50 protein-coding genes (2 of these 50 running past the window's edge) are annotated in these 57,671 nt (G+C 71.1%); 19 read left to right on the forward strand and 31 right to left on the reverse strand.

Annotation, left to right across the window (positions count from 1 at the left end):
* A protein-coding gene (locus ACFWYW_RS17840; RefSeq protein WP_379618384.1) for an SDR family NAD(P)-dependent oxidoreductase crosses the window boundary here: on the reverse strand, positions 1–949 show its 5' end (the start). Its footprint begins 4,664 nt before the window's first position; 949 of the gene's 5,613 nt are visible here — the first part of the coding sequence; it begins with the start codon at positions 947–949; its stop codon lies beyond the left edge, outside the window.
* Positions 950–1,137: 188 nt separating this feature from the next.
* Between ACFWYW_RS17840 and ACFWYW_RS17845 the strand changes: the two genes are divergently transcribed.
* Complete coding sequence (locus ACFWYW_RS17845) at positions 1,138–2,235, forward strand: alpha/beta hydrolase (protein ID WP_379618382.1); 1,098 nt, start codon at positions 1,138–1,140, stop codon at positions 2,233–2,235.
* Positions 2,236–2,255: 20 nt separating this feature from the next.
* On the opposite strand, the gene ACFWYW_RS17850 is transcribed toward ACFWYW_RS17845, so the two are convergent.
* From ACFWYW_RS17850 to ACFWYW_RS17875, 6 genes are read right to left on the reverse strand one after another with little or no spacing between them, the layout of a single operon-like run.
* Positions 2,256–3,245 (reverse strand): hypothetical protein, encoded by a 990-nt coding sequence (locus ACFWYW_RS17850; RefSeq protein WP_379641012.1) that lies wholly within the window; start codon positions 3,243–3,245, stop codon positions 2,256–2,258.
* 11 nt (positions 3,246–3,256) lie between these two features.
* A complete protein-coding gene (locus ACFWYW_RS17855; RefSeq protein ID WP_379618378.1) occupies positions 3,257–4,543 on the reverse strand; it encodes a hypothetical protein in 1,287 nt (428 codons plus the stop codon).
* Between the two features lie 51 nt (positions 4,544–4,594).
* Positions 4,595–5,824 carry a glycosyltransferase gene (locus ACFWYW_RS17860; RefSeq protein ID WP_379618376.1) on the reverse strand — a complete coding sequence of 410 codons (1,230 nt, stop codon included), beginning with the start codon at positions 5,822–5,824 and terminating at the stop codon, positions 4,595–4,597.
* Between the two features lie 22 nt (positions 5,825–5,846).
* Positions 5,847–7,325: an MFS transporter gene (locus ACFWYW_RS17865; protein ID WP_379618374.1), complete on the reverse strand. Its 1,479-nt coding sequence runs from the start codon at positions 7,323–7,325 to the stop codon at positions 5,847–5,849.
* Entirely contained in the window at positions 7,322–10,147 is a 2,826-nt protein-coding gene (locus ACFWYW_RS17870) for an MMPL family transporter (RefSeq protein WP_379618372.1), read from the reverse strand. The genes ACFWYW_RS17865 and ACFWYW_RS17870 overlap by 4 nt, the downstream gene beginning before the upstream one ends.
* Complete coding sequence (locus ACFWYW_RS17875; RefSeq protein ID WP_379618370.1) at positions 10,140–11,762, reverse strand: fatty acyl-AMP ligase; 1,623 nt, start codon at positions 11,760–11,762, stop codon at positions 10,140–10,142. The genes ACFWYW_RS17870 and ACFWYW_RS17875 overlap by 8 nt, the downstream gene beginning before the upstream one ends.
* Positions 11,763–11,878: 116 nt before the next feature.
* Between ACFWYW_RS17875 and ACFWYW_RS17880 the strand changes: the two genes are divergently transcribed.
* A complete protein-coding gene (locus tag ACFWYW_RS17880) occupies positions 11,879–13,117 on the forward strand; it encodes an MFS transporter (protein WP_379618368.1) in 1,239 nt (412 codons plus the stop codon).
* A 512-nt stretch (positions 13,118–13,629) separates the two neighbouring features.
* On the opposite strand, the gene ACFWYW_RS17885 is transcribed toward ACFWYW_RS17880, so the two are convergent.
* Both ACFWYW_RS17885 and ACFWYW_RS17890 read right to left on the reverse strand, forming a co-directional pair.
* The gene (locus ACFWYW_RS17885; protein WP_379618366.1) at positions 13,630–14,736 is read right to left on the reverse strand and encodes an NAD(P)/FAD-dependent oxidoreductase; all 1,107 of its coding nucleotides are present in this window, start codon (positions 14,734–14,736) and stop codon (positions 13,630–13,632) included.
* A 41-nt stretch (positions 14,737–14,777) separates the two neighbouring features.
* Complete coding sequence (locus ACFWYW_RS17890; protein ID WP_379618364.1) at positions 14,778–15,407, reverse strand: hypothetical protein; 630 nt, start codon at positions 15,405–15,407, stop codon at positions 14,778–14,780.
* Between the two features lie 90 nt (positions 15,408–15,497).
* Between ACFWYW_RS17890 and ACFWYW_RS17895 the strand changes: the two genes are divergently transcribed.
* The 7 genes from ACFWYW_RS17895 to ACFWYW_RS17925 all read left to right on the forward strand — a co-directional run bounded on the left by ACFWYW_RS17895 (position 15,498) and on the right by ACFWYW_RS17925 (position 22,047).
* Positions 15,498–16,127 carry an IclR family transcriptional regulator gene (locus tag ACFWYW_RS17895; RefSeq protein ID WP_379618362.1) on the forward strand — a complete coding sequence of 210 codons (630 nt, stop codon included), beginning with the start codon at positions 15,498–15,500 and terminating at the stop codon, positions 16,125–16,127.
* A 77-nt stretch (positions 16,128–16,204) separates the two neighbouring features.
* On the forward strand, positions 16,205–17,365 hold the full coding sequence (locus tag ACFWYW_RS17900) for a homogentisate 1,2-dioxygenase (RefSeq protein ID WP_379618360.1): 1,161 nt from the start codon (positions 16,205–16,207) through the stop codon (positions 17,363–17,365).
* Entirely contained in the window at positions 17,326–18,117 is a 792-nt protein-coding gene (locus ACFWYW_RS17905) for a hypothetical protein (protein WP_379618358.1), read from the forward strand. Before ACFWYW_RS17900 ends, ACFWYW_RS17905 begins: the two co-directional genes overlap by 40 nt.
* The gene (gene fahA / locus ACFWYW_RS17910; RefSeq protein ID WP_379618356.1) at positions 18,104–19,216 is read left to right on the forward strand and encodes a fumarylacetoacetase; all 1,113 of its coding nucleotides are present in this window, start codon (positions 18,104–18,106) and stop codon (positions 19,214–19,216) included. The genes ACFWYW_RS17905 and fahA overlap by 14 nt, the downstream gene beginning before the upstream one ends.
* 73 nt (positions 19,217–19,289) lie before the next feature.
* The gene (locus ACFWYW_RS17915; RefSeq protein WP_379618354.1) at positions 19,290–20,483 is read left to right on the forward strand and encodes an Ig-like domain-containing protein; all 1,194 of its coding nucleotides are present in this window, start codon (positions 19,290–19,292) and stop codon (positions 20,481–20,483) included.
* 54 nt (positions 20,484–20,537) lie between these two features.
* Positions 20,538–20,969, forward strand: coding sequence for an NfeD family protein (locus ACFWYW_RS17920; protein ID WP_379618352.1), 432 nt, complete (start codon positions 20,538–20,540; stop codon positions 20,967–20,969).
* A 4-nt stretch (positions 20,970–20,973) separates the two neighbouring features.
* On the forward strand, positions 20,974–22,047 hold the full coding sequence (locus ACFWYW_RS17925) for an SPFH domain-containing protein (RefSeq protein ID WP_379618350.1): 1,074 nt from the start codon (positions 20,974–20,976) through the stop codon (positions 22,045–22,047).
* A 348-nt stretch (positions 22,048–22,395) separates the two neighbouring features.
* Here ACFWYW_RS17925 and ACFWYW_RS17930 read toward each other — a convergent pair whose 3' ends face one another.
* The 10 genes from ACFWYW_RS17930 to ACFWYW_RS17975 all read right to left on the reverse strand — a co-directional run bounded on the left by ACFWYW_RS17930 (position 22,396) and on the right by ACFWYW_RS17975 (position 32,684).
* A complete protein-coding gene (locus tag ACFWYW_RS17930; RefSeq protein ID WP_379618348.1) occupies positions 22,396–23,163 on the reverse strand; it encodes a siderophore-interacting protein in 768 nt (255 codons plus the stop codon).
* A gap of 35 nt (positions 23,164–23,198) precedes the next feature.
* Positions 23,199–23,810, reverse strand: a complete 612-nt coding sequence (locus ACFWYW_RS17935) for a TetR/AcrR family transcriptional regulator C-terminal domain-containing protein (protein ID WP_379618346.1) — start codon at positions 23,808–23,810, stop codon at positions 23,199–23,201.
* A 165-nt stretch (positions 23,811–23,975) separates the two neighbouring features.
* On the reverse strand, positions 23,976–24,569 hold the full coding sequence (locus tag ACFWYW_RS17940; RefSeq protein ID WP_379618344.1) for a hypothetical protein: 594 nt from the start codon (positions 24,567–24,569) through the stop codon (positions 23,976–23,978).
* The gene (locus ACFWYW_RS17945; protein ID WP_379618342.1) at positions 24,566–25,153 is read right to left on the reverse strand and encodes an RNA polymerase sigma factor; all 588 of its coding nucleotides are present in this window, start codon (positions 25,151–25,153) and stop codon (positions 24,566–24,568) included. Before ACFWYW_RS17945 ends, ACFWYW_RS17940 begins: the two co-directional genes overlap by 4 nt.
* Positions 25,154–25,197: 44 nt before the next feature.
* Positions 25,198–25,974 (reverse strand): endonuclease/exonuclease/phosphatase family protein, encoded by a 777-nt coding sequence (locus ACFWYW_RS17950; protein WP_379618340.1) that lies wholly within the window; start codon positions 25,972–25,974, stop codon positions 25,198–25,200.
* Positions 25,965–27,863, reverse strand: a complete 1,899-nt coding sequence (locus ACFWYW_RS17955) for a hypothetical protein (protein WP_379618338.1) — start codon at positions 27,861–27,863, stop codon at positions 25,965–25,967. The genes ACFWYW_RS17950 and ACFWYW_RS17955 overlap by 10 nt, the downstream gene beginning before the upstream one ends.
* The gene (locus ACFWYW_RS17960; protein ID WP_379618336.1) at positions 27,860–29,029 is read right to left on the reverse strand and encodes a Gfo/Idh/MocA family protein; all 1,170 of its coding nucleotides are present in this window, start codon (positions 29,027–29,029) and stop codon (positions 27,860–27,862) included. The genes ACFWYW_RS17955 and ACFWYW_RS17960 overlap by 4 nt, the downstream gene beginning before the upstream one ends.
* Positions 29,030–30,241, reverse strand: a complete 1,212-nt coding sequence (locus ACFWYW_RS17965) for a glycoside hydrolase family 20 protein (RefSeq protein ID WP_379618334.1) — start codon at positions 30,239–30,241, stop codon at positions 29,030–29,032.
* A complete protein-coding gene (locus tag ACFWYW_RS17970) occupies positions 30,238–31,401 on the reverse strand; it encodes a Gfo/Idh/MocA family protein (protein ID WP_379618332.1) in 1,164 nt (387 codons plus the stop codon). The genes ACFWYW_RS17965 and ACFWYW_RS17970 overlap by 4 nt, the downstream gene beginning before the upstream one ends.
* Before the next feature lie 140 nt (positions 31,402–31,541).
* On the reverse strand, positions 31,542–32,684 hold the full coding sequence (locus ACFWYW_RS17975; protein ID WP_379618330.1) for an ROK family transcriptional regulator: 1,143 nt from the start codon (positions 32,682–32,684) through the stop codon (positions 31,542–31,544).
* A gap of 584 nt (positions 32,685–33,268) precedes the next feature.
* On the opposite strand from ACFWYW_RS17975, the gene tdh reads away from it, so the two are divergent.
* From tdh to ACFWYW_RS18010, 7 genes are all read left to right on the forward strand, one after another.
* On the forward strand, positions 33,269–34,294 hold the full coding sequence (tdh, locus tag ACFWYW_RS17980) for an L-threonine 3-dehydrogenase (RefSeq protein ID WP_379618328.1): 1,026 nt from the start codon (positions 33,269–33,271) through the stop codon (positions 34,292–34,294).
* A gap of 34 nt (positions 34,295–34,328) precedes the next feature.
* The gene (locus ACFWYW_RS17985) at positions 34,329–35,501 is read left to right on the forward strand and encodes a glycine C-acetyltransferase (RefSeq protein WP_379618326.1); all 1,173 of its coding nucleotides are present in this window, start codon (positions 34,329–34,331) and stop codon (positions 35,499–35,501) included.
* A gap of 17 nt (positions 35,502–35,518) precedes the next feature.
* A complete protein-coding gene (locus ACFWYW_RS17990; protein ID WP_379618324.1) occupies positions 35,519–36,424 on the forward strand; it encodes a LysR family transcriptional regulator in 906 nt (301 codons plus the stop codon).
* 63 nt (positions 36,425–36,487) lie between these two features.
* Entirely contained in the window at positions 36,488–37,039 is a 552-nt protein-coding gene (locus ACFWYW_RS17995) for an RNA polymerase sigma factor (protein ID WP_379618322.1), read from the forward strand.
* Positions 37,036–37,878 (forward strand): hypothetical protein, encoded by an 843-nt coding sequence (locus ACFWYW_RS18000; RefSeq protein WP_379618320.1) that lies wholly within the window; start codon positions 37,036–37,038, stop codon positions 37,876–37,878. The genes ACFWYW_RS17995 and ACFWYW_RS18000 overlap by 4 nt, the downstream gene beginning before the upstream one ends.
* A 79-nt stretch (positions 37,879–37,957) precedes the next feature.
* Positions 37,958–38,548 (forward strand): TetR/AcrR family transcriptional regulator, encoded by a 591-nt coding sequence (locus ACFWYW_RS18005; protein WP_379618318.1) that lies wholly within the window; start codon positions 37,958–37,960, stop codon positions 38,546–38,548.
* Positions 38,549–38,616: 68 nt separating this feature from the next.
* Complete coding sequence (locus ACFWYW_RS18010) at positions 38,617–39,825, forward strand: cytochrome P450 (RefSeq protein ID WP_379618316.1); 1,209 nt, start codon at positions 38,617–38,619, stop codon at positions 39,823–39,825.
* Between the two features lie 308 nt (positions 39,826–40,133).
* On the opposite strand, the gene ACFWYW_RS18015 is transcribed toward ACFWYW_RS18010, so the two are convergent.
* From ACFWYW_RS18015 to ACFWYW_RS18045, 7 genes are all read right to left on the reverse strand, one after another.
* The gene (locus ACFWYW_RS18015; protein ID WP_379618314.1) at positions 40,134–41,741 is read right to left on the reverse strand and encodes a GTPase; all 1,608 of its coding nucleotides are present in this window, start codon (positions 41,739–41,741) and stop codon (positions 40,134–40,136) included.
* Positions 41,738–43,456 carry an ABC transporter gene (locus tag ACFWYW_RS18020; RefSeq protein WP_379618312.1) on the reverse strand — a complete coding sequence of 573 codons (1,719 nt, stop codon included), beginning with the start codon at positions 43,454–43,456 and terminating at the stop codon, positions 41,738–41,740. The genes ACFWYW_RS18015 and ACFWYW_RS18020 overlap by 4 nt, the downstream gene beginning before the upstream one ends.
* Before the next feature lie 9 nt (positions 43,457–43,465).
* On the reverse strand, positions 43,466–44,122 hold the full coding sequence (locus tag ACFWYW_RS18025; protein WP_184972393.1) for a response regulator transcription factor: 657 nt from the start codon (positions 44,120–44,122) through the stop codon (positions 43,466–43,468).
* A 66-nt stretch (positions 44,123–44,188) separates the two neighbouring features.
* Positions 44,189–45,589, reverse strand: a complete 1,401-nt coding sequence (locus tag ACFWYW_RS18030; protein WP_379618310.1) for a sensor histidine kinase — start codon at positions 45,587–45,589, stop codon at positions 44,189–44,191.
* A complete protein-coding gene (locus tag ACFWYW_RS18035; RefSeq protein WP_379618308.1) occupies positions 45,589–46,275 on the reverse strand; it encodes a response regulator transcription factor in 687 nt (228 codons plus the stop codon). Before ACFWYW_RS18035 ends, ACFWYW_RS18030 begins: the two co-directional genes overlap by 1 nt.
* A gap of 17 nt (positions 46,276–46,292) precedes the next feature.
* On the reverse strand, positions 46,293–47,483 hold the full coding sequence (lhgO, locus tag ACFWYW_RS18040; RefSeq protein ID WP_379618306.1) for an L-2-hydroxyglutarate oxidase: 1,191 nt from the start codon (positions 47,481–47,483) through the stop codon (positions 46,293–46,295).
* The gene (locus ACFWYW_RS18045; protein ID WP_379618304.1) at positions 47,480–48,481 is read right to left on the reverse strand and encodes an NAD-dependent epimerase/dehydratase family protein; all 1,002 of its coding nucleotides are present in this window, start codon (positions 48,479–48,481) and stop codon (positions 47,480–47,482) included. The genes lhgO and ACFWYW_RS18045 overlap by 4 nt, the downstream gene beginning before the upstream one ends.
* Positions 48,482–48,564: 83 nt before the next feature.
* On the opposite strand from ACFWYW_RS18045, the gene ACFWYW_RS18050 reads away from it, so the two are divergent.
* Entirely contained in the window at positions 48,565–48,939 is a 375-nt protein-coding gene (locus tag ACFWYW_RS18050; RefSeq protein ID WP_379618302.1) for a hypothetical protein, read from the forward strand.
* A 7-nt stretch (positions 48,940–48,946) separates the two neighbouring features.
* On the opposite strand, the gene pip is transcribed toward ACFWYW_RS18050, so the two are convergent.
* Positions 48,947–49,900: a prolyl aminopeptidase gene (gene pip / locus ACFWYW_RS18055; protein WP_379618300.1), complete on the reverse strand. Its 954-nt coding sequence runs from the start codon at positions 49,898–49,900 to the stop codon at positions 48,947–48,949.
* A gap of 30 nt (positions 49,901–49,930) precedes the next feature.
* Entirely contained in the window at positions 49,931–50,359 is a 429-nt protein-coding gene (locus tag ACFWYW_RS18060) for a MarR family winged helix-turn-helix transcriptional regulator (protein WP_379618298.1), read from the reverse strand.
* Between the two features lie 92 nt (positions 50,360–50,451).
* Here ACFWYW_RS18060 and ACFWYW_RS18065 point away from each other — a divergent pair, with 92 nt between their 5' ends.
* Positions 50,452–51,516, forward strand: coding sequence for an NAD(P)/FAD-dependent oxidoreductase (locus ACFWYW_RS18065; RefSeq protein WP_379618296.1), 1,065 nt, complete (start codon positions 50,452–50,454; stop codon positions 51,514–51,516).
* A complete protein-coding gene (locus tag ACFWYW_RS18070; protein WP_379618294.1) occupies positions 51,513–52,394 on the forward strand; it encodes an LLM class flavin-dependent oxidoreductase in 882 nt (293 codons plus the stop codon). Before ACFWYW_RS18065 ends, ACFWYW_RS18070 begins: the two co-directional genes overlap by 4 nt.
* 5 nt (positions 52,395–52,399) lie before the next feature.
* Here ACFWYW_RS18070 and ACFWYW_RS18075 read toward each other — a convergent pair whose 3' ends face one another.
* From ACFWYW_RS18075 to ACFWYW_RS18085, 3 genes are all read right to left on the reverse strand, one after another.
* On the reverse strand, positions 52,400–55,756 hold the full coding sequence (locus tag ACFWYW_RS18075) for a collagen-like protein (protein WP_379618292.1): 3,357 nt from the start codon (positions 55,754–55,756) through the stop codon (positions 52,400–52,402).
* A 78-nt stretch (positions 55,757–55,834) separates the two neighbouring features.
* Complete coding sequence (locus ACFWYW_RS18080) at positions 55,835–56,836, reverse strand: hypothetical protein (RefSeq protein ID WP_379641014.1); 1,002 nt, start codon at positions 56,834–56,836, stop codon at positions 55,835–55,837.
* A 7-nt stretch (positions 56,837–56,843) separates the two neighbouring features.
* Positions 56,844–57,671, reverse strand: partial view of a polysaccharide biosynthesis C-terminal domain-containing protein gene (locus tag ACFWYW_RS18085; RefSeq protein WP_379618288.1) — the 3' portion only. Its footprint extends 396 nt past the window's final position; the window shows 828 of its 1,224 coding nt (coding positions 397–1,224); its start codon lies off the right edge, out of view; its stop codon occupies positions 56,844–56,846.

Here is a 57,671-nt window from a genome sequence, read left to right on the forward strand (position 1 = left end):
TGCCGTCGGCCGAGGCGTCGAACGCGCGGCATCGGCCGGTGGGCGAGGTGCCGCCGCCCTGGTCGAAGGCCATGGTGATGATCGGTGACAGCAGCAGGTTGACGCCGGCCGCCACCGCCAGGTCGCTCTCTCCGGCGCGCAGGCTGCGGACCGCCAGGTGGGTCGCCACCAGTGAGGACGAGCAGGCGGTGTCGACGGCCAGGGAGGGTCCGCGCAGGTCGAGTAGGTAGGACAGGCGGTTCGCGGCGATGCTCAACGCCGCCCCGGTCGCCGTCCAGGCATCGACCTTGGCGGGGTCGGCGGTGGTCAGATAGGCATACTCATTCCCGGAAATACCAACAAATGTCCCGGTACGGCTCCCGCGCAACCCCCGAGGCGCGATACCGGCGTGCTCCAGCGCCTCCCAAGCGGTCTCCAGCAGCAACCGGTGCTGCGGATCCATGACAGCCGCCTCACCGGGCGCGATGCCGAAGAACTCGGCGTCGAACCCGGCCACGTCCGCCAGGAACCCGCCGTGCCGGGTCGTCCTGGCCAGCGCGTCCCCGGCCGAGGCGGAGCCGTCGTCGAACGGCGCCCAGCGGGAGCCGGGCACGGTCCCGACCGCGTCCCGGCCGTCCAGGAGCAGCCGCCAGAACTCCTCCGGCCCGTGCGCGCCCGGCACCCGGCACCCGGCTCCGACCACCGCGATCGGCTCGTCCTCCGCGCGCGCGTGCTGCCGGCGTGAGATCGCGGGAGGCTCGGACAGGGCGCGGACCAACTGGTTCACGGTCGGGCTGGCCCAGACGAGGGTGGGGCTCAGATCCCGGCCGAGCAGTTCCGACAGCTCTCCCGCCACCGCCACGGCGTCCCTGGACGACAGTCCGTACTCCTCCAGCGGCCGGTCCGGATCGACCTCCTCGCCGGCCAGCCGGGCCGCGAGCCGTTCAAGGAGAAAGCCACGGACGTCCACGTGCGCTCCCATACTGCCGGGGTGATCGGCCAACCTACCCACGAGGCCGGGGCCGGGGGCAGGCCCGTGCCGAACATTCCTCCGGAGCGATTTGTCACGCGGGTGACAACTGGCGGGCCGATTCGTTGCCGCGGGTTCATAGCCCGCCTCCGCGTGGAGCCCTAGCCTCACCGGCGGAGGAACCCACCATGCGATCGCGCGCCCTGACGGCCCTGGCCGTCACGTTCATCCTCGCCGCCGGAGCCACGCCCGCGGTGGCCGATCCCGACTGGTCGATCGTGCCGGAGGGCGGGCCGACGAAGGCGCCGGCCGTACCGGAAAACAGCCGGCGAAGCGCGCCCTGGCAGAAGGCGCTGCCCGGCAGCGCCCGGGTGGTGCGCGAGCGGTGGCTCGGGCCGCGCACGCTGGACATCCTCATCTCCTCGCCGTCGATCGGGCGGATGATGCCGGTACGCCTGCTGCTGCCCAAAGGCTGGTCGAAGTCGGCGAAGCGGACCTGGCCGGTGCTGTACCTGCTGCACGGCGGCGCCGACGACTACACCTCCTGGACCCGGATGACCGACGTCGCGGCGTTCACCGAGAACGTGGACGCGATCGTCGTCATGCCGGAGGCGGGACGGGCGGGAAACTACTCGGACTGGTACAACGGCGGCCGCGGCGGCACCCCGAAATGGGCCACCTTCCACACCTACGAGGTACGCCGCCTGGTGGAGATCGGCTACCGGGGCGGCACGCGGCGCGCCATCGCGGGCCTGTCCATGGGCGCCTACGGCGCGATGAAGTACGCGGCCCGCTACCCCGGAATGTTCCGCTTCGCCGGCTCCTACAGCGGCATCGTGGCCACCGGGCTCCCCGGCATCCCCGAGGTCATCATGAACGCGCAGGCCAGCGAGAAGCAGAACCCGAAGGCCCTGTGGGGCGACCCGGTCAAGGACAAGAAGGTCTGGACGATGAACGACCCGATGGCGCTGGCGCCGGGCCTGAAGGGCACGAGCCTGTACATCTCCAGCGGCACCACGAGCTTCCTCGGCCCGCTGGACCCGCCCGGCTCGCCCTGGCATCCGGCCCACCTGGGCGAACCGATCTCGGCGTACACGGCGAAGGCGCTGTCGCGGCGGCTGAACGGGCTCGGCATCCGGCACACGCTCAACCTGTACGCCAACGGGACGCACACGTGGCCGTACTGGACGAGGGAGTTCAAGGCGTCGTTCCCGATGATCCAGGCCGCGCTGGGAATCGGGAGGGGCGGGGCCAAGGACGGCTGGCAGCTCTCCAGCGGCCGTTGACCCCGCCCGACCTTCGGAGATCACCCGGGCGGGACCATGCCGTTCTTGGCCACCGGCACGGCCAGCTGGGAGCGGCCGGTGAGCGTCGCCGTCTCACCGGGAAGCTGCCCGAGCACGGGGTTGAGGTGGCGCAGGTTCAGCGTCACCGGCGCGGTGGTGGCGGCGTTGACGTCGTACTTCTCCAGGTCAAGCCAGCGCACGATGTTCAGCGTCGCGGCGGGGATGTTGTCACCGCGCTTCTGCACGGGCACGCAGAGCTGGCGGGCGGCGAGGACCTGCACGTTCGCCGGCGGGATGTTGCTCAGCACCGGGTTGAGCTGCCTGAGGTTCAGCGTCTTGTTCATGACCGGGTTGGGGGTGAAGCCGTAGCACTCGAGGTCGATGTGGCGGATCACCGAAAGGACCTCGGCGGACGGGAGCACGCCGTTCTTGGCCACGGGCACGCAGAGCTGTTGCGGCTGGTTCAGCACGACCTGCTTGCGCGGCTGGTCCTGAAGGACCGGGTTGAGGTGGTGGAGAACGATGGTCCTGTTGATCGACGGGCCGGTGATCCGGTAGCAGGACAGGTCGACGAATCTGACGAAGTCGAGGACGCCGGGCGGCGGAATCACATTGTTCTTCGCGACCGGGACACATAATTGTTCGCGGGCGCCGAGCGTGACCGTCTGAATGGGCAGGTCACCTAGTTGCGGATTGAGGTGCCTGAGCGTAATGGAGGTTGCGGGCGGCTGATACGGGTTTGTTTTGAAGCAGTCCAGATCCAGGTTGGAGACGAAGGCCCGCGGGGTGGGCAGCACCAGCGCCGTGGCGGGCGGCGCCACGAGAATCGCCGTCGCGCAGATCGCGAAGACGACGGATAACCAGCGTCGGACCATTGGGGTACCTCCTCGGTCGCGGGCCGTGCATTTGACGCCCTGACTTTCTGTCAGGAAATCGAGGAAGGCAAGGCCATTGTCCGCTCTTTGCCACGCAAAAGAAAAAGAAAAAGCCCGCGCCAGGCGCGGGCTCATTCTGATGCGGTTCAGGCGGCGCGTACGTACACCGTGGAGAAGACCTCGGAGAGCTTCTTCAGGTCGGTGGCCTGGTCGACCTCGGGCGTCGCCGGGTCGTAGATCGTGGCCAGCCTCGCCTTGACCGCGTCGAGCTTCTTGAGCTGCTCCCACGCGGCGTTGTCGGCGAGCTTGTCACCCAGGACCCGGTTGACCGAGCCCTTGGCGTCCTGCCAGCGGGTCCAGAGGATGACGGTCTCGGCGGCGTCGGCCTGCAGCGGGGTGGCGACGCGGTCGGTGATGGTCTTCGTGGCCTGTTCGGCGGTCAGCTGGGAGGCGCCGGGACCGGTGAAGACGGCGTCCTCGGCGGCGATCTGCGCCCAGGAGTCCCAGGCGCGGGCCCGGACCTGGATCCACTGGTTGCGCTGGGCCTCGGCGGCGTCGATCCGCCAGGTGGCGTACTCGGTGGACAGGTGGCCGTTGTCCAGGGCGAGCTGGTCGACCAGGCCCGCCTTCAGCCAGGCGCCGACCTTGTCGGGGTCGAGCAGCGGGTACTTCTTGCCGATCTCCGTCTTGCAGGCCTCGTTCGCGCCGCAGCCCAGGGCCGGGACGACGGTGTGGATGGCCAGCTTCTTGCCGGGCACGGCCTGGCGCAGCGCGTGGGCGGCCTCGGTGATGAACTTGTCGAGTTCCTCGGCGGTCTGCAGCGTCTTGTTGTAGCCGACCTGCGAACTGAACCGCACGCCCACCACGCCCGGCTGGGCGGCCAGCGCGGCGACCTTCTTGGCGGCCTCGGCCAGCTTTCCGGCCTTCCAGTCGTCGGCGAGCTCGGCGTCGATCCACACCCGCATGCCGTCGGTGCGCGCGGTCTTGGCGCTCTGCCCGGCCGCGGTCTTCTCGGCGGCGGCGGCCTCGGTCGCGGAGACCTCGTCGGGGTCGATGTGGCACTTGCCGCCGTCGGGGCAGGCGTCGGGCGTACCGCCGTCCTCTGAGCCCTCCACGTCGGGCGAGCCGACGTCGTGCATCTCGCCGTCGCCTTCGAGGTTGGGGTCGCAGGCGTTCTCGGCCTCGCTGCAGTCGACGCCGACCTCGCTGTTGGGCCCGGCGTTCTTCATGTTCTCGCCGTCGTTGTCCAGCCAGAACCTCGCGATGTCGGCGGCCTCCTCGGGCGTGGCCAGCCACGTGCACATGACGTAGGCGGGCGTGTCGCTCGACATGAGGTCGTTGCAGCTGCGGGGGTCGTCCGCCGACCAGGCGGGAATCCCGATGCCCAGCATCGACAGTGCGAGTCCGGTGACGATGAGCGGACGAAGTCGCATGGCACCTACTCTGGGAGGATCAAGGGGGCATGAAGCACACTACTGGGACGATCAGCTCTCTTCAATGAGATCCACAGCGTTCTTCACTCCGTTTTCAGCGCGCAGTAACCGCCCGATGTGCTGCGATTTTTCCTCATATTGCGGTACGGCCCGCAGCCGCGCAGCCAGTTCCCCCGCCACCAACCGCGAGATCGGCAACGGCGGCGGCCCCGCCCCCAGCGCCGCCACCCGCAGCCCCCAGAACGGCTGATCGGAGAAGAACGGGCACACCACGCCCGGCACCCCCGCCCGCAGCGCCGCACCCGTGGTCCCCGCCCCGCCGTGGTGCACCACGGCCCGGACCCGCGCGAACAACGCCTCGTGCGCCACCTCCCCCACCGGCAGCACCGACTCCGACCGCTCCACCGGCAGCCCCTGGACCACGGCCCGCACCCCGGCCAGCCGGAGCGCCACCCGTACCTGCTCGGCCGTCCACGCCGGATCACCCGGCACCATGCTCCCGAACCCCACGTAGACCGGCCGCGACCCCGCCTCCAGGAACGCCGTCAGCTCGTCCCCCAGCTTCTTCGTGTCCGAGGTCCAGTAGCCGGTCTGCCGCACATGATCCGGCCAGTCCGCCGGGCGCGGCACCACCTGCCCACTGAACCCACACAAAACCGGCACCCGATCCCGCCGATCAGCCGCGAACGGACTCCCCCGCAACCTGCCCAGCCCGAGCATCCGCGCCCGCAGCCGGTTCACCATCCGGCCGAGCACCAGCCAGCCGAGCCGCTCGACCAGGGCGTAGCTGGCCCGGTTCCCGAGGCGGCCCAGGGTCCGCGCGGGGACGAGCGGGTTCGGGAAGGCGGTCGTGGGGTGGCCGGGCTGGAAATGCAGGATGCGGTACGGCATGCCGTACCGGTCGTGCAGATGCCTGCCGAAGGCGCCGAGAGCGGGAGCGAGCACCAGATCGGCCTTCCGGCAGGCCGCGTCCACCTCGCTCACGAGCGTCTCGGCGAGCGGCTCGACCACGGCCCTGAACCCCCGCACGAACCCCAGCGGCCCACTCTCCAGCCAGGCCCGCCCCTCGGCACTCCCGGCCACCGCCACCGGATCCACACTGAGCCCCGCAAACCCCACCCCTGCCCCGACCCCGACCCCGACTCCGTCCCCGACCAGCGGCGCATATCGCCGCGCCGCCACGACCACCACGTCATGCCCGCGCCCGGCCAGCCCGTGGGCCAGCGCCACACAGGGCTGCACATCCCCCCGCGACCCGAGACCCAGCACAGCCACCCTCACGCCCCGCCCCTTTCCCGAACCCTCACGGCAGGCTCAGCAAGCTGACCAGCGCCCCGCCCAGCACGAGCGCGGCGGCGGCGAGCAGCCCGACGGTGTACCCGGCGGCGAACGTCCCCACGGCGTGCACCACCCCGCCGACCCCCGCGATCCCGAACAGCCCGGAGATCTCCCGGCTCACGCTGAACACCCCGCCCGCCACCCCGGCCCGCTCCTCCGGCACCGCACCGAGCACCGCCGAACCCAGCGGCATCGTCAACGCCGACCCCACCCCGATCGCGCAGACAGCGGGCAGCAGATCGCCCCACCCGTCCCCCGGCCGCAGAAAGGCCGCCACCACCATCCCACCCGCCACCAGGACGAGACCCGCCGCGACGGTACGCCCCGCTCCCGCCCACCGCTCCACCCACGGCACCAGCGGCGCGACCGCCACGACCAGCAGGGCCAGCGGCACGAACGCCAGCCCAGAGGCCGACGGCGTGAACCCGAGCACGTCCTGCAGAAAGATCGCGGTGTAGAAGAACACGCCGTTCACCCCGAGCCCCCAGAGCACCTGCGCCACCACGCCGCCACTGAAGCTACGGACCCGGAACAGCCCCAGATCCACCATCGGCCACGCCGCCCGCCGCTCCACCACCACGAACGCCGCCCCCGCCACCAAGGTCACCACCACCCCCGCGACAATGTCCGGCCGCGCCCAGCCGTACTCAGCCCCGTGGATCAACACAAAGGTCCCCGCCCCCAGAAACACCCCCGAACACACCACCCCCGGAACATCCACCCCCACCCAAACCCGCCCCCAGCCCCGAAACCCGGATCCGAGCCCACCATCGGTCCTGGAGCGGTACCCCGAGCGAGAACCGGAGCGGGACCCACAACCGACCCCAGCGTCGGTCCTTGAGCGGTAACCGAAGCCGAAGCTGGGTTGAGGGTCTGGGGGCAGTGCCACGAGCGCCAGCCCGATCACCGCCGCCCCCAGCGGCACATTGATCAGGAACACCCATCCCCAGTGCGCGTGCTCGCTCAGATACCCGCCAACCACCGGCCCGAGCGCCAGCGCCGCAGCACCGGAGGCCATCCACACCGCGATCCCCGCCGACCGCCGCCGTTCCCCGGCACCCGCCAGCACGGCCAACGTGGCAGGCAACACCATCGCCGCCCCCACCCCCTGCACCACCCGAGCCGCCACCAGCACCTCAACGGTCCCGGCCAATCCAGCGACCAGCGAAGCGACGCTGAACACCGCCATCCCCGCCACCAGCACCCGCCGCCGCCCCCAGAGATCCGCCAACCGCCCCCCGGCGAGCATCAACCCGGCAAACGTGATCACATACCCCGTGCCCACCCACTCCATGGCCGCCAGCCGCGCCCCCAGCTCCCGCCCCATCGTGGGCACCGCGACCGTCACCACCGTGTTGTCCAGCGTCGTCACGAACCCCGCCAGCCCCACCACCCCGAACAACCCAGCCCAAGCCCCCTCCACCCGGGTGGCGGCGACCGTCACGACTCAACCTCCACCCAAACCCACCCACCCGGCACAGCCCTGACCACCCTGGTACGGCCGGCCGTAACCTTGACCCACCCAACCTCCACATCCTTGACCGGCGCCGAAACCTCCCTCCGCGAGTAGGGCAACTTCCGCAAGGGCCCCCCTTCCTCCCCCCGAGCCCTCCCCACCAACGGCTCGCGCCCGGTCCCCCCGAACCCCAACCCGCGCCCGGCCACCGGCTCCACCTCACGCCCGGCTACCCCAGGCCCCCGCGCGCTCCCGGCCAGCGGCTCCACCTCGGGCCCTGTTACCCCGGACCCCCGGGCGCACCCGTCCGGCAGCTCCGGCTCGTGCTCCGCCGCCACGGGTTCAGGGTCGGTATCGGCCCCGAACACCACCCGCCCACTCACCCCGCCCTCGGAACCCCGGCCACCCAGTGCCGGGCTACCAGCGACGCGCTCGTGTCCTTGCACCCGCCCATCCACCGCAGGCTCGTCCGCGTTCTCCCAGTACCACCCGGGCCCGTCGGGGTTCGGCCGGATGACCCGAGCCGGTGCCGCGTCACCCGCGTCGCCCGCCGTACCAGAGCGCCGGACTCCACCGCCGTCCCGACCCGCCGACCCGGCGCCAAGAGCGCGGGCCGATACTCCACCGGCTGACTCGTCCCCATGGGGGTTGGGGAGGTGGAGGGATTGGAGCCGGCGGGGCGTCCACCAGTTGGCCCCGCCCATGAGGCGCATGGTGGCGGGCACCAGCAACGCCCGTACCAAGGTGGCGTCCACCACGATGGCCACGAACATCCCCACGCCCAGCAGCTTCACGATCGTGATGCCCGCCGTGGAGAACGCCCCGATCACCACAAGAAGCAGCAGGGCCGCACTGGTGATGATCCCGCCGGTCTTCTCCAGCCCGAGGGCCACAGCGGCAGCGTTGTCCCCGGTGCGCAGCCACTCGGTACGCACGCGGGACAACAAGAACACCTCGTAGTCCATCGACAGCCCGAACACCACCGCCAGGATCAGCACGGTCACGGTCGCCTCGATGGTCCCGGTCGGGGTGAAGCCGAGCGTGGAGGCCAGGTGACCGTCCTGGAAGGCCCAGACGATGACGCCGAAGGAGGCGCCGATGGACAGGACGTTCATGAGCAGGGCCTTCAGCGGCAGCACCACGGAGCCGAACGCCAGGAACAACAGCACGAACGTCACCCCGCCCACGACCAGCGCCATCCACGGCAGGACGGCGGTGAGGCTGGCCATCAGGTCCATCTGGGCCGCGGTGGGTCCGCCCACGATGACGGCGCGCGTGTTGGGCTCGGGCGCCATGGACCTGATCAGGGTGACGATCCGCTGGGCGCGGGCGGACATGGGGTCGGCGTCGTAGCGGACGGTCAGGCGGACGGCGCCGTTGGCCTGGGAGACTCCGGCCAGGTCGACGCCGGTGACGCCGTCGAGGGCGTCGATGCGGTCGGCGAACGGCTTCGCGTCCAGCGGGCTGACCGGGGTGACGGCGGAGACGGGCGTGTAGCCCTGGCCCACGGGTCCGGGGGCGGCGGGCTTCGCCGAGAAGTGGCGTTCGATGAGGACGTGCACGTCGATGGCGGCCATGGAGTTGCGCGCGAAGTCGCGGTCGACGGCCTCGGCGACCTGGCGGGACTCGGCGGCGGCGGGCAGGACGCGGTGGTCGACGTTGCCGAACTTCACGTGGGCGAACGGCAGCGCCAGCGCCACCAGCACCCCCATCACCCCAACGAGGTAAATAACGGGCTTTTTCATGACACTGGCGGCTATGCCACGCCAGAAGGTGCCGTTTCCCGTGAAGACCGGGACCACCCGCACCGCGTCCACCCGCCGCCCCAGCACTCCCAGCACCGCGGGCAGCACCACGAGCGCCGACAGCATGGCCACGAGCACCACCGCCGCCGCCCCGAGCCCGATCGAGCGCAGGAACATCTGCGGGAACAGCAGCAGCCCCAGCAGAGCCGTGGCCACGGTGAGCCCGGAGAACGCCACGGTCCGCCCGGCCGTGGCCATCGTGCGTACGACGGCCTGCTCGTTGGTGGCGCCCCGCCGTACCTCCTCCCTGAAGGCGCTCAGCACGAACAGCGAGTAGTCGATCGCCAGCCCCAGCCCGAGCATGGTGACGACGTTGAGGGAGAAGACGGAGACCTCGGTCACCTCGGTCAGCAGCCGCAGCAGGACCAGCGCGCCGAGCACGGACAGCAGCCCGACCAGCAGCGGCAGCCCCGCGGCGACCAGGCTGCCGAAGACGATCACCAGCAGCACGAGCAGCACCGGCATCGAGATGGCCTCGGCCCTGGCCAGGTCGCGGCCGGTCTGGTCGTTGAGCTCCTTGACCAGGGGCACCGAGCCGCCCACCTTGACCTGGAGGTTCTCGACGGCGAGGCGGTCCTTGACCTCGGCGTAGGCACGCTGCTTGGTCTGCGGGCCGCCGCGCAGGGTGATCAGCGCGTAGGTGGAGTGCTCGTCCTCGGAGACCATCCGGGGGGAGGCGGTGGTCCAGTAGGTGGCGAGCCTGCGCACGTGGGCGGCGGGCAGGCGGCGCAGCGAGTCGTGCACCGCCTTCTTGAACCTCGGGTCGGCGACCTTGACCTTCGGATGCCGGTAGAGGACGACCACGTCGGGCGAGTTGCCGCTGTACCAGGCGTCGTTCCAGCGGGCGGCCGTGGTCGAGTCGGCCTTGGGGTCGTCGAACCCGCCGTCCACCATCCGCCCGAACAACTCCATGCCGAACGGCGCGGCCAGCACCGCCAGGGCGAGGCTCAGCACCAGCAGCGTCCACCTGCCGCGATAGACGATCCGCCCGGCCGACTCAAACAAAAGCGTCCTCCAGGTAGGCCTGAAGGCAGGCCCGCCGCGCGATCTTCCCGCTGGATGTCCTCGGTACGGCTCCCGCCGCCGCCAGCACCACGTCGTGCACGGCCAGATCGTGCTTCCTGGCCACGGCGGCCCGCACGAGCCTGGCCACCTCGGACAGGTCAGCCTCCAGCCCGCGCCGGGAACGTTCGGCCACCACGACCACCCGCTCCCCCAGCTCACCCGGCACCGCGAAGGCCGCCACGTGATCGCGCCGCACCGCCTCACACGCCTCCTGAACGGTGGCCTCGATGTCCTGCGGGTAGTGGTTGCGCCCGTCGACGATGATCAGGTCCTTGATCCGCCCGGTCACGTAGAGCTCGCCCTCGTGGATGACCCCGAGGTCGCCGGTGCGCAGCCAGCCGGACCCGAACACCTCGGCGCTGCGCTCGGGGTCGCGCCAGTAGGCGCGGGCGACGTTCGGCCCCTGGACGCGGATCTCGCCGACGTGCCCGTCCGGCGCGTCGACGCGGACCCGCTGCCCGGTCGGCCGCCCGCAGGAGACGAGCGTGCTCTTGGCGCCCGACGTGTACGCCACCGCCCGCCCCTCCCCGAGCGCCTCCCGGTCGAACTCGGTGACCTTGGCGACCTCGTCACAGCCGACGGCCGAGACGAACACGGTGGCCTCGGCCAGGCCGTACGCGGGAGTGTGGGCCTGCGGCCGCAGCCCGCAGCGCGCGAACGCGGCGTGGAAGGCGGCGCCGGTGCCGGGCCTGACGGGTTCGGCGCCGTTGAGCATGACCCGCACGCCGGACAGGTCCAGCCCGTCCTTGTCGGCCTCGCTCACCCGCGCGGCGGTGTACTCGTAGGCGAAGTTGGGCCCGCCGGTATAGACGTCGTCGAACTCGCTGAGCAACCGCAGCCAGCGCACCGGGTGCATGACGAACGCGACCGGGTCCATGAACGCCACCTGGTTGCCCCCGACGATGGGCAGCGCGATGGTGGCGATCAGCCCCATGTCGTGGAAGAGCGGCAGCCAGAGCGCGGCGACGGAGGAGCGCGGCTTGGCGTCGAAGGCCTCCCAGAGCTGCAGGGCGTTGGCCTCCACGTTGCCGTGGGTGATCTCGACGCCGGTGGGCTGCCGGGTGGAGCCGGAGGTGTACTGCAGGTAGGCGAGGTCGTCAGGCCCGAGCGCCACCTCGTCCCATTCGTCGGCGAGCAGGTCGGAGACGGTGTCCACGGCGAGTACGGCCCCGCCGTCCACGAAGGCCCGCACACCGGGCAGCGCCGGCGTGGTCGTGAGCACGAGGGCGGGCTCGGCGTCGGTGTAGGCGCGGGCCAGCCGCTCGGCGTGGCCGGGCAGGTCGGGCGCGAACAGCGGCACCGCGACGACCCCGGCGTACAGGGTTGCGATCATGGCCACGACGTAGTCGAGTCCCTGAGGCGCGAGGATGGCCACCCGGTCACCGGGCCCGGCCAGTTCCCGCACGCGTACGGCCAGCGCGCGGGCCCTGCGGTCCACCTGCCGCCAGGTGAGCGTGTGCCACGCCCCGTCGCCCAGATGGTCCACGAAGGTGTAGGCGGGCGCGTCGGGAATCTCCCTGGCCCATCGGGCGACTCGCCGTATCAGCACGCTCACGATCCAGCAAATTATGGCAGATAGCACCGCGTTTCTTGCCAATCGCCTGCACATTCCAAAGCCGGTCTTGTTACCCACCGACAGAAATGTCGCAGGCAGGCGGGACAATGGCGCGAGTGCAGAGCTTTCGCCAGGATCTCGGGCTCCTCCGGGACCACCGCTTCGCCCTCCTGCTGTCGGCCAGGACCATCTCGGTCCTCGGCAGCGCCTTCGCGCCGGTGGCGCTGGCGTTCGGCGTGCTCGGGCTGCCAGGGGCGAACGCCTCCACCCTGTCGGTGGTGCTGACCGCCCAGTCGCTGCCGATGGTGCTGTTCATGCTGGTCGGCGGGGTGATCGCGGACCGCTTTCCCCGGCAGCTCGTCATGATGACCGGCGAGTGGGTCAACTGCGCCGCCTACTCCGCGCTGGCCGCGATGCTGTTCACCGGCTGGACTCCACTGCCCGCGCTGGCCACCGCCGCCGCCCTCGCCGGCATCGCGATGGCCGTGCTCTTCCCCGCCCTCACCGGCATCATCCCCGAGGTCGTGCCCGCCGACCGGCTGCAGACCGGCAACGCGCTGCTCGGCCTGGGCGCCAACACCTCCCGCGTGGCCGGGGCGGTGCTCAGCGGCATCACCGTGACACTGGTCGGCGGCGCCTGGGCGCTGGCGGTGAGCGGGCTGATGTTCGGCGTCTCGGGGCTGCTGATCCAGTTCCTCCGCCTGCCGGCGCACGTGCGGACCGGCGACGCGCGGCATTCGGTGCTGCGCGACCTGAAGGACGGGTGGAAGGAGTTCAGCTCCCGGCAGTGGCTGTGGGTGGTGGTGGCCCAGTTCTCCGTCATGATCATGGCCCTGCAGGCGGCCCACGGCGTGCTGGGGCCGCTGCTGGCCAAGGAACATCTCGGCGGCGCGGGCGCCTGGTCGGCCGTGCTCGCGGGGGAGGCCGTGGGCACGCTGGTCGGTGTGGTGGTGGCGTTGCGGCTGCGGCCCAAGCGGCCCATCCTGATCGCCACGCTGCTGTGTTTCCCGTCGGCGCTGCCGTACTTCCTGCTGGGGGTGGACGCGCCGCTGTGGGTGGTGGTGGCGGGAGCCTTCTTGCTCGGGATCTGCTTCGACGTGTTCGGCGTGCTGTGGCAGACCACGTTGCAGCGCGAGGTGCCGCCCGAGGCGCTGTCGCGGGTGAGCGCCTACGACGCGCTGGGGTCGTTGATGTTCGGGCCGCTCGGCTTGTTGCTGGCGGGCCGCCTGGCGGTCATGGTCGACGCGAGGTCGGCCATGCTGGTCTGCACGGCCGTGGTCGTGGTGTCGACGGCCGCGGCCCTTCTCTCACCGGGTGTACGCAACCTGCGGGCGCCGGAGTTCCCCGCGAAGTAGTCGTTGGCGCTCGGCTGGAACATCAGTGCCACCGCCCCCAGCACCGCGGTCAGGTGGAGCACCCGGCTCGCGCCCATGGCGAGGTCGGCCGCACCGGCCGAGGACAGGGCCTCCGCGAGGCCGCCGCCGGCCATGAAGTACCGGATCGGCTCGATGACCAGCGAGATCGTGCCGAACACGCCCAGGGTCGCGGTCAGCGTGAGCCTGGCCCAGTTCTTGCCCCTTCGCAGCGCGAGGGCGAGGTAGACGGCGGCAGCGTAGATCGCCAGGCGCAGGCCGAGACCTCCGGCGAGCTCGCCCACGCTCGCCTCGCCGCTGATCAGCAGGCCGCTGACGGCGATCGCGGTCTCGGCGGCGCCGAGCGCGACCGCGGTGAGCCACAGGCCCGCGGAGGTGCGGACGGAGTGCGGAGCAGACATCTTCGTTCCTTCCCGAGTTCCTTCCCGAAGTGTCCGCCGCGATCACCGTCCTGATCTGCCCCGCACTCCCCCGAAGTGCGGGTAGGGCTGGCCTTACCTGGAGTCTCCGCTGGTCCGCAGGCCTCTGGTCGGCACCCGCCGGCCCAGCCCGAAGCGGGCGTCCGGGGCGTGCTCGCCGTCCAGGACCCCGGCCACGTACGCGGCCAGCGAGGGCGCGTGCTTGAACCCGTGCCCGGAGTCCCCGCCCAGCAGCCAGACGCCCGGCGCGGTCTCGGCGATGATCCACTCCGCGTCGGGCGTGAGCGCGTACTGGCAGACCTGGCTGAACAGCACCGGCGCGCCGGCCAGCGAAGGGAACCTGCGCGCCAGATACGTCCTGGCCCGCTCCACGCCGGCGGCGTCCACGGTGCGCGGGCCGTGCTCCGGCTCGTACGGCTCGCCCTCCACGTCGGAGGTGGCCTTCATCCCCACCCCGTCCACGTCGCCGTGCCCGTAGAACGAGGCGCTGTGATCCACGAAGGCGGGCATGCCCGGCACGGTCCACGCGGCCGGCACCGCGAAGTGCAGCGTGTCCTGCTTGGTGACGGTCAGCGGTGCGTCGAACAGTTCCGGCATCCACGCCCCCGTCGCCCAGACCACCCGGTCCGCGGTGAGTGTCCGCCCGTCGACCACCACCCCGCCGTCCGCGGGCAGCGCCCGCGCCCTGACGAGCTCCGCCCCAGCCCGTACGGCCAGCGCCGCCGTCACCTGCGTGGCCCGCCGCGCCCTGATCACCCCGGCCTTGGGCTCCCAGAGCAGGAAGCTGAGCCCGTCGGGCCGGAACTCGGGGAAGAACCTGCTCCCGTCCGACGGCTCCAGCACCTCGCAGGGGATGTCCAGGTTCTTCAGCACCCGGGCGCTGGCCTGCTCCCACCCGTCGGGATCCTGGGCCAGCCACATCATCCCGGCCTCGTGGTAGAGCTGCTCACCGGCCCGTTCCTCCAGGCGGCGCCATCCGTCGAGCGCCTGCCAGAAGGACCGGGCGTACCACTCATCGTCTCCGTGCGCGGCGCGCAGCAGCCGGGTCTCGCCCGCGCTGGCCTGCCGTACGTGCCCGGGTTTGTGCTGTTCGATCAGCGTCACCTGCCAGCCTGTTTCGGCCAGCCGCAATGCCAGCGACGCACCCCAAATACCCGCTCCGACCACGATGACCGATTTCATGCCACCACCGTGGCCGCTCGACGCCACCCGCCGCAAGGGCCTCAGACCACGATCATCTTCACCACGACGCCCGCGCAGTTGCCCGCCACGCAGATGCGCACGGGGATCTCGAAGTGCCCGCTCATGGCCGGGACCCCGCCGACATGGCCGTCCGGGCCGATGCTCACGCCCTCCGGCAGCTTGTCGTAGTCGGTCACGGTGAACGTGGGCAGGACGCCGGTCGGGCCCCCGTTGATCGAGATCTCCCCGTTCATCGGCTCCCCGACCTTGCCGGGGAAGGTGAGGTTGCCCGGCTCCCATGGAACGTTCCGGTAGACGATGAGCGTGATCATGTCTTCGGCGCAGGTGCGCCCGCGGCAGAGCTCGATCGGCGAGGCGAAGGTGCCGGGCCTCAGCGGCTTGCCCTGCAGGCTGCCGCTCTCGTCCACCCGGACGCCCGGCGCCACCTCTTTGGGCCGGATCTGGGCCTGCTCGTCGAAGGGCAGGATCCGCTCGCCGACCTCGATGCCCTGGGTGGCGTAGAACGTGGTCTCGACCAGCAGGCCGGGCTTGGATGTCCGGGGCGGGCTCATTCCGTTGCTGCGGATCAGGGAGGACGCCCGCTCCCCGACCGAAGGCAGAGCGGGGATCAACGCACAGATAGCCAGCCCGCCGATCAGGACAAGCCACATTTGCCGCATATTTACCCCCCGGTCCGACTAACCGGGTACTTACCCGCTTCAGTGCGGAGCGTCACACCAGCACCACGCATAATCAACAGCATGGCCGCAGAATCCGCCCAGACCCTGGAGCGCGGGCTCCGCCTGCTCCGGCTGCTCGCCGACGGGCACGGGGGCCGCACACCCACCGAACTGGCCGCCTCGCTGGAGCTGAGCAGGCCGGTGGTGTACCGGCTGGTCACGACGCTGATGAACGAGGGTTTCGCGCGCAGGGACGCCGAGGGGCGGGTGCATCTCGGGTTCGGGGTGCTGGTGCTGGCGCAGGCCGTACAACCGCTCCTGCGGGCGGCGGCGCTGCCGACGCTGCGGCGCCTGGCCGAGGAGGTGGGCGCCACCGCGCACCTGACCGTGGCCGAGGGCGACGACGGGCTCGCGGTCGCGGTCGTCGAGCCGTCCTGGACCGACCTGCACGTGGCCTACCGCGAGGGCTCGCGGCACCCGCTGGCCAAGGGCGCGGCGGGCCAGGCCATCCTCGCGATGCGCGGCGGCAACACCGGGTATCAGGTGACGGAGGGCCAACTCCAGGAGGGTGCCCGCGGGATCGCCGCACCGGTCACGGGACTGCCGTGGCTGGAGGCGTCCGTGGGGGTGGTGAGCTTCGGCGGACTCGCCGAGGGCACCGGTCCCCGCGTCGTGGTGGCCGCCGGCGAACTCGCCGCCGCGCTTGGTTGACAGTACGGCCCGCCATGAAGGACGGTAGTTACACATAGAGGACATAAGTGTCCGATAACCGGACGGAGTTGAGAGAGATGCCGTACTACCGGCTCGTAGGCGAGATACCCAGGAAGCGCCACGTGCAGTTCCGGCGCCCGGACGGCGGCCTGTACGCCGAGGAGCTCATGGGCGAAGAGGGCTTCTCATCCGACTCCTCCCTGCTCTACCACCGCCACCTCCCCACCGCGATCGTCAAGGCCGAGGCGGTCGAACCGCTCCTGCCCGCCACGACCAGCGCGAACCTGCCGCTCTCCCCGCGCCACTTCCGCACCCAGGACCTCGCCTCCGCCGGAGACCTGGTGACCGGCCGGATGCTGCTGTCCGCCAACGGCGACGTCCGATTGTCGTACGCCACCAGCGACCGCCCCAGCGAGCTGTACCGCAACTCCATGGGCGACGAGTGCGTCTACATCCAGCGCGGCAACGTACGCTTCGAGTCCACCTACGGCGTCATCGAGGCGGGAGAGGGCGACTACATCGTCGTCCCCACCGGCACCATCCACCGGTGGGTGCCGTCCGGCACCGTGAACGTGCTGGCCATCGAGGCCTCCGGGCACATCAGGCCGCCCAAGCGCTACCTGTCGCAGTACGGCCAGTTCCTGGAGCACGCCCCCTACTGCGAGCGCGACCTGCGCACCCCGCAGGAGCCCTTCACCGCCGAGGGCGAGGAGGTTCCGGTCCTCGTCCGCACCCGCGGCGGGCTGACCAGGCTCGTCTACCGCAACCACCCGTTCGACGTGGTCGGCTGGGACGGCTACCTCTACCCCTACGCCTTCAACATCAACGACTTCGAGCCGATCGTGAAGAAGACGCACGCGCCGCCGCCCGTGCACCAGACGTTCGAGGGCCCCGGCTTCGTGGTCTGCTCGTTCATGCCGAGGCCGCTGGACTTCCACCCCGACGCCGTGCCGATCCCCTACAACCACCACAACGTGGACTCCGACGAGTTCATGTTCTACGTCGGCGGCGACTACTCCGCCCGCGCGGGCTCCGGCATCGACGTCGGCTCGATCTCCTTGCATCCGGCCGGCTTCACCCACGGCCCGCAGCCGGGAGCGGTCGAAGCGGTCATCGAGGCCGGCGCCACCCACACCAGCGAGATGGCCGTCATGGTCGACACCTTCCGCCCGCTCGACCTCGGCCAGGGCGCGCTGTCGTGCGAGGACCCCGGCTACGCCTGGACCTGGGCACGATGAACACCCTGTTCACCGCCCTCGTCGACGACGCCGGCCTGTTCCCGCCGACCTCGCTGCACATGAACGAGGCCCTCGCCCGCCACCGGCGCGACCTCGAAGCGGCCAGCCCCCTGCTCACCCACCGCTTCCTGTGCCCCGCCTCCCGCCTCGACACGCTGCGCCGCGCCGAGCCCCGTCCCACCCGCATGGGCCTGATCCTCGACACCGGCGAACTGCCCGCCTTCGCCGACCTCCCCATCGACTTCGTGGAGGTACGGCTGCCGCCCGAGGAGGCCGGCCGCCTGGACCTGCCCGACGGCGTCCGCCTGTTCATCGAGGTCCCGGCCCGATCCCAGGTCACCGGCCTGCCCGAGGGCGCCGGGCTCAAGGTGCGCTGCGGCGGGACGACCGCCGACGCCTTCCCGCCCGCCGAACACCTGGGCGCCTTCATCGCCCACTGCGTGAACAACGACATCCCGTTCAAGGCCACGGCCGGGCTGCACCACGCCGTACGCCACTTCGACCCCGCGCTCGGCGTCGACCGGCACGGCTTCCTCAACCTCGTGCTCGCCGTCTGCGAGGCCGTGGAGCACCGCGATCCGGTGCCCGTCCTGCGCACGACCGACGTCGGCCATCTGGTACGGCTGGCGCTGGCCGTACCGGAGGAGAGCGCGAAGCGCGCCCGTGAACTGCTGGTCAGCTACGGATCGTGCAGCACAAGCACGCCCATCGACGACCTCAAGACACTAGGAGTGATCAGTGACGGAGCGTAGGTGGGGCGTCGAGAACCTGCCCTATGGGGTGTTCTCCCGCCGGGGCGAGGCCCCGCGCGTGGGCGTGCGCTTCGAGGACCGCGTCCTGGACCTGTCCGCGTTTCTGCACGACGAGGTGTTCGCCACCGGCAGCCTCAACGCCTTCATGGCCCGCGGGCGGCACGCCTGGCACGACACCCGCGCGCTCATCCAGACCAAGCTGACCGACGACCTCTCGCTGGCAGAACCGCACCTGATCCCGCTCGACCAGGTCACGCTCCACCTGCCCGTCGAGGTCGCCGACTACGTCGACTTCTACGCCTCGGTCGACCACGCCACCAACATGGGCAAGATGTTCCGGCCGAACGCGGAGGCGCTGCTGCCCAACTGGCGCCACCTGCCCGTCGGCTACCACGGTCGCTCGGGGACCGTGGTGGTCTCGGGCACGCCGGTCACGCGGCCCAGCGGGCAGTTGCGCGCCGGGGTGTTCGGTCCGTGCGCCAAGCTCGACATCGAGGCCGAACTGGGCTTCGTGGTCGGCACGCCGTCCGCGATCGGGGCTCCCGCCGGGGCGTTCGAGGACCACGTGTTCGGGGTGACGCTGCTCAACGACTGGAGCGCCCGCGACATCCAGGGCTGGGAGGCGCAGCCGCTCGGGCCCTTCCTGGGCAAGTCGTTCGCGACCTCGATCTCGCCGTGGGTGACGCCGCTGGAGGCGCTGCCGCGGGTGCCGGGGCGTGCGCAGGATCCGGCGCCGCTGGACTATCTGCGCAGGCAGGGTGACTGGGGGCTGGACATCGAGCTCGAAGTGCTGCTCAACGGGGTCGTGGTGTCGCGGCCGCCGTACCGGAGCATGTACTGGACGCCGGATCAGATGCTCGCCCACATGACCGTGAACGGCGCGGCGCTGCGGACCGGCGACCTCTACGGCAGCGGCACGATCTCCGGGCCCGAGCCCGGACAGCGCGGCTCGCTCATGGAACTGAGCTGGAACGGCACCGAGCCGATCAAGCTGCCCGACGGGTCAGTGCGCACGTTCCTGGAGGACGGCGACACGGTGACCATCACCGCCACCGCCGGCGGGCTCGGCCTGGGGGAGGTTTCCGGAACTGTCCGATAGGTGACTCGATGTGCTCAAGCCGTGACTCACCGCTACCCTAGGAGCTCCCCGCCCCCAGGAATCCAGGAGTGAGATGCGGCGTGCCGCGGCTTTCTGTCTCGTCGTCCTGCTCACGGTCGTGGGGTGCTCCTCGGTCACGGCCGAGACCCCCGCGGCCGCGCCCCCGGTCATCACCACCTTTCCGGCCTTCGACTCCGACCGCGCCCGGCCGGACCGCGGCCTCGTGGTCAAGGCCGGCGGCGGCACGTTGCGCCAGGTCCTCGCGTACGCCGCGGGCCGCCCGGTGCCCGGCTCCCTCGACCCGGGGGGCACCACCTGGCGTTCCAGCTGGGCGCTGGAGCCCGACACCGAGTACGCGGTGACCGCGACCGCCGCCACCACCGGCGGTCCTTCGTCCATCGCCATGGGCCGCTTCCGCACCCGCGCCGCCGGCCGCGCCTTCAACGTCGCCTCCGTCTCGCCGCTGCCCGGCGAGGAGGTCGGCGTCGGCATGCCGATCATCGTCACCTTCGACGGCCCCGTCCGCGACAAGGCCGCCGTGGAGCGCGCGCTCGAGGTCACCGCGGCCAAGCCGATCGAGGGCGCCTGGCGCTGGACCGGCGACACCCAGGTCGTCTATCGCACCAGCCGCTTCTGGCCGGCCCGGCAGAAGGTCACCTTCACCGCCCACCTGACCGGCGTACGCCCGTCCCCCGGCGTCCTCGGCACCGCCGACCACACGCTCTCCTTCACCGTGGGCCGCAAGCAGACCAGCACCGTCGACACCCGCACCCACCAGATGGTGGTCAGGCGCGACGGCCAGGTCGTCCAGAACATGGCCATCAGCGCGGGCATGGCCACCACCCGCGAATACACCACCACCAGCGGAGTCCATCTCACGATGGACAAGGGAAACCCGGTGCGCATGGTGTCCCCGGGACGAAAAAAAGGCGACCCCGGTTTTTACGACCTGATGATCGACCACGCCGTGCGCATCTCGAATTCCGGCGAATACGTGCACGCGAAGAACAACGTCTGGGCCCAGGGCCGGGCCAATGTCAGCCACGGCTGCATCAATTCCCGCCCTGACCAGGCAGCTTGGTTCTACGCCAACTCCCTGCGCGGCGACCCCGTCAGCATCACCGGCACCGACCGGCCACTCGAATGGAACAACGGCTGGGGCTACTGGCAGCTTTCCTGGGAGAAATGGCGGCTGGGCAGCGCACTTCACGATCCGGCATCCGGCGGCGGATGGGTGCAACAAGCGCCCGCTCCAGGTTTAACGTAGGAGGGGGAACATCAAGCAGACCTAGGCCCGTTCATCTGTCAGGAGGGCCAACGCATGGAAGATTGGGTCATCTGGATAATCCTCGCCGTCGTGCTCGGTGTGGCGGAAATCTTCACCCTCACGGCCGCTCTGGGCATCCTTGGCGTCGCATCTCTCTTGACCGCCGCCACCGCGGCACTAGGCCTGCCCATTCCGCTTCAACTGCTCGTCTTCACACTGTCGTCGGCGGCCGGGCTGTTCACTGTCCGGCCCATCGCCCTGCGGCACATCCGCCAGCCCCAGCTCAAGCGCTTCGGCGTGGAGGCGCTGGTCGGCAAGCCCGCGTACGTGACCTCCGAGGTCACCGGCCGCGACGGCAGAGTGCGCATCGGTGGCGAGGAATGGTCCGCACGCGCCTATGACGAAACGCTGGTCATCCCCACCGGGGCGACCGTCGACGTCATCGAGATCGAGGGCGCCACCGCCCTCGTCTATCCCCGGGAGTGATCATATGGAGCTGCTGATCGTCGGCTTGGTCATCGCCCTCTTCGCGGTGATCACGGTACTCAAAGCGGTACGCATCGTGCCGCAGGCGAGGGCCCGCAACGTCGAGCGGCTCGGCCGGTACCACCGCACCCTCAAACCCGGACTCAACTTCGTCATCCCCTACGTCGACCGCGTCTACACGATGATCGACCTGCGCGAACAGGTCGTCTCCTTCCGGCCCCAGCCGGTCATCACCGAGGACAACCTCGTCGTCGAGATCGACACCGTCCTCTACTTCCAGGTCACCGACCCCCGCGCGGCCGCCTACGAGATCGCCAACTACATCCAGGCCGTCGAACAACTCACCGTCACCACCCTGCGCAACGTCGTCGGCTCCATGGACCTGGAGAAGACCCTCACCTCCCGCGACACCATCAACAGCCAGCTACGCGGCGTCCTCGACGAGGCCACCGGCAAATGGGGCCTGCGCGTCAACCGGGTCGAGATCAAGGCGATCGACCCGCCCAAGACCATCAAGGACGCGATGGAGAAGCAGATGCGGGCCGAACGCGACAAGCGGGCCGCCATCCTCACCGCGGAAGGCCAGCGCCAATCCCAGATCCTCACCGCGGAAGGCGACAAGCAGGGCCGCATCCTGCGCGCCGAAGGCCAGCGCACCGCCGCCATCCTCGAAGCCGAAGGCCAGTCCCGCGCCATCGACCAGGTCTTCCAGGCCGTCCACCGCAACGACCCCGACCCCAAGCTGCTCGCCTACCAGTACCTCCAGGTGCTGCCGCAGCTCGCCCAGGGCGAGGGCAACACCTTCTGGGTCATCCCCAGCGAGGTGACCTCCGCGCTGCAGGGCGTGTCCAAGGCGTTCACCGAAGCCCTGCCCCGCTCGGCCGCCACCCGAGACGAGATCACGGACGCGTCGGCGGCTGATGAGGAGGTGGCCAAGGCATCAGAGGCGGCAGCCGAAGCCGTGGCCTCGGCACAGGAGGCGGAGAAGCCTGGGCTGCCCCGGCAGTTGGGCGCGGCCGTACCGGAACCATCCCCCTTCCCCAACCTCGAAAAGGACCCCCAGCCGCGCAACCCCTAAAAGCAAGGAGCTCCGCTACGCTCCGCGCGTGCTTCCAGTCGGGCCGGGGCCCGACCCCTGTCGGGCCTCGCTCCGCTCGGGCTGTCTTACTTGAGGTCCCACCCCTTGCCCAGCTGGATGGTCAGCCAGTTGGAGCCCACCCGACACGCTCGGGCCGTCCTTCCTGGGCCCGCCCGTTGCCCGGTTAGGTGGTTGGCCCGGCGGAGCCCACCCCGCAGTCGCCCAGTTGGGTGCTTGAACAGGTGGGCTCCCACCCCTTGCCCATGCGGGTGGTTGGGCAGTTGGAGCCCATGTCAACTGGATCGAGGAAGGCGGACGCTTCGGGTTCGTCCAGGGGCGGAGGGTGGGTCAGCCGGGGCTGGGGCGGCCGTGGCGCCAGTAGCCGATGAAGGCGATGTCCCGCTTCTCGATGTGCCGTTCGTTGACCAGGTGGCGGCGTACGCCGGTGGCCAGTTTCGACTCGCCGGCTATCCAGGAGTAACAAGGCTTGCCCAGGTCGGGGGAATCCTTGATGGCCTCCAGGGCCAGGGTGCCGGGGACTGTGGGGGCGCCGTCGCGGGACAGCCAGGTCACGTGTACGCCCGCCGGGCACACGATCGTGTCGCGGATGTCGGCGGACTGCGGGACCTCCAGGAACACGTGACCGGTGAGGTCGGCGGGAGCCGTACTCAGGATGGAGAGGATCGCGGGCAGGGCGCTCTCGTCGCCCACCAGCAGTTGGCGGTCGGCGCCGTCGGGTGGGAGATAGGTGTAGCCCTCGTCGAGGATGCCGGCCGGGTCGCCGGGGCGGGCGCGGGCGGCCCAGGCGGAGGCGGGGCCGTCGTCGCCGTGGAGGGCGAACTCTATGTCCAGTTCCTGGTGGTCCGGGCGGTGGTCGCGGACGGTGTAGGTGCGTACCCACGGGCGGCGGGAGGTGGGCTGCAGCAGTGTTTCCGGCATCCAGGCGTCGTTGCGGAAGGTGGGCAGCCACAGGTCGTCCTGGCCTTCGCGCGGGAAGAAGAGGCGTACGCCGTGGTCGCGGCCGGGGCTGGTGAAGCCGGCGAGGGCCGGGCCGGCGAAGGTCAGGCGGTTGAATGACGGGCTCAGCCGGACGTTGGCGCGGACTTCGAGGGGCATGGTGCGCCGTCCTCTGGCTCGCTTGACCTTGGGGATCATCTCCGGGCCTCGGCCAGGCGGAGGCGTACACCGTCGAGGAAGAGCTCCAGGCCGTACGCGAAACGTTCCTCGGGGTCGGCGGTGATCATGCCTTCGACGGCGCGGCGCAGTTCGGTGTCGGCCAGTTCGCTTCCGCGTCGCTCCCAGTCGCCGGCCTCGCGCTGGGCCTGCTCCTCGATGGTGTGGCCGAGCACGTAGTACATGGCGGTGAAGATCACCCACCCGGCCCGGTCGAGCGGGAAGCCGGCGTCGGTGAGGATGCGCATGGCCTGGTTGCCGCCGCGCACGGTGTTCGGCTCGGTCACGTACGTACCCGCGACCACGCGGGCGCCGTCGCGGTGGGCGAGCATGGCGCGGCGCAGGCGGTGGGCGATCTCCGCCAGCTGGGCGTCCCAGGGGCCGGGGGCGAGCGGGGTCTCGGTCACGGTGCCGATGATCCGGTCGGCCATGGCGCCGAGCAGGGCCTCTTTGTTCTTGAAGTGCCAGTAGATGCCGCCGGCCTGGACTCCCAGCCGCGCGCCCAGTTTGCGCATGGTCAGGCCGTCCAGGCCGTCGGTGTCGAGCAGGGCCAGCGCCCCGGTCACGACGTCCGCACGCTTCAGTTGCATGCGGGGAGTGTGGCACGGAACCTGAACACCGTTCAATCCTGAACGCCGTTCAAGTGAGCAGGATCACGCTGACCGGGTGACGGGCTCCCCAATGCTCCGAGGGCCGCGTGAGGTCTCGGAAGCGGGTGAGGGTGCTGGGCCGGCGGGCCTGGGGAGTGGCCGAGATCAGTCGACTTCGAGGGGGGCGCCGTCGCTGTCGACCAGTTCGCAGGGGGCCACGGGGCCGTTGGAGATGCCCGCCCAGATGCCGGCCACCACGTAGCGGTCCTCCTTGCCCACCGCGAACATCAGCACGCCGGTCTGGCCGGGACCGATCTTGGCGAGGTCGAGCTGGTAGCCGGGGTCGTCGCTCATGTCCACGGTGGGCGGGAAGACGGTGAGCTTGGACTGCTCCCGCGGCACCCAGCTGTCGCTGCGCTTCTTCGGGCTGCACTGCTTGCCCTGCGGCACGAAGTCGACCACCACGTCGTAGCCCATGCCCTGGAGGTTGGCCTCCAGGCCCTTGGGGTCCTTGGCCTCGTTGATGGTGACGGTGAGGGTGCCGTCGGGGTTCTTCTCCACGGCGTGGGCGGGGGCGCCGCCGCCCAGGACCAGCGGGAGGGCCACGGCGGCCGCGGCGGCCACGCCCAGCACCGGGGCCAGGATCATCGGGCGGAACAGGTTGCGGCGCGGCCGGGTCTGGATCTCTGCCATCACGAACTCCTTCAGGTCACGGTGACGGCCGTCGGGAAGGTCGCGCTCCTCCGGGAAGACGTTCATGGGGTGCTCTCCTTGACGGACCGGACCGCGGTGCCGCGGTCACCTCTTACCTGTCGGCGGGTGGCGGCGAGTTCCAATTTCTTGCGGGCCCGGGACAGGCGGGAGCGGACCGTGCCCACGGGGACGCCGAGCGCCTCGGCCGCCTCCGCGTAGTCGAGGCCCGCGCCCACGCACAGGGCGAGGACGTCCTGCTCGTGTTCGCGCAGCCGTACGAAGGCTTCGCGCACGTCGTCCAGGTGCTGGGCGTCGGCCACCCGGTCGATCAGCTCGTCGGCGAAGTCGGGGACGGCCTCGGGCCTGGGCATTCTGGCCAGCGCGTCCCGGTGTCTTCGAGCGGAACGCCGCAGGTTGCGGGCCACGTTGGTGGCCACGCCCAGGAGCCAGGGACGCAGGGAACCGCCTTCCGGTTCGATCCGGTCCCGCAGCCGCCAGGCTTCCAGGAACGTCAGCGACACCACGTCCTCGGCGGCCGACCAGTCGCCGGTCAGCCGGTAGGCGTGGTTGTAGACGGCCTTGGCGAACTCGTCGAACAGGTCGCCGAAGGCCTGCTGGTCTCCGTCCCGGATCCGGGCGCGCGTCGTCACATCCACACCCTGTACTGTCCGCGGGTGCCCGGGGGTTCCAGGGTTCAGGGATGGAAGTCGGTGACCAGGGCGGCGTGGTCGGAGTAGAACGGGCCCGGTGGGTGGTGGGGCAGGCGTTCGGTGATGATCCTGGAGTCCGCGACCTTGAGGCCCTTGGTGAAGATGTAGTCGATGCGTTCGGGGATTTTCACGTGGGCGCGGTCGGGCTGGGTGCTCCAGGTGTGGCCGGGGTCCTGGGAGACGGCGCGGAAGGTGTCGGTGTATCCGGCGTCCACCAGGATCTGGGTGGTGCGCAGGTGCGGCCAGTCGGCGGCGGGCAGGACGTTGAGGTCGCCGGCCAGCACTACCGGTGAACGGTCGCCGTCCAGCAGGCGTGGCAGTTCCTCGCCGGCGATCCGGTTGAGCTCGGCCAGCTGTACCCGCTCGGCCTGCCGGATCGCCTCGGGAGAAGCGCCGGAGGCGATCACGTCGCCCAGCCAGGGCTCGGAGAAGTTGAGCCAGGTGATGAAGACATTCACCTCGACCCCGCCGGACAAACCAGGCAGGGCAACGCGGATGCCGCCGAAGCGGAAGTCGTCGAACGATGGCGGGAACACGTGCGTCACCGGCAACCGGCTGAAGATCCAGAGGTTGTCGCGGTCCCTGGCGGTGATCCGGGTTCCGGTGTAGCCGGGCAGACCGTGGAGGATCGTCTCGGCGGCGCCGTACGTCTCGATGGAGCAGAAGACGTCAGGGGCGACGGCGGCGACCTGCTCCACGATGAGGGGCAGGTCGGCGCGGCCGCCGTCCCAGATGTTCCACGACAGGACCCTCAACGCCACTCCAGCAGCACATATCCCCGGTGCGGGACGTCGGCCTCGACGTGGACGCGGCCCTCGGCGCGACGCACGGGGACGGGCGCGGGTTCGGCGAGCGGGGCCAGGAGCGTCGCGGTGACGTCCCGGTCGAGGTCGGCGACGGGGCGGGCGGGGTCGGCCGAGCCGTTGGCGATCGCCAGGCGCCAGCCCGTGCCGGTTCTGGCCAGGTGTGGCAGCAGGTGCGGGCCGCCGGTGACCAGGGGAAGCTTCGCGTCCAGGTAGTGGAGGGCGCGGTGGGCGAGTGACTGGCCGTCGTCGCAGCGGCCGAGCGACTCGGGGGTACAGGCGGCCAGGGTGACGACGCGGCCGCCCAGGCCGTTGGTGAAGGCGACGCGGCCGTCGCCCCAGTGTTCGCCGCGCGGGGTGAGGATCTCGGTCCAGGTCTCGGCTCCGGGCAGGGCCGCGAGCCGCGCGACGGCCGGCTGTACGTTCACGCTGAGCAACTGCCCACTGTCCAGAACCCGCTCCATGCTGTACGGCTGCCGCGCCGGCGCGTCCCGCTCGGCCACCTCCTCCACGCGCACCCCGAGCAGTTCCCCGAACCCGCGCTCGGCCAGCACGAGCGCCGCGTGCCCGTCGAGCAGCAGCCCGCCGGACAGCAACCTCTCCACCTCGCCGTCGGGCACACCCCAGGCGACCTTGCCGAACACGGCGTTGACCGCGCCCACCCCGGCCTGGACGGGCACCCCGTAGGGCAGCAGGTACTCGGCCGCCCGCAGCGGGTCGGCCCGCAGGCCGTCGAGCCCGCCGTCGCCCCACACGTGGGCGGCGGTGTCGGGCCACCACGGCACGCCCACCCCATGCACCGAAATATCCGGACTGAACGCCCGGTCCACGGCCGGGCGCGACCGCGACAACATCCGGCCCACCCGCGGATAACGCTGCGGGTCACCGGTCACGAACGGATGCACGTCCAGCAGCAACCCGCCCGCACCGGACAGCCGGGCCGTCACCATCTCCGACCACGTCTGGGTGTCGGACTTGGTCCACTCGGTGTGCGGCCAGTTCTCGATCTCCGGCGCCACCTCCACCCCGGCCGGGCGCAGCCCCCGCTGCAGCTCCAGCATCGCGATCGAGTACGACAGCCGCCGCCCCGGCGCGTCCCCGTAGGGCGCGAAGTGCGGCCGGTGCACCTCGACCCGGTCGAAGAACGCCGCCCAGTCCCGGCCCTCGACCGAGGCCACGCCCAGCCCGGAGCTCATCAGCCCGAGCTTGGCCCGGCCGGCCACGGCCTGCCGTACCAGATCGAGGACTTCGAGCTGCGCCTCGCGCCAGGTGCGCTGCAGCAGCGCCCGCCAGGGGTGCGGCGGGCCGGTGGCGGTGATCGCGGCGACCAGCTCCTCGCGGGCCGGCTTGTCGCCCGCGAGCAGCGCGAACCGCTCCAGCATCTCGGGCTCGAAGCCGCCGCCCCAGGTCAGCGGGGCGTGGTTGTGGAAGCGGAAGTCGTCCTCCAGCCAGAGCACGCGGAAGCCCAGCCGGGAGAAACGCCCGTAGTGCCCGGCCAGCCAGTCGCGCCAGACCGGGCAGGCGAACGAGGCGGTCGCCGTCGCCGCCTCGCCCAGCGGGGAGACCATGGGCGCGAAGCCGAGGTCCTGCGTGCGGCCGCGGTCGGCGTGGCCGACGGTGACCCACGGGTTCAGGCTCGCGCCGATCCCGTGCGCGTCCAGCACGTCCTTCACCTCGGCCACGTGCTCGAACCACAGGTCCTCGCCGACGCCGACCGGGTGCCCGGCGTGCAGCTCCTCGGAACCGTAGATGAGCACGACCTCCTCGATCCCGTGCTCGGCGCAGTACGCCGCCAGCCTGGCCGGATCCCGGCCTGGCAGCACCTGGTAGCGGAGGTGGTAGGTCATGACTGCCCGCGGTCGAAGTAGGCCACCAGCTCGGGGTCGAGCGCCGGGATGTCGTACGGCATGCCGCCGTCGCGCAGCGACATCGTGGCCATGTACCCCGCGGCGACGCTCATCCGGGCGGCCACCGGCGAGGTGTCGGTCACGCCGCCCTCACGGACGAATCTGCAGAACTCGCCGATGATGCCCGGGTCGGCGCCGCCGTGCGAGCCCTTGGCCTCGGGGATCTTGTAGGTGATGTCGGCGTCGGCCCGGTACTCGCTCGGGCCGGTGTTCCACACCTTGACCTCGTCGCCGGGGCCGTCGCCGAAGTTCTCCAGGCGGCCCTCGGTGCCGATCACCGTGTAGTTGCGGAAGTAGTCCGGCGAGAAGTGGCACTGCTGGTAGGCGGCGATGACGCCGTTGTCCAGGCGCATGTTCATCACGGACACATCCTCCACGTCGACGACGTGGTTGAGATCGCGGCGCGTTGTAGGCGGCCAGTCGAACTCCTTCAGCCACCCCTCCGGCCTGGGCGTGTCCGGGGCGCGGCGGGGCAGGTCGCCGTAGACCATGAGGTCGCCGAAGGCGTTGACGCGGCTGGTGTAGCCGCCGGCCAGCCAGTGGATGACGTCCAGGTCGTGCGCGGCCTTCTGCAGCAGGAGGCCGGTGGTCTGACGGCGGTCGGCGTGCCAGTCCTTGAAGTAGTAGTCGCCGCCGTAGGAGACGAAGTGCCGCACCCAGACGGCCTTCGGCTCGCCGATCACGCCCTTCTGGATGATCTCCCGCATCAGCCGGACCACGCCCATGTGGCGCATGTTGTGCCCGACGTACAGCCGCGTACCGGTCCTGCGGGCGGTCTCCAGGATGTTGTCGCAGCCCTCGACCGTGATGTGCATCGGCTTCTCGAGATAGACGGCCTTGCCCGCCTCCAGGCAGTCGACGGCCAGCCGCTCGTGGGTGTCGTCCGGGGTCGCCAGGATGATCGCGTCGATGTCGTCGCGTTCCAGCAGGTCGCGGTAGTCCTCGGCGAGGAAGTCGGCCTCGAACCGCTTCGACTGGCGCTTGAGGACGGCCGGGTCGATGTCGCACAGCGCGCTCACCACCGACCCCTTGCCCGGCCGGTGCGCGGCCAGGTGCAGACTCGTCCGGAGACCGAGACCAACGGCTCCGATGCGCAGGTCTTCCACTTAGATCCCTTCTCGCGGGTACGGCGAGCCGTTCCACATCTTGCTGGCGAGGATGGCGAACGTGGGCCGGATCAGCCGGTCCACGTCCTGCTCGGTGTAGTCGAGTTCGGTCATGTCGTTCCACACCGCCGACATGGCGCCGCGTAGCAGCGGATGCCGGGGTTCGACGGACTTGCCGCCCGGGAAGACGTGCGGCTGCCACTCGCGGGCCAGGAACTCCGCGTCCAGCCCGTCCGGGTGGTAGTAGCCGGCCTTCGGGACGACGTAGAGCGTCTCGTCGTTGGTGTTGATGAACGGGTAGCCGTCCCTGATCGCCTCGACCGGGTCGTACCAGGAGTTGGCCCAGGTGTTGATCGTCACGTCCCGGTCGTAGCCCTCGGCGTCGCCGGTCATCCGGGTGAAGCTGCCCCAGGCGCGGGCCTGCTTGCCGTGTGACCTGACGTGGGCGGCCATGGCGTTGAAGTAGTCGCGGAACAGCCCGGGGTCGGCGAAGTACTCGTCGGCGCCGAAGTGCACCGCCGGACCGCGGAACCACGGGACGAACTCGTCGAACAGCTCCATCATGAACGCGGTCGTCTCCGGCCTGGACAGGTCCAGGTGGTCGCCTTCGCCCAGTTCGGGGCGGAAGCGGGTGAAGGCCAGCGAGTGCGCCGGGCCGTCGATCTCCGGGATCAGCCGGACGCCGTTGGCCGCGGCGACGTCCTCGAAGGAGTCCCAGTCGGCCCGCGTGTACACGCCGTCGGCCGCCGACAGGCCGGGGAAGCGGGCGCTGGCCAGGCGGAACGCGGCCTGGACGCCGTCCCAGCCGCCGCCTTCCCTCTTGAAGCCGTTGTCGTTGAGGTGGAGCTGCAGCTCGTTGAGCTTGAGCTCGCCCATGTGCCCGATCAGGTCGCGGATGTAGCCGGGGGTGAAGAAGCGGCGGCCGACGTCGAGCATGAAGCCGCGTACCTCGTAGTCGGGCCAGTCCACGGCCACGCCGACCGGCAGTTCGCCGTCCCGGGCCAGTGCTTGTCCGGCGGTGCGGGAGCCGTACAGGAGACCGGTCTTCGACGGCGCCTCCACGACGGCGGCGGCGCGCGTGATCGTGAGGCGGTAGCCCTCCTCGGCGAAGCGCGGGCCGCCCTCGTCGTCGCTCAGGCCGGGGACGAGCACCGTGCGGATCTCCGCGGGCCGGCAGACGCCCTCGCCCGCCAGCCAGCGCCGGACGTTCACTGCTCCACCTGGCCGCGGTCGAAGTAGGCCACCAGCTCGGGGTCCAGGGCCGGGATGTCGTACGGCACGCCGCCGTCACGCAGCGACATCGTGGCCATGTACCCCGCTGCCACGCTCATCCGGGCGGCCACCGGCGAGGTGTCGGTCACCCCGCCCTCACGCACGAACCCGCGGAACTCGCTAACGATCCGCTCGTCGGAACCACCGTGTGAGCCCTTGGTCTCGGGCACCTTGTACGTGATGTCACCTTCAGCGCGATACCCGGTGGGACCGTGGTTCCACACCTTGACGTGACCACCGTCGTTCTCCAGGCGGCCTTCTGTACCGATGACCGTGTAGCTGCGGTTGTAGTCGGGCGTGAAGTGGCACTGCTGGTAGGCGGCGATGACGCCGTTGTCCAGGCGCATGTTCATGACCGAGAGGTCCTCGACGTCCACGACCGGGTTGAGGTCCTTGCGCGCGGCGGGCGGCCAGTCGAACTCCTTCAGCCACCCCTCCGGCCTGGGTGTGTCCGGGGCGCGGCGGGGCAGGTCGCCGTAGACCATGAGGTCGCCGAAGGCGTTGACCCTGGTCGTGTAGCCGCCGGCCAGCCAGTGGATGACGTCCAGGTCGTGCGCGGCCTTCTGCAGCAGCAGGCCGGTCGTCCTGGACCGCTCGGCGTGCCAGTCCTTGAAGAAGTAGTCGCCGCCGTAGGAGACGAAGTGCCGCACCCAGACGGTCTTGGGGGCGCCGATGTCACCCCTCTGGATGATCTCCCGCATCAGCCGCACGACGCCCATGTGCCGCATGTTGTGGCCCATGTAGAGGCGCATACCGGTCCTGCGCGCGGTCTCCAGGATGTTGTCGCAGCCCTCGACCGTGATGTGCATCGGCTTCTCGAGATAGACGGCCTTGCCCGCCTCCAGGCAGTCGACGGCCAGCCGTTCGTGGGTGTCGTCCGGGGTCACGACGAGGACGGCGTCGATGTCGTCGCGTTCCAGCAGGTCGCGGTGGTCCTCGGTGAGGTACGGCGAGCCGAACCGCTCCTCGGCCTTCTTCAGCGCGGCGGGGTCGGAGTCACAGAGGGCGGCGACCACCGAACCACGGCCCGGCCGGTGCGCGGCCACCGCGAGGCTGAGCCGCAGCCCGAGGCCGATGACCCCGATGCGTAGATCTTCCACGTGCCGTCCCTTCAGGCTCCTTGACCAGTCCTGAAGGTTAGCGAGGATTTATGAAAGAATCTATAGAAAATCAGGCAGAAATTCCGGCGTAAGCGACACCAGGGCCGTGAACGACCCTGGAGATAAGCAACTCGGCAGCGTTAAAGCCCTACGGAGAAGAGGGTTCTGTCGGCGTGGTTGAGCGCCAGCCGTACCGCGCCCACCACGATCGACTCGCGGCCCAGCTCGGAGGCGACCACCTTGGGCGGGTAGAGGCAGACCCGGTCGAGATAGGCCTGGATCGGGCCGACCAGCAGCTCGCGGCCCCGCGCGAGCGCGCCGCCGATCACCACCATCTCGGGGTCGAGCGGGTTGACGATCGTGACCAGCCCCTCGCCCAGCTTCAGCGCGAACTGCTCCACCGCCTCCACCGCCGCGGGCTCCCCCGACCTGGCGCGCTCGAACGCGAACTCCGCCATGTCGCTCGGCGCCCTCAGCTCGCCCGGCTCGGCGGCCATCGCGTAGGCGATCACGCTCCCGAACGCCGACCAGTTGCCGTTCGGCTGCTCGCCCAGCTCGCCCGACGCCGCATGGGCGCCCCGGTACGGCACGCCGTCGATGAGCAGCCCGAGCGCCAGCCTGTTGCCGGTGAACAGGTAGACCACGTCCCGGCACTCCTGCGCCACACCCCGCCAGTGCTCGGCCAGGACGGCCAGGCGCATGTCGTTCTCCACCAGAAGCGGCGCGGACAGGGCCTTGCGCAGCTCCGCCTGCAGTTCGAGACCGGTCCAGTCGCGCAGCCTGACGCTCTTGACCACGCGCCCCTCGCCGTCGACCACACCCGTGGTCCCGACCCCGACCGCCGCCAGATCCCCGGCCGTCAGCCCGAGATCGGCCGCGCTCTCCTCCACCAGCTTGACGACGGCGGCCATGCGCTCGCCCGCGTCCACCTCGCGCGGCACCCCGGCCGAGCGCGAACCGACCACGTTCCCCTTGAGGTCTGCGGTCATGGCCCGGATCGTGGAGCCGCCGATCCCGATCCCCACCACATGCCTGGCCGCCGCCCGGAACCGATAGCGCCGCGCGGGGCGTCCCCGCTGCCGGTCGCCCAGCTCTTCCTCGCACTCCTCCGCCCAGCCTTCGGCCAGGAGTTCCTCCACGATCGCCTCGGCCGTCGGCCTGGACACCTTCGCCGCCTTGGCCAGCTCGGTGAGCGTGACGTCGTCGCCGGCCCGCAGGATCCGCAGGATCGCCGCCGAGTTGAGCCTGCGCAGAAGGGAGGCGTCACCGCTCTGCTGTACCACCTGACCTCCACCCTTCTGGTTGAACGAACAGTCTACTTAGCCAACCTTGTTACGTAATCACAACCCGGCACCACCACCCCAACCGTTTGTTGTCAACCCCACCCACCTCCGCTCCCCTGGCCAACCCCGCACCCTCGACCCACCGGCTCCGGCACCGCGTGCAGCCGGAAGACCACCGGGCGACCGGCATCGCTTGCCCGGCGCGGGAAGACCACGGTGTGGCCCACCCGCGAGGGAAGACCGCGGAGCGTCCGGCACCGGAGAGCCGCCACCGCCCCGCCCGGCAGCGGCGTCGCCGGGCGGGTGAACACGTGGCGACACCCCCGGGAGCCCCTCGGGCCGGCGGCGAGCCTGTGGGGCGGTCTGCCCAGGGGCCGCGGCTTCCGGGGGCTCCCCGCTGAGGGCCTTGGGGTGGTGGGTGAGGGGCGACACGCCAGGGATCGCTGAGGGGGTGGGGTGGGGGAATGGGGGGGTCTGGCAGGGGCGTGAAGGTTCTCTGTTGGGGGAGTTAAGGAAACCTCGATGGACATGCCCGAAGCCCGCCGGGCACAGTGCGTAAGGTTCAGACGAGGGGGTTGGTTGCCATGAAGGCGCTGGTCAAGGAGCGGCCCGAAGAGGGGCTGTGGCTTAGGGACGTGCCGGAGCCGACGGTGGGGCCGGGTGAGGTGCTGATCAAGGTGCTGCGTACCGGCATCTGCGGCACCGACCTGCATATCCGGAAATATGATGACTGGGCCAGGCACACCCTTGATCTGCCGCTCATCGTGGGGCACGAGTTCAGCGGGACCGTGGTCGAGGTCGCGGCCGGGGTCGAGGACATCAAGGTCGGGGATCTGGTCAGCGGCGAGGGACACCTCGTGTGCGGGAAGTGCCGCAACTGCATGGCCGGGCGCCGCCACCTGTGCCGCAACACGATCGGGCTGGGGGTCAACCGCGACGGCGCCTTCGCCGAGTACGTGTCGATCCCGGCCTCCAACGTCTGGGTGCACCGGGTGCCGGTCGATCCCGACATCGCGGCCATCTTCGATCCGTTCGGCAACGCCGTACACACGGCGCTGTCCTTTCCGCTCGTCGGCGAGGATGTGCTGATCACTGGCGCCGGGCCCATCGGGCTCATGGCCGCCGCGGTCGCCACGCACGTCGGCGCGCGCAACGTCGTGATCACCGACGTCAGCCCGGAACGGCTTGATCTGGCGGAGAAGCTCGGGGTGACGCTCGCGCTGGACGTCGCGCGGACGCCTATCGCCGACGGGATGAAGCAGCTGGGGATGCGGGAGGGGTTCGACGTCGGGCTGGAGATGTCCGGCAACCCGCGGGCCATGCGGGAGATGATCGCCACGATGACCCACGGCGGGAAGATCGCGATGCTGGGACTTCCGGCGGAGGAGTTCGCGATCGACTGGTCCACGGTGGTGACGTCGATGCTCACCATCAAGGGCATCTACGGCCGCGAGATGTTCGAGACCTGGTACAACATGTCGGTCCTGCTGGAGAAGGGCCTCGACCTCTCCCCCGTGATCACCGACCGCTTCGGCTACCGCGACTTCGACGCCGCCTTCGACACCGCCGCCAGTGGCCGTACCGGCAAGGTCATTCTCGACTGGGAGTGAAACGCCGCCCGCCGTACCAGATCTTGGAGGTTTGATGTTTTCCACCGTCCGCGACCAGCTCCGTGAGACGCTCGACGAGATCACCGAGGCCGGGCTGCACAAGCCCGAGCGGGTGATCAGCACCCCGCAGAACTCCCACGTACGCGTGGGCGAGGCCGAGGTCCTGAACTTCTGTGCCAACAACTACCTCGGCCTGGCCGACAATCCCGAGGTCGTCGCGGCGGCGCGGGAGGCGCTGGAGCGGTGGGGGTTCGGGATGGCGTCGGTGCGGTTCATCTGCGGGACGCAGGAGGTGCACAAGGAGCTGGAAGGCCGCCTGTCGGAATTCCTGGGCATGGAGGACACGGTCCTCTACAGCTCGTGTTTCGACGCCAACGGCGGTGTGTTCGAGACGCTGCTCGACGCGCAGGACGCGGTGATCTCCGACGCGCTGAACCACGCGAGCATCATCGACGGCATCCGGCTGTCGAAGGCCAGGCGCCTGCGCTACGCCAACCGGGACATGGGCGAGCTGGAGTCGCGGCTCAAGGAGGCCTCGGACGCGCGGCGGCGGCTGATCGTCACCGACGGCGTGTTCTCCATGGACGGATATCTCGCGCCGTTGCAGGAGATCTGTGATCTGGCGGACCGGTATGACGCGATGGTCATGGTCGACGACTCGCACGCCGTCGGCTTCGTCGGCCCCACCGGCCGCGGTACGCCGGAGCTGCACGGCGTCACCGACCGGGTCGACATCATCACCGGCACGCTGGGCAAGGCGCTCGGCGGCGCCAGCGGCGGCTACGTCGCGGCCCGCAAGGAGATCTGCGAGCTGCTGCGGCAGCGGTCGCGGCCGTACCTGTTCTCCAACTCGCTGGCGCCGGTCATCGCCGCCGCGTCCCTGCGCATCCTCGACCTGCTGGAGACCTCCAACGACGCCCGCGACCAGCTACGCGCCAACACCGCGCGCTTCCGTGAGCGGATGACCGAGGCCGGGTTCGACATCCTGCCCGGCGACCACCCCATCGCGCCGGTCATGATCGGCGACGCGGCCGAGGCGGGAGCCATGGCCGAGCGGCTGCTGGAGCTGGGCATCTACGTGATCGGCTTCTCCTACCCTGTGGTGCCGCACGGGCAGGCGCGCATCCGCGTGCAGCTTTCGGCGGCCCATTCCACCGAGGACGTCGACCGCGCCGTCGACGCGTTCATCACGGCACGCAACGGATAGACCCTATGCTCGGCCGCGTGATAGAGACGCGGCGCCTGCGCACGCTCCGCGCGGTGGCCGACCACGGTACGGTCACCGCCGCGGCGGCGGCGCTCCACCTCACGCCGTCGGCGGTGTCCCAGCAGCTCGGCGCGCTGGAGCACGAGGTCGGGCACCGGCTGTTCATCCGCGACGGCCGCGGCGTACGGCTCACCGCGGTCGGCCGCATCATGCTGGCCCACGCCAACGAGGTCCTGGCCCAGCTCGAACGCGCGGAAGCCGAGGTGGCCGCCTACACGACCGGCGCGGCCGGAGAGGTCACCGTGGCCTCGTTCGCCACCGCGATCGCCGCCCTCCTGGCCCCCGCCGTACGCACGCTGCGCACGACCTCCCCCGGCCTGGACGTGCGCGTACGCGACGCGGAGGGCGACCACAGCCTCACCATGCTCCTGGACGGCGAAGCGGACCTGGCCATCGCCGTCGAGTACCGGGGCGCACCGGCCGACCAGCGACTGACCCGCGTCCCCCTGTACGCCGAGCCGTTCGACCTGGTCCTGCCCACGAGCCATCCCCTGGTGACGTCGGGCGGCGTCGCGCTGGCCGAGCTGGCGGCCGAGAGCTGGATCGGCCCTTACCCGGGCAACCCGGTGCACGACGTCATCGCCGTGGCCTGCGAGCAGGCCGGGTTCACCCCGGACTTCGCCCACTCCTCCGACGACTTCCGCGCGGTGGTGGCGCTGGTGGGGGCGGGTTCCGGGGTGGCGCTGGTGCCCCGGCTGGCGCTGCGGGACCTGGATCTCACCGGCGTGGTGGTGCGGGAGGCGCCGGGCCCGGAGCGCCGCGTGTTCGCCGCGGTCAGGAGGGGTGCGGAGCACCATCCGCTCCTGCGTCCCCTGCTGATCACCCTGGACGCCACGGCCACCGATCTCTTCCCGCACACCTGAAACAAGCCCACAAAGGCGGACATCTACCGATACGTAAGCTCCCCTATCGGAAGGACCCGCTCTGTGGGACCACCCGAGCCTCGCCGACGCTTCGAGGCGCTCTATCTCACCCATTACCCCGCCGTGGCCGCCTATGTGACCCGGCGTACCGCATCTCCCGACGACGCCGCCGACGTGATCTCCGAGACGTTCACGACGGCCTGGCGCCGCATCGACGACATCCCCTCCGGTGACGAGGCCCGATGGTGGCTGTACGGCACCGCCCGCCGCATCCTCGCCAACCACCACCGCGCCGAGTCCCGGCGCGAAGCCCTCGGCCTGCGCCTGCGCGCCGAGCTGGCCGTCTGGGCCGAGTCCCGCCCCGACCAGGCGCCCGACGTGGCCGCCGAGGCGTTCGCCCAGTTGTCGGAGCCGGACAGGGAACTGCTGTCCCTGGTCGGCTGGGAGGGCCTGACCAGCGCCGAGATCGCCAAGGTCGTCGGCGCCTCGCGCGGAGCCGTACGCCTGCGGCTGCATCGCGCCCGCAAGCGGCTGGCCGCCGCACTCGCGCAGGCCGACCTCGACCTCACCCGGTACGGCCCGCGCGCCGTAGCACTCGCGAAGGAGAGCCTGTGAGCACCGACATCGACCAGATCGTCACCCGGCTCGCCCCACCGGCAGGACCGGGCCTGACCGAGGGCGCGCACGACCTGATGAACGAGATCATGACCCTGTCCGCCGCCCCGGCGAAGTCCCGGGTGAGCAGGAAGCGGATCGTGCTGCCCGGGATCGCCACGGTGGCGGCCGGTGCGCTGGCCGCGGCCTGGTTCCTGGGCCCGGCGGCCCAGCCCGCCGCCGCCCTCGACATCCGGCGCGAAGGCGACCACTACGTGATCGAGGTCAAGGACCTGTATGCCGATCCGGGCAAGTACGAGGAGCAGTTGCGGGCGGCCGGGCTGAACATCTCGCTCCGGGTCATCCCGTCCTCCCCGGGAGGCGTGGGCCGGATCTTCCCCACCGCGAAGGACGGCCCCGAGCCGCGCTACCTGACCGAGTTCGAGCAGATCCAGGGCACCGGCGAGTGCCGCAAGGTCGACGGCTGCCCGATCGGCATCAAGATCCCGGTGAGCTACCGCGGCGCCGCCGACGTCACCCTGAGCCGCGAGGCCCGTCCCGGTGAGCCTGTCATGAGCAGCGGCAGCTTCGACGAACCTGATGAGCCGATGAACTGCGTGCCGTACATGAACAAGACCGTGGCCGAGGTACGCGAACTGCTCGCCCAGCGCGGCTGGAGCGTCGGCGCCTACCAGGTCCCGACCGGCGAGGAGGAGCCGGATGAGCGCGCTTCGGTGCCCGACGGCTGGTACGTCACCGGCGGTTACGTGACCCATGGCGGCAGGGTGGACCTTTTCACGGACTCCGAGCCGATGCCGCAGGAAGAGGCGGACGCCAGGCTGGTCCGACAGGAATGCTGAGAGCTTGACTAGCCCGACAAGTCATGAAATATAGGGAAGAAGATATATATCGGAACCCCGATATACCGGAGGTGTCGGCGTGGCGACCCAGGATCAGCGGCGGGCCGAGACCCGTACCCGGCTGATCGACGCCGCCGCCGACCTCTTCGCCAGAAAGGGGTTCCACGCCGTCTCCGCCGAAGCGGTGGCCGAAGCCGCCGACCGGACCACCGGCGCCCTCTACAACCACTTCGGCGGCAAGGAAGGCCTCCTGCTCGCCCTGCTGGAGGTGTGGAAGAACCAGACCGCGGCCGACCTGCTCGCCGGATTCGAGGAGATCACCGAACTCGACGACCGGCTGGCCGCCCTCTTCGACGTCCTCACCCGTGACGAACCGGATCGCGGTGCGGCATGGCTCCTTCTCGAACTGGAGCTGTGGCTGCACGGCGCGCGCGATCCCCACATCGGCGAACCGCTGGCCAGGCGCTACGCCGACATCCGTGCCCGACTTGCCGAGGGGCTGTCCGACTGGGCGGCGGCCGCGGGCGTACCACTCAGGCGATCCCCTGAGCAGACCGCCGTGGCCGTGCTCGGGTTACTGATCGGTTGCGCGGTACAGCACCGCCTCGACCCGCCCGCCGTGGAGCGGGCGGCCGTGGTGCTCGCCCTGCGCGACCTGCTCGGCTTCTGACCCCCTCATCCGGTACGGCACCGCCGTACCGGAAGCCAGGCCCCGAACCCGCGCCACAAGGGAGCCCGATGCGCATCGACCTGCTCGAGAACACCTGGGAACGCCACGTCCCCCACGACCAGTTCGCCTACCTGCGCCGCAACGCGCCCGTCTACTGGCACGACGTCCCCGGCGACACCGGCTTCTGGGCGGTCACCCGCTACCACGACGTGAAGGCCATCAGCCGCGACGCCAAGACGTGGTCCACCGAACTGGGCACCACGTTCATCAGGACGCAGACGCCCGAGTTCATCGAGATCGCCAAGCTGACCCTGCTCAACATGGACCCGCCGAAGCAGACCCGCTACCGGCGGCTGGTCAGCGCCGGGTTCACGCCGAAGATGATCGGCAAGCTGGCCGCGACCGTACAGGCGAGAGCCGAGCGGATCGCCGACGACGTGCTGGAACGCGGCGGCGAGGTCGAGTTCGTCACCGACGTCGCCGAGTATCTGCCGCTGCGGATGATCTGCGACCTCATCGGCGTCCCGGAGAGCGACCACCACCTGATCTTCGACTGGTCGAACCGCATGGTCGGCTTCCAGGACCCCGACTTCCGCACCAGCCCGGAGGACGGCGAGATCGCCGCGGCCGAGATCTTCGCCTACTGCGACGCCCTCGTGGACGAGCGCCGCACCAGGCCACGCGAGGACATCCTGACCGCGCTGGTCCAGGCCGAGGTGGACGGCGACCGGCTGACCAGGGAGGAGATCGACTCCTTCTTCGTCATCCTCTGTGTCGCGGGCAACGAGACCACCCGCAACCTCATCTCCCACGCCATGAAGGCCCTCATCGACCACCCCGCCGCCTACCGCGAACTGTCCGCCGGACTCGGCGACGAGGCGTTGTGGCGCAGCGCGACCGAGGAGTTCCTGCGCTGGGGCTCGTCCATCCACAACTTCCGCCGCACCGCCACCGCCGACACCGAGATCTCCGGCCGGCCGATCCGGGAAGGCGAAAAGGTCGTCACCTTCTACGCCTCCGCCAACCACGACGAGGCCGTCTTCCCCGACGCCCACCTCCTCGACCTGCGGCGCACACCCAACGACCACGTGACGTTCGGCGGCGGCGGCCCCCACTTCTGCCTCGGCGCCAACCTGGCCAGGCTGCAGATCACCTGCATGATCCGCGAACTCGTCCGCCGCTTCCCGGCCGCGGCCCACACGGGCCCGGTGCGTCGGATGCGCTCGGACTTCATCAACGGCATCAAACACATGCCCATCGCCTTCACCCCCCGCTAACCACCTCGACCCCCGGGGAAAGCCACCCCGCCACAATGCCCGGCCCAGTCACACAACCAGCCGGAGACCCCGAGACCCCTGTCACCGACCCTGGGCGGACTCGTGACGCGGGTCTCGGGGGGCCGAGGCGAGCCGCCCGCATAGCCCAGGCCGGGGCACCGCGATCCCGCCTCAGGCCACGCCGCGCCACAGCCCGTCACGATCCGGGCGCGGCGCCGAAGGGGCCACGCCGCGGCGCAGCCCGTCACGTGAGCCGGGTAGGGCCCGGTCACGTGGTCCGGGTGGGTGTCGTGTGCCGGGTGGGTGGCTTACTGGCGGGCTTGGGTCAGGGCGGTGGTGAAGGCGGTGTAGCGGTCGAGTTCGGTGATTACCGGGTCGAGGACGGCGGTCCTGGCCACCTCTCCCACCGCCGCGCGCAACGCCTTGGCGGTTCTGCGGGCCCGCCGCCGCCCGCCGATCCACGCCGCCACCCGGGACAACAACGCCACCAGCACCCCGGCCAGCGCGCCCCCCAGCAGGAGCACCGTAGGCCACGGCACCTCCAGCGCCGTGGGCGTCGGCGGCTCGGGCAGCCGCAGGTAGCCGAGCCCGAAGAGAACGCCCAGCCACAACGCCCCGGCCACCATCGCCGCGAACACCACCCACTGCACAAGGCCAACCGCCCGCCACCACCGAGGCCGCCGGGCGGCACTCAGCGATGTGGTGGAGACCGCCTTGTCCAGAGCGTCGGCCAGTTCCTCCGCCCGTGACCGCGCCGCCCGCCGCACCGAGGTGGCCCAAACCCCGGGCAACCCCTCGGCCGCGGCCTCGCCGACGTCCCTGATCGCCGTCTCCATCTGCGCCTTCTGCACACCAGAAGCCTCAGGCAGCGAAGTCTTCCCCACGATCTCGGCAGCGGCGGAAGACCCCCCGATCCGCAACCGGCGCAACGGGTCCGGCCGGAACCGCCGGACCCACCGGGTAACCGGCCACCCGGTCGCCACCACCGCCCGATGCCGATGCGCCTTCCCCACGGCGTCGACCACCAGCGGCACCCCGGCCGCGGTACTCAGCGCGCCGGTGAGCGCCTTGGACAACCCACCGGAAAGCCGCCCGGAAACCTCCACGACACCGGAGCCGCCGGCCACGGCCAGCGCGTCGGCGGCGGTGGCGACGTCGGCGGACAGGCGGCCGGCCCAGGAGAGCCGGGCCGCCACCTTCTCACCGAGCAACCCGCGGAGCTCAGGCAGCCCGGCCCCGGTGCGGGCGGACACCCCCAGCACCGGCACCCCGTCCAGACCGTCGTCAGCAAGGAGCCGCCGCAGGTCGGCGAGGCAGCGCGAGACGGCCGCGGGCGGTAGCCGGTCGATCTGGTTCAGGACCACGACCATCACCTCCCGATGCCTGGCCAGCGGCCTGAGGTAGCGCTCGTGCACCGCCGCGTCCGCGTACTTCTGCGGGTCCAGCACCCACACCAGCAGGTCGACCACCTCGACCAGCCGGTCCACCTCCAGCCGGTGACCGAGCTCGATGGAGTCGTGGTCGGGCAGATCGAGAAGGACGAGCCCGGCCAGCCCGGTGTCGGCGGCGACGGCGTGGCGGCGGGGGATCTCCAGCCAGTCGAGCAGCGGCCCGGCCCCGTCGCCGTCCCACAACGCGGCCTGGGCGGTGGAGGTGGTGGGGCGGGTGACGCCGACGGTGGCGAGTTCGGCGCCGGTCAGCTCGTTGAACAGCGACGACTTGCCGCTGCCCGTGGCTCCGGCGAGGGCGGCGACGGTGTGGTCGACGGACAGGCTCCGCCGTACGCCGGCCCGATGCGCGACCTCCCGGGCGGCGGCGACGACGTCGGCGGGCAGCCGTCCCCCGGCCAGGTCGGCCGCTTCCAGCAGGGCGTTGAGCCGATCGTCCAGGGACGGTCCGCGGCGCAGCAGTTTCACCCCTCCTCACCTCCGGCGGCGGGCAGGTCGTGGCGGTGGGCGGTGATGTCGGCGGCGGCGGTTCTGAGGGCGCCGGCCGTGTCGGGAGGGGGTTCTGCGTCGGCCAGGAGGCCGGTGAAGCGCGCGGACTCGGCGTCGAGCAGGGCCTGGACGCGGTCGCGGAGGTCCTCCCTGGCCTTGGTGGTCAGGGTACGGACCGCCTGGTCACCGAAGATGGCCTCCAGCAGTTTCTGCGACAGTACGCTCGTCCCTCCCGCGATCCCCACCTCGATCCCGGTCAGCCCTCCGGTGGAGGCGAACACCGCCAGCATCAGCAGCACCCCCGCCCCGTTGACGCCGAAGGAGGCGACCCGCGCGGTGGTCCGCTTGGCGGCGCCTTCCTGCCGCACCAGGTCGAGGACGTAGTCCTGCCAGCCGCGCACCGCCTTCTCCGCGGCGGCGCCCAGCGCGGAGGAGGCCCGTCCCAGCCTGGCGGCCTCGACCGCCCCGACCCGGTCGAGCAGGCCGGGGCCGCCGGGCGCCGCCGACCAGCCTTCGAGCGCCCGTTCCGCCGACCCGTCTGCGGCGCCCCTGATGAGCGCCTCGACGCCGCTCTCCAGGGCGTCGCGCAGCTGGATCGTGTGCGCCTTGCCGGTGAAGAAGCCGGCGATCCGGTCGCGCAGCCGGCCGACCCGGCTCTCCAGGGAGCGCATCAGGTCGCCGGTCCCGATGAAGTCCTGCCAGCGGGCCATCACCTCGCCGCGCAGCAGCGAACCGTCCCGCATGCCGGCGTCGAAGTCGGCCATGCCGCCCGCGTAGGCGGCGGTGACGATGGAGCGCAGGGCCGCGAAGCCCTCCTGCTGGCGTTCGACGGCGTCGGCGAGGGCCGGCACGCGGGCGGCCAGGCTGTCGAGCGCGCCGGAGAGCGTCTGGCGCACGATGCGGGAACGCTCGGCGGCGTCGGCGGCCAGTTCGGTGAGCCAGAAGACGATCGGGCGCACCGACTCCTGCGGCAGCCGGGCCTTCTCGTCGGGCAGTACGGCTTCCGGCACGGTGAAGAGCTTGGCCCCGGCGAGCCCGTTGACGTCGAGCAGGCGGGTCAGGTCGGCGGAGACCGCGGCCATGGCCTCGGGCGGGACCCGGTCGAGGACGACGGCGAGAGCCGTACTCCGGTCGCGGGCCGAGCGCAGGAAGCTCCAGGGCACCTCGTCGGCGTAGCGGGCGGCGGTCGTGACGAAGAGCCAGAGGTCGGCGGCGGCGAGAAGCTGGGCGGCGAGCTGCCGGTTGGCGGTGACGACGGAGTCGATGTCGGGCGCGTCGAGCAGCGCGAGGCCGGGGACCAGCGTGTCCACCGTCACCACGCGCAGCGCGCCGGGGCTGTCGCCGGTGGCGCGGGAGAGTCCGGGCAGCACGTTCTGGCCCATGAACCAGGCGTGGTCGGCGGGGCTGACCGCGAGCGTGGGCACGAGCGTGGTCGGCCGCAGCACGCCGGGCTCGGCGACGTCGGCGCCGGCCAGGGAGTTGACCAGCGTGGACTTGCCCGCGCCCGTGGAGCCGCCGACGACGGTCAGCAGCGGCGCGTCGATCGACCGCAGCCGCGGCAGCAGGTAGTCGTCGAGCTGGCCGGTCAGCTCCTTGAGCGCGAGCCGGTCGGCCGCCGCCTGCCCGATGGCGAGCGGGAAGAGCTCGCGGTCGAGACGGCGGCGCAGTGACTCTAACGCGCTCACCAGTTCCATAAGGACACGCTAACCGGCCGACGGCTCCCTCAGCACGTAACCGACGCTGCGCAGCGTGTGGATGAGCCGCGGCTCGGTGTCATCCATCTTCCGCCGCAGGTAGGACACATAGGACTCGACGACGCCGGTGTCGCCGCCGAAGTCGTAGCTCCACACGTGGTCGAGGATCTGTGCCTTGGACACGACCCGCCCGGCGTTGGACATGAAGTAGTGCAGCAGCTTGAACTCCGTGGGCGACAGGTGCACGCTCTGCCCGCCCCGCCACACCTCGCGGGTCTCCTCGTCGAGTTCGAGGTCGCCGACCTGCAGCCGCTTGGGCGGCGTGATCTCTCCCCTGGTACGGCGCAGCACCGCCCGGATCCTGGCCTGGACCTCTTCCAGCGAGAACGGCTTGGTCACGTAGTCGTCGCCCACGGCCAGCCCGGTGATCTTGTCGTCGGTGGCGTCCCTGGCGGTCAGGAACAGCACGGGCGCCTCGATCCGCCGCGCCACCTCGAACCCGTCGAGGTCGGGCAGCATCACGTCCAGCACGACGAGGTCGGGCGAGGAGCGCTCGGCGATCTCGACGGCTTCCCTGCCGTCGGCGGCGGTCAGCACCTCGAACCCGGCGTAGCGCAGGCTCTCGGAGAGCAGATCCCTGATGCTGGGCTCGTCGTCCACCACCATGATCAGGGCCTCTGGGGTACTCACAAGCCACAGGGTGCCCGAGCGACCTTAGGGAAAGCTGAAGGGTCACTCCAAGTCGAGTGGGAGTTCCACCCTGAAGACCGAGCCGGCGCCCGGCGTGCTGCTGACCAGCACGTTGCCGCCGTGCGCGTGCACGAGCGCGCGGACGATGGCCAGGCCGAGCCCGCTGCCCCGGTCCTCGCCGGAGCGGCGGGAACGGGCGGAGTCGGCCCGGTAGAAACGTTCGAAGACCCGCTCGACCTGCTCGGGCGTGAGCCCGGGGCCCTGGTCGGCCACCTCGACGAACGCCGTGCTCCGGCCCGCTCCCGCTCTGACGACGACCGGGGTGCCGGGTTCGGTGTGGTGCAGGGCGTTGGACATGAGGTTGGCGACGACCTGGCGCAGCCGTACCTCGTCGCCGGAGACGATCAGCGCGGCGTCGCCGACGACGTCGAGCTTGACGTTGCGGCCGGGCGCGAGGATGCGGGCGTCGTGCACGGCGTCGGCGGCCAGCGCGAGCATGTCCACGGGCCGCATCTGCAGCGGCCGCTGCTGGTCGACGCGGGCCAGCAGCAGCAGGTCGTCGACGAGCAGGCTCATGCGGCCGGCCGCCTTCTCCACGCGCCGCATCATCTCGGCAGGGTCGGCGCCGGGATTCTGCCTGGAGTACTCGGCGTAGCCGAGGATGGAGGTCAGCGGCGTGCGCAGTTCGTGGGAGGCGTCGCCGACGAACTGCCGCATGCGGTCCTCCGAGCTCCGGGCGGCGGCCTCGGAGGCGGAGCGGGCGGTGAAGGCGGACTCGATCTGGGCCAGCATGCCGTTGATCGCGGTGGCGAGCCTGCCGACCTCGGTGCGCGGGTCGCCGTCGGGCACGCGGCGGCTCAGCTCGCCTGCCGCGATGGCGCCGGCCGTACGCTCGATGACGCTGAGCGGGCGCAGGCTACGGCGCACGAGCGCGACGCCGACCACGGCGAGGATCAGCAGGATGCCGCCGCCGCCGAGCGACTCGATCAGCACCAGGCGGCGGGTGATGTCGCGGACCTCGGACAGGTCGACGGCGACGGTCGCCTCGCCGTAGGGGCTGTTGGTGCGCAGCACCCGCCACTCGCCGTCGCCGCTGGTCGCCCGCACGGTGACGGGCGCGCCCACGACCGCCGTCGGCCCCGGCTTGGACTTCAGGTCGACTTCCCTGACATTGGTGTACGGCGGCGCCAGCCGCCCATCAGGCCGCCGGACCATGACGATCGTGTCGGACTCGATGAGCAGGCCCTTGCGCGCCTTGTCCAGCTGGTCGTGCCGGAGCTTGTTCTGAACCCGCTGGCTGAGCAGGACGATCTGGCCGTCGACCCGGTCGATGAGGTAGCGGTGCAGCACCGAGACGCTGATCACGCCGATGAACGTCAGCCCGAGCCCGAGCAGCGCGAGCATCGCGGCGATCAGCTTTATCCTCAGTGGCAGCCCGCGCATCAGGGCCCCGGTGGCAGACGCAGGACGTAGCCGACCCCGCGCAGGGTGTGGATGAGCCGCGGGTTGCCCTTGTCGATCTTGCGCCGGAGCACCGACACGTACGACTCCACGATGCCGACCTCGCCCCTGAAGTCGTAGTCCCAGACGTGGTCGAGGATCTGCGGCTTGGACAGCACCCGTCCGGCGTTGGTCATGAAGTAGTGCAGCAGCTTGAACTCCGTCGGCGACAGCGGCACCAGCCGCCCGCCGCGCCACACCTCGTGGCTCTCCTCGTCGAGTTCGATGTCGGCGAAGGTGAGCCGCGGCGGCGGCGACTGCGCGCTGGTACGGCGGAGCACCGCGTGGATGCGCGCGATCACCTCTTCGAGGCTGAACGGCTTGGTCACGTAGTCGTCGCCGCCGAGGGTCAGCCCGCGGATCTTGTCCTCGGTGCCGTCACGCGCCGTCAGGAAGACGACCGGAGTGGCCGCGCCGCCGCTCCGCAGCCGTTTCACCACGTCGAAGCCATCCATGTCGGGCAGCATGACGTCGAGCACGATGAGGTCGGGGCGGTGCCGTTGCACGGCGGCGACCGCCTCGTGGCCGCCCTTGGCGGTCATGACGTCGAAGCCCGCGAACTTCAGGCTGGCGGCGAGGAGGTCGAGGATGTTGGGGTCGTCCTCGACGATCAGCAGGCGTGATTCCATCACCCCTAAGGATGCACTCAGCTGATGGGTGCTGGAACAACTCCCGCGATATGCCGCGCAATGGCCAGACTCGACGTGGCCGCAGGAGACGGTGCATTACGCACCAAAACCACTCTTCCATGGACATCGATCACGAAGTCATCGACCAGCGCGCCGTCCCGTGCGACGGCCTGGGCACGGACGCCGCCGTGCGCACGCTCCAGGTCGGCGGCGGTCAGCGCGGGGACGTACCGGCGGGCGGCGTCGAGGAACGCCTGCTTGACCAGCGAGCCGTAGACCTCCTTGACGCCGGTGCGCCAGTGTTTCCTGGCCATGCGCAGGGTGCCCGGCCAGGTGAGGATGCGCCGGGCGTCGCGGACGTCGCGCCACGTGTAGCCCTCGTAGGCCAGGGCCAGCACGGCGTTCGGGCCGACGAGGACCTCACCGTCGATGTGCCGGGTCAGGTGGACGCCGAGGAACGGGTACCTGGGGTCGGGAACCGGGTAGATCAGGCCTCTGACCAGGTCCTTGGCCGATCCGGCCAGCGCGTAGTACTCGCCGCGGAAGGGGACGATGCGCACGTCGCCCCGCCGGCCGGCCATGGCGGCCACCGCGTCGGTGCCGAGCCCCGCGCACACCACCAGGCGGTCGAAGGCGAAGACGCGCCTGGCGGCCAGGACCTCGACCTTTCCGGCCCGTTCCCTGATGGCTTTGACGGGGTGCGCCAGCCGTACCGAACCTCCTTGTTCGGCCACGTCCTGGGCGAGGCGGCGGGCGACGGCGGGGAAGTCGGCGATCGCGGTGTGCGGCGAGTGGATCGCGGCCACCCCGACCGCGTGCGGCTCGATCTCGCGCAGCGCGAGCGCGTCGAGCTCGGTGATGCCGGGCACGCCGTTCTCCCTGGCGCGGGCCGCCAGCGCGGCCAGCCCCGGCCGCTCGTGCCGGCCCGCCGCCACGACAAGCTTCCCGACCTCCTCGTACGGCAGGCCGTGCTCGACGCAGTAGGCCCGGAGCATGGCCACGCCCTCGCGGCAGAGCCGGGCCTTGAGCGAACCCGGCGGGTAGTAGATGCCCGCGTGCACGACGCCGCTGTTGTGGCCGGTCTGGTGGACGCCCACCTGGTGCTCCTTGTCGAGCACGGTGACCTCGGCGCCCCTGACCAGGGCGAGCTCTCTGGCCACCGCCAGGCCCAGGATGCCGGCGCCGACGACCCCAATCTTCTCCGTCACGGGGCTAGTCTGCCGATTCTTCGGACGTTCAGGTGGCCTTCGGCCGACAGCCAGCGCAATGTATCCGAAACGGTGTCTTCCACCGGGCGGAGGGTGACGCCGAGTTCGTTCAGCGCGGGGCAGTCGTCGGTCGGGACCAGCGTGAGCATGAAGTCGGCGGCGTCGCGGGTGAGCGGGTAGGGCACGTGCCTGACGCGTTTGACGACGTCGAGGGCGGAGCCGGCGGTACGCAGGAGGGCGGCGGGGATCGGGAACCTGCGCGCCCTGCGGCCGGTGAGCCGCTCGCAGAGGTCGGCCAGCTGGCGCCAGGTCCGGAAATTTCCGCCGATCACGTAGCGCCGTGCGCCCTTTCCCGGCGTCATGCAGCGGGCGAGGAAGATCGCCAGATCGCGTACGTCCAGGACGGTGACCCCGCCGGGAATCATCGGCCAGCCCAACGCCACACCGGCGCGGAACCCCTCGTTGAGCGCGTCGACCGTCGGCTGGTGCGGGCCGGCGACGCCGCCCGGGTAGACGATCGTGACGCCGTCGAGGCCGCGGGCGTAGAGCTCGCCGCTCACCTTGGAACGGCCGTAGCCGTTGCGCGGGCCGGCCAGCGGGGTGTGCGCGGTGATGACGGGCTCGGCGGGCGGGACGAAGACGGCGATCGTGGAGACGTGGACGACCGGGTCCAGGCCCAGCTCCACGGCCTGGCCCAGGACGTTCTTCAGGCCGACGACATTGGCGCCGTCGAGGTCGGCGGCGTGGCCGGTGACGCCTATGTCGGCGGCGGCGTGGAGGACGGCCTCGCAGGTGGACAGGGCGGCGCGGACGGCTCCGGCGTCACGGATGTCGCCGACGTGGACGGGGAGGTCGGGGGCGACGTGGAGGCGGCGGAGGACCCGAGCCGCCTTTTCCGGATTTCTCACGAAAATGTGGGGTTCGTGGCCTTCGTCGAGGAGCGCGGCGACCGCGTACGAGCCGACGAATCCCGAGGCGCCGGTCACCAAGACACGCATGCTTCGCAAGCTAGCGCTTACTTGGTTATTCGTATAGACCTCACTTCCACGAACGATCACTCGAACATGAGTACGATGGCGGTATGTATGTCCCGCCCGAGTGGCCGGCCGAGGTCCGACCACCCAGCGTGCCCGACTGGGAGACCTCGGCCGTGGCCTGGTTGCTCGACGCCGTCCCGCCCGACTACCGGGCGCACGAGGTGCTGCGCCGCCACCCGATCGCGCTGGCCAGGATGGCGACCTACCACGTCAACTCGGCCATCGAAGCGGCCCGCACCGGTTATCGCGGCGCCGCCGTCGACCTGAAGGGGCACCTGCCGCCGCACGCGGTGGAGGCCGTCCTGGACGTGTACCGCGAGGAGGGCCCCCGCCTGGTCCGCCTGTCGCGCGCGATCGACGCGGTGGAACGGGCGCTGCGCGGCGAAACCTTCACCGCCACCCTCCGCCGGTCCCGCTGAGCGCGGGTCAGGAGGCGAACGAGTTCAGGGCGGACACGACCTCCGTCTGCATGGTCGGGCTGCCGGTGTGACCGGAGTCCTCCACCACGACCACCCGGGCATCCGTCCACACCTGGGCCAGTTGCCAGGCGTTCTCCAGCGGCGACCCCAGGTCGAAGCGCCCGTGGATCAGCACGCCCGGGATTCCGGCCAGCTTGGGCGCGTCCCGGAGCAGGGCGCCCTCCTCCAGCCAGGCGCCGTTGGAGAAGTAATGGGCGCAGATCCGGGCGAAGGTCAGCAGCGCCTCGGACGGGCGGTTGGAGTAGGCGTTCGGCTTGCCGTTCGGCTCCAGGGAGATGACCGAGTCCTCCCATGTCGTCCAGTCGATCGCGGCCTTGTCCCGCACACCGGGATCGGGGTCGGCCATGAGCCGTCCGTAGGCGGCCAGCAGTTCGGGCACGGTGCCGGAGGCGCCTTCCGGCGCGCCCGCGCGGAAGAGGGCGCGCTGGGCGGGGAAGAAGCGGCCGACGCCGTCGTACAGCCAGTCGATCTCGTAGCGGCGGGTCATGGTGACGCTCACGATGACGATCGCCGACACCCGCTCGGGGTGCGCCTGCGCGTAGGCGAGGATCAGCGTGGATCCCCACGAACCGCCGTACAGCAGCCACTGGTCCACGCCGAGGTGCTCGCGCAGCCGTTCTATGTCCGCGATGAGGTTCTGGGTGGTGTTGGCGGTCAGGTCCGTCGCGGGGTCGGCGGCGAGAGGACGGCTGCGCCCGCAGTTGCGCTGGTCGAACAGGATGATGTTGTACCGTTCCGGGTCGAACCCGCGGCGCATGTTCGGTGAGCATCCGGAGCCGGGGCCGCCGTGGACGACGAGCGCGGGCTTGCCGCCGGGGTTCCCGCAGGCCTCCCAGTACACGAGGTTGCCGTCACCGGTGTCGAGGTGGCCATGGTCATAGGGCTCGATCTCAGGGAACATCACCCCAAGATACAACAGCACTGTTATATATCAGGACTCGGTGATCTTCTCGACCACCGCGGTGAGGCTGCGCTGGTCCTCGGCGGGGATCTGGGCGACGAGCTCGTTGAGCCGCCTGGTGACCTCGCAGTGGGTGCTCACCGCCACCCGGCGCCCCTCTTCGGTGAGCTCGACATAGGTCACGCGCCGGTCCTCGGGATCGCGCCTGCGCACGATCAGGCCCCGCTTCTCCGTACGGTCGACCAGCCCGCTCAGGTTGGACTTCTCCAAGTGCATGATCTTGCCCAGGTCGCTCATCCGCACCCGATCCCGGACGATCACGGCGCACACCAGCTCGGTCTGCTGCGCGGTGAGGTCATGACCCCGGCCGATGTCGTTGAACATGTGCAGCACATGGTGCGACAGACCCACCAGGGCCGTGGCCAGCTCCCTGGTCTCGGTCACGTCGATCTCGGTCATCTCGCCTCCAGGCCTCAGGCTAGCCCACTTGCCAACACCCCTATGGTTCATGATAAGAACTGTTCATAATCTGAACCATTCTGGAGGACACCATGACAGCGACCGTTACCGTGATCGGCGGCGGATACGCGGGCATCACCGTCGCGAAGGCCCTGGACGACGTGGCCGACGTCACCCTCGTCGAACCCCGCGACACCTTCGTCCACAACGTCGCGGCACTGCGAGCGGTGACCGACCCGGTGTGGGCCGAGCGGCTTTTCATCCCGTACGACGGCCTGCTGACCCGGGGCCGGATCCGGCACGACCGGGCGGTCAGGATGTTCGGCTCGGCCGTGGAGCTCGGCTCGGGTGAGCGGGTCACGTCCGACTTCGTGGTGCTGGCGACCGGCTCGCGCCACACCTACCCGGCCAAGCTCGACGTGGACGACAGCGTGGACGCCCGCGCCAAGCTCTGGGCCACGCACGAGGCGCTCTCGCGGGCCACGCGCGTGCTGCTGCTCGGCGCCGGGCCCGTGGGGCTGGAGTTCGCCGGGGAGATCAAGGCCGCCTGGCCGGACAAGCACGTCACCGTCGTGGATCCGGCCACGGAACTGATGCCCGGCGGGTTCCCCGCCGAGTTCCGCGAGGAACTGCACCGCCAGCTCGCCGCACTCGGCGTCGAACTGCTGCTCGGCACCGCACTGACCGAGCCGCCGCCGACCGCGCACGGTCAGGCCGCCCCGTTCACCGCGACCACGCGGGCGGGCGCCGAACTGAGCGCCGACATCTGGTTCGCCTGCTACGGCGCCACGCCCAACACCGGCTACCTCGTCCCCGGCCGCCGGCTCGACGTCACCCCCGAGCTGCGCCTGCCCGGCAGCGACACGATCTTCGCGCTCGGCGACATCACCAGCGTGCCCGAGATGAAGATGGCCCGCCTCGCCCAGCGGCACGCCGAGGTGGCCGCCGCCAACATCCGCGCCCTGATCGACGGACAGACCAACCTCACCGCCTACGAGCCCGCCCATGACGCCATCGTGCTGCCCCTCGGCCCGCGCGGCGGCGTCTCCTACGCGCCGGAGGCGGGCGTGCTCGGCGCCGAGGCCACCGTGGGCATCAAGGGCGAAATGTTCCTCGACACCTACCTCGACCTGCTCGGAGCGGAGGCGGCACGATGAAGACCTTGTTCGGTTTCGGCCTGGACGACGGCCAGTTGCTCAGCCAGGCCGTACAGGCCGATCGGGAGGGCCTCGACCTGGTCACCGTCTCCGACCACCCGTACCTCCACGACCGCCTGGACGCCTACGCCGCCATAGGCATGGTCCTCGGCCGCACGAACACGATCACCGCCGCCGTCAACGTCACCAACGTCCCGGCCCGGCCCGCCCCCATGCTGGCCAGGACCGTCACCGGCCTGTCCGCGCTGTCCGGCGGGCGGGTCGCCCTGGGAGTGGGCGCCGGTGGACTGTGGCGGGAGATCGAGAAGCTGGGGGTCGAGCCGCTGTCTCCGGCGCAGGCCGTACGGGCGCTCGAAGAAGCCATCACGGTGGTACGCGCGCTGTCCGGCGGCGGCGGGCCGGTCACCTTCGACGGCGAGTTCTACCAGGTGAAGGACCTGATCCCGGCGGCCGTCCCGACCCCGCCCATCTGGACGGGCTCGGTGGGGCCCAAGTCGCTGGCCGTCACCGGCCGGGTGGCCGACGGCTGGATCCCCGGCCACGCCGCCGACTGGCGGAGCGACCGTGTGGCCACCTCCCGCCCGCTGATCGACGAGGCCGCTGAGAAGGCCGGACGCGACCCCCGCGACGTCGCCACCATCTACAACCTGCCCGGCCGCATCACCACGACGCCCCTGCCCGCCACCCGCGACGCGAGCGGCCGGTGGCGCGGCGGCTCGGTCGCGCAGTGGGTGGAGGAGCTCACGAGCGCGATCCTGGAGTACGGCGCGGCGGGCTTCACCTACTTCCCCATCGCCGACGGAACCCCGGCGACCACGGCCCTGAGCCGCTGGGCCACCGAAATCGTCCCCGCCGTCCGAGAGGCCACCCGTGCCTGAACCGTCTACTTGAGCTTGACGACGGCGTCCTTCAGCCGGACGAGGTCGCGTTTGCGCGCCTCGTACGTGGCGCCGACCACCAGCAACAGCATGCCGCCCACCGCGATGGGCACCCACCGGGGCAGCGCCGTGACCAGCCCGGCGACCCACGGCGCCAGCTCCCGGACGGCCACCGCGACCAGCGTCAGCGCGCCGAGCACGGCCGGGGCCTGCAGCCGGTGGCGGGCTCCGGCCACGGTGACCGCGAGCGCCGCCGCACCCAGCAGCAGCGACCGCAGGGCCGTCGGCTCGGCGAGCAGGCTCGGCCCGAACGTGAACACCAGCCCCGCCCCATAAGCCTTCCACGACGACCCCTGCCGCCCCCGCAACCAGCCGATCCCGAGCAGCACCAGCGAGAACGGCAGCGTGTAGGCCTCGACGACCGTCACCTCCTCCGCCCACAACCGCATCCAGGAGGACACCAGCAGGAACCCGGTCCCCAGATACCCGATGGCCGGCACGCGCTTCCACGCTGCCGCCGCCACCGCGACGACGCCCGCTCCGGCGCAGACGAGGCTGGCCGTACGCAGGCCGTGGGCGGCGGCGACCACGCCCACCTCGCCGACGGCCAGCACACTCGCCAGCGCCACCCCGGCACCCCCGCCACGCCCCCAAGCACTCGTGCCCGCCGCCACCCCGGCCAGGATCGCCAGCGTCGTAATCGTCCCGGTCTGCGTGGCCGCCGCCCCCGCAACAGACAGCACGCCCAGCCAAACCGCCACACCGATCGCGAGGTCACCCGCAAGCGCCCACTCCCCGCCCGCCGTAACGCGCCGCGCGGCAAGCACCGCCGCCACCACCGTGGCCAGCAAGAGCAACCCCAAGCTCACCTGGTACGGCAGGCGAACCGTCACCGGCACCACCGCCACCACCACCCCGGCCACGACCACCGCGACCGCCGGCCGAGTCGCCACGACCAGCACAGCCCCGGCCATCACAACCGCGAGCAGCGCCCCCAACCGGCCATCCGGCAGCGAAGGCACCCCACCCCAGGGATCGAGCAGCCCGGAGAAGTTCGCCACCCCCCGCACCACCACGTCCACCACCGGCAGCACCGCCACTGCGGCCAGCACCACGGCCAAGACGCGCCCGAACACCCAGGCCAACCTCAACCCCCCGGCCCCCCGAGCACCAGCACCCGCCGTCGCACCCCCACCCGGCGTCGCACCCGCGCTTTGCCACGCGCCCGCAACCGGCTGCGCACCCCCGGCCTGCCGCACGCCCCCACCCGGCTCCGCGTCCACAACCGGCTGTGCTTCCGCAGCCGCCTTCGTGCCTGCGGCCTCCTTAGGGCCGTCGGTCTGCGGTGTGTCCGTGGCCGGCTTCGGTGTGTCACCGGCCTGCTGTGTGTTCGTGGCCGGCTTGGGCGTGCCGTACCAGCCGATGAGGGCGAGCACCGCACCGGAGGCGAACCCGAGCGCGGCCGCGTCGCGCACCGCCACCTCCAGCCCGTAGAGGACCGCCCACACCAGCCCCGAACCGCTCAGCGCGGCGCCGGCCAGCGCGGCCGGACGCCGGTACAGCACCGCCCAGGTCACCAGCAGCACGCCGAGCACCGTGTACGTCGCCGCCTCCGCCGCCAGCCCCTCGGTCAGCGCGAGCACCGCCGCCGTCCCGGCACCCCAGGCAGCGGCCGGATACCTGGTCGCGGCCACGCTGAGCGCCACCGCGACCAGCAACGGCACCCCGGCCGACGCCGCGTACCCGAGCCCGAAGGCCGCCGGCACCACCAGCAACGCCGACAGCGCGAGAACGAGCCCGCCCCCGGACACCAGCCCCGAGAGGTCAGAAGCCGAGACCCGCGACGTCAGCACACTCCACCGGCGAGCGGCCACCACGCACACGACGGCCGCCACCGCCAGGAACACGACACCCGGCCGCGCGAGGGCGAGCTGGGCGACTTCCCACCGCGTACCCGCCCACACCGCCGACACGTTGCGGAACGGCATGAGCAGCGCGTTCAGCACGATCATCACCAGCGGCAGTCCACCCAGCACGACCATGACCGCGCCGGAAACCACCCCGGCCCGCCGGATCACGACCGGCAGCCACAGCGCCGCGACCATGACGACCATCGCCGCCAGCGGGTACGGCAGCAGTTGCCACGAGGAGTTCAGCAACGGCCGCACCGGCGAGCCCAGCGCGAACATCAGGGCCAGCCCCGCCAGCCCCAGCGGCAGCCAGCGCATCAGCGGAACCACCCGCATCCCGACATATACCCCCGCCGCCGCCAGCACCACCAGCAGCCCGGCCGGAGCCCACACCAGGTCGCCCACCACCGACTCCACAGCGGCCACGAACACCGCCGCGAACGCGCTGATCCCCAGGCAGATCGCGGCCGTCACCCGGATCTCGACGCGCTTGGCGCGGCTCCAGACGGCGGCGTCGAGCAGGGTCGCGGCGGTGAACGCGGCGGCCGTCCCGGTCGCGGTCGAACCGAACCACATGATCATGGGCACCTGGGCGAGCAGGATCGCGATGATCGGCGCCACCCGGAGCGGCAGCACCCTGCCGTACACGGCCGCCCCCGCCGCGACCACCGCGATCACGCCCGCGCCGTAGTCGACCCAGGACAGCCCGCCGAGCAGCCCGACCCGGTGCGCCGCGTACCCGTCCAGCGCCATCAGCGCCAGCGCCAGCACCCCGACGGTCTCGGCCGTGGCCGTCAGCCCCCGCTTGAGCAGCAGCGCCGGTACGGCCAGCGCCACCCCGGTCACCACGACCAGGATCGCGCCCCGCCCGGCGATGCCCAGGTAACCCCAGCTGACCACCGTGAACACCACGGCCGCGACGGTCAGCAGGAGCCCGCCGAGGATCAGCAGCAGATTCTGCGCAGTCCGCCGCGAAACCTCCGCCGACCCCGCCCGCCCCCCAGCCCCACCCGGCACCCCAGACGGCATGGGCGGCATGGGCGGCATGGGCGGCCGACCCGCCGAACCCGGCGCACCCACCGGCACACCCGGCGTGCCCGGAACGGTCACCCCGCCCGGCACACCCGGAACGCCCGCCGCACCCGGAACGCCCGGCGCCCTGGGGGTGCCCGGCATTCCCGGGGTACCCGGCATCCCCGGAACGGCCGTGGAGGCTCGCCGGGCCCGAGCCCGCTCTTCGCGGAGCAGGCCGAGGAGGTGGCCACGGCGGCGGTGGAGTTCGGCCTCGCGCATCCTGAGGTCGGCGAGGGCGGAGTCGACCCGCCACAGCTCGGCCGCGGTCGGCCCGGCCAGGGGCAGGGCGCAGCGCGGGCAGGCGCTCGGGGTGCCGGGCAGCGGAGCCCCGCAGTCAGGGCACGCCATCACCCGAAATTTCCCACTATCAGGATGCATAGTGAGAATGATGCCGCTGCAGGGCAACCCCGCACCTGGGTGAACGTACTCAGACGTACCTGGGTGGTCCTGCTCAGATCACCGGCTACGGCGCGCGATCACCGCGATGACCGCCGTGGCCCCGACCGCGGCGGCCAGCCAGATCAGGATGTCCTGGCCGCTCAGCCCGCGTTCGTCCTGGGCGGTCTCGGCCGCCGCCACCGACGCCTTCTTCGACGGCGTCGGCGTGGAGCCGGAGGAGGCCAGCGCCCGCTGCGGCAGCGGCACCCGGTAGAGCGGGCTGCGCACCCCCTCGGACCCGGTCAGCAGCGCCTTGCCGTCCGCCGTGTACGCGATCGACTCGGCCTGATCCAGCGGCGGCATCGAGATCTTGGTGATGATGTCGCCGGAAGGCCGGAAGAGGGTGGCGGAGAAGTATGTCCGCACGACATAGGAGGACCCGTCTGGCGCGTAGGCCGCGTCGGTGGCCATCATGGGCGCGGCGGCGGCCTTGCGCAGGATGTTCACGCGCCCGGTCCGCAGTTTCAGCGGCGCCTCGTACACCGCCCCCGAGAACTCCTTGGACACCACCGACAACCGCCCGGTCCTGGGGTTCACCATGATCCCCTCGGCGTTGCGGGCCCCGTCGGCGTACCGGAACCGGTAGCGCACGGCGGGCACCGTGGCGTCCCTCATCGAGGCGGGTTCCATCACCTTGTAGATGGAGATGTCCGGCCAGGCGCCGTCCAGGTTGTCCCCGATGTCGGCGAACCACAACACGCCCCGCCCGGTCGCGGGGTCCTTGGAGGCCGCCATCGCCTCCCAGTCGCGTGCCTGCGCCCCCGACACCCTGAAGGCCGCCTTGGTACGGCCCGCCCCGTCGACCGCGAAGAACTCCGCCGCGGCCGAACTGTCGTTGTGCGTGTAGTAGATCCCGGTGTGCGTCGGCGAGAGGGCCAGCCCGCTCGACTCCGTGATCCGCGCGTCGCGGAAGCTGAACAGCTTCTCTTCCGCCTCATCGGCCAGCGCCATCGCCGGCGCCGCAGGCAGCGCACAGGCCAGCACGGTCCCGGCAATCACCTTAATCCAGACATCCCCCACCCTGACATCATGCCCGCTCCGCGGCCTCGACCATCCCCACCTGGGCACTGTGCTTGCGGAACCCCCAGCTCTGCAACGCATATAGCAGGACGTTCACCGCCAACATGGCCACCCACAACCCGGTGATCCCCCACACCCGCGCCACCGGTATCGCCGCGGCGACGAGCAGGCCGTACCCGATCGCGAAGTAGACCAGCGAGGCGCCGGCGCGCTTGAGCGCCGACAGCCCGAAACCCCGTACGGCCTGGGCCGCGTCCGCCATCGACGACAGCAGCATCAACGGCACCAGCGCGAGCACCGCCGCCCGCACGCCGGGGTCGTCGCTGAACAGGCCGGCCAGCACCGGCCCGGAGACCAGCAGCGCCAGCCCGCCCACGGCCGAGGCGCCCACGGCCAGCACCGCCGCGCGCCGGTTGACCCGCCGCACCTCGGCGGAGGTGGTGGCCCGCGCCATCTCCGGCACCGCCGCCTGCGCCACCGCCAGCGACGCCAGGAACGTGAAGCCGGTGAGCGTCCCGAGCACCGCGTGCGCGGCGGCCTCGCGCACGGTCGTCAGCGTCGCGGCGAACGTCACCACCCCGAGCGCCCCGAACTTGACCAGCACCGTCCCCGCCAGCGGCAGGCTGACCCGCGCCAGCGCGAGGATCTCCGCCACCCGGGGACGCGCCTGCCCGACGGGGCGGCCGAGCGCGCGGCGCAGGCAGACGTTCGAGACGAGCACGCCGGCCAGCCCGGCCGCCAGCCACGCCACGCCCATCCCGTCGAGCCCCCAGCGCGGCACCAGGACCAGCGTCAGCACGATCACCGTCGCGGTGTTGGCCAGGCCGGACCAGAG

This window comes from Nonomuraea sp. NPDC059023 (assembly GCF_042740095.1).
GTDB lineage: Bacteria > Actinomycetota > Actinomycetes > Streptosporangiales > Streptosporangiaceae > Nonomuraea.

Excerpts from the sequence above, each read along its gene's own strand:
- ACFWYW_RS17900 (WP_379618360.1), top strand. The coding sequence starts at position 16,205 with ATGCCGTACTACCGGCTCGTAGGCGAGATACCCAGGAAGCGCCACGTG.
- ACFWYW_RS17890 (WP_379618364.1), bottom strand. The coding sequence starts at position 15,407 with ATGTGGCTTGTCCTGATCGGCGGGCTGGCTATCTGTGCGTTGATCCCC.
- ACFWYW_RS18010 (WP_379618316.1), top strand. The coding sequence starts at position 38,617 with ATGCGCATCGACCTGCTCGAGAACACCTGGGAACGCCACGTCCCCCAC.
- ACFWYW_RS18050 (WP_379618302.1), top strand. The coding sequence starts at position 48,565 with ATGTATGTCCCGCCCGAGTGGCCGGCCGAGGTCCGACCACCCAGCGTG.
- ACFWYW_RS18030 (WP_379618310.1), bottom strand. The coding sequence starts at position 45,589 with ATGCGCGGGCTGCCACTGAGGATAAAGCTGATCGCCGCGATGCTCGCG.
- ACFWYW_RS17855 (WP_379618378.1), bottom strand. The coding sequence starts at position 4,543 with ATGCGACTTCGTCCGCTCATCGTCACCGGACTCGCACTGTCGATGCTG.
- ACFWYW_RS17935 (WP_379618346.1), bottom strand. The coding sequence starts at position 23,810 with ATGCAACTGAAGCGTGCGGACGTCGTGACCGGGGCGCTGGCCCTGCTC.
- ACFWYW_RS18035 (WP_379618308.1), bottom strand. The coding sequence starts at position 46,275 with ATGGAATCACGCCTGCTGATCGTCGAGGACGACCCCAACATCCTCGAC.
- ACFWYW_RS17845 (WP_379618382.1), top strand. The coding sequence starts at position 1,138 with ATGCGATCGCGCGCCCTGACGGCCCTGGCCGTCACGTTCATCCTCGCC.
- ACFWYW_RS18025 (WP_184972393.1), bottom strand. The coding sequence starts at position 44,122 with ATGGTGGTGGACGACGAGCCCAGCATCAGGGATCTGCTCTCCGAGAGC.
- ACFWYW_RS17850 (WP_379641012.1), bottom strand. The coding sequence starts at position 3,245 with ATGAGCCCGCGCCTGGCGCGGGCTTTTTCTTTTTCTTTTGCGTGGCAA.
- ACFWYW_RS18060 (WP_379618298.1), bottom strand. The coding sequence starts at position 50,359 with ATGACCGAGATCGACGTGACCGAGACCAGGGAGCTGGCCACGGCCCTG.
- ACFWYW_RS17930 (WP_379618348.1), bottom strand. The coding sequence starts at position 23,163 with ATGCCCCTCGAAGTCCGCGCCAACGTCCGGCTGAGCCCGTCATTCAAC.
- ACFWYW_RS17940 (WP_379618344.1), bottom strand. The coding sequence starts at position 24,569 with ATGAACGTCTTCCCGGAGGAGCGCGACCTTCCCGACGGCCGTCACCGT.
- ACFWYW_RS18075 (WP_379618292.1), bottom strand. The coding sequence starts at position 55,756 with ATGCATCCTGATAGTGGGAAATTTCGGGTGATGGCGTGCCCTGACTGC.
- ACFWYW_RS17955 (WP_379618338.1), bottom strand. The coding sequence starts at position 27,863 with ATGACCTACCACCTCCGCTACCAGGTGCTGCCAGGCCGGGATCCGGCC.
- ACFWYW_RS17925 (WP_379618350.1), top strand. The coding sequence starts at position 20,974 with ATGGAGCTGCTGATCGTCGGCTTGGTCATCGCCCTCTTCGCGGTGATC.
- ACFWYW_RS17985 (WP_379618326.1), top strand. The coding sequence starts at position 34,329 with ATGTTTTCCACCGTCCGCGACCAGCTCCGTGAGACGCTCGACGAGATC.
- tdh (WP_379618328.1), top strand. The coding sequence starts at position 33,269 with ATGAAGGCGCTGGTCAAGGAGCGGCCCGAAGAGGGGCTGTGGCTTAGG.
- ACFWYW_RS17920 (WP_379618352.1), top strand. The coding sequence starts at position 20,538 with ATGGAAGATTGGGTCATCTGGATAATCCTCGCCGTCGTGCTCGGTGTG.
- ACFWYW_RS18020 (WP_379618312.1), bottom strand. The coding sequence starts at position 43,456 with ATGGAACTGGTGAGCGCGTTAGAGTCACTGCGCCGCCGTCTCGACCGC.
- pip (WP_379618300.1), bottom strand. The coding sequence starts at position 49,900 with ATGTTCCCTGAGATCGAGCCCTATGACCATGGCCACCTCGACACCGGT.
- ACFWYW_RS18070 (WP_379618294.1), top strand. The coding sequence starts at position 51,513 with ATGAAGACCTTGTTCGGTTTCGGCCTGGACGACGGCCAGTTGCTCAGC.
- ACFWYW_RS18045 (WP_379618304.1), bottom strand. The coding sequence starts at position 48,481 with ATGCGTGTCTTGGTGACCGGCGCCTCGGGATTCGTCGGCTCGTACGCG.
- ACFWYW_RS18065 (WP_379618296.1), top strand. The coding sequence starts at position 50,452 with ATGACAGCGACCGTTACCGTGATCGGCGGCGGATACGCGGGCATCACC.
- ACFWYW_RS17915 (WP_379618354.1), top strand. The coding sequence starts at position 19,290 with ATGCGGCGTGCCGCGGCTTTCTGTCTCGTCGTCCTGCTCACGGTCGTG.
- ACFWYW_RS17885 (WP_379618366.1), bottom strand. The coding sequence starts at position 14,736 with ATGAAATCGGTCATCGTGGTCGGAGCGGGTATTTGGGGTGCGTCGCTG.
- ACFWYW_RS17895 (WP_379618362.1), top strand. The coding sequence starts at position 15,498 with ATGGCCGCAGAATCCGCCCAGACCCTGGAGCGCGGGCTCCGCCTGCTC.